This is a genomic window from Klenkia sp. AC732 (assembly GCF_979256525.1).
Genome location: NZ_CEEDOS010000028.1, coordinates 1 through 56,810, shown reverse-complemented (window position 1 = coordinate 56,810; position 56,810 = coordinate 1). Strand labels below are relative to the sequence as shown.

55 protein-coding genes and 3 tRNA genes (1 of these 58 running past the window's edge) are annotated in these 56,810 nt (G+C 74.3%); 46 read left to right on the top strand and 12 right to left on the bottom strand.

The window, feature by feature from the left end; genetic code table 11:
• The 11 genes from hemC to AC0IVP_RS14365 form a co-directional block, all read left to right on the top strand.
• Nucleotides 1-239 carry the final stretch of a hydroxymethylbilane synthase gene (gene hemC / locus AC0IVP_RS14415; protein ID WP_471757372.1) on the top strand. Its footprint begins 703 nt before the window's first position, so the window shows 239 of its 942 coding nt (coding positions 704-942); the start codon falls outside the window, past its left edge; it ends in the stop codon at nt 237-239.
• Nucleotides 240-312: 73 nt separating this feature from the next.
• Nucleotides 313-1,896, top strand: a complete 1,584-nt coding sequence (locus tag AC0IVP_RS14410) for a bifunctional uroporphyrinogen-III C-methyltransferase/uroporphyrinogen-III synthase (RefSeq protein WP_056289398.1) — start codon at nt 313-315, stop codon at nt 1,894-1,896.
• On the top strand, nt 1,893-2,927 hold the full coding sequence (gene hemB, locus AC0IVP_RS14405) for a porphobilinogen synthase (protein ID WP_255352951.1): 1,035 nt from the start codon (nt 1,893-1,895) through the stop codon (nt 2,925-2,927). The genes AC0IVP_RS14410 and hemB overlap by 4 nt, the downstream gene beginning before the upstream one ends.
• Nucleotides 2,927-3,433 (top strand): hypothetical protein, encoded by a 507-nt coding sequence (locus AC0IVP_RS14400; RefSeq protein WP_471757370.1) that lies wholly within the window; start codon nt 2,927-2,929, stop codon nt 3,431-3,433. Before hemB ends, AC0IVP_RS14400 begins: the two co-directional genes overlap by 1 nt.
• Nucleotides 3,430-4,794, top strand: a complete 1,365-nt coding sequence (hemL, locus tag AC0IVP_RS14395; RefSeq protein ID WP_056289393.1) for a glutamate-1-semialdehyde 2,1-aminomutase — start codon at nt 3,430-3,432, stop codon at nt 4,792-4,794. The genes AC0IVP_RS14400 and hemL overlap by 4 nt, the downstream gene beginning before the upstream one ends.
• Nucleotides 4,791-5,435 carry a histidine phosphatase family protein gene (locus AC0IVP_RS14390; protein ID WP_471757368.1) on the top strand — a complete coding sequence of 215 codons (645 nt, stop codon included), beginning with the start codon at nt 4,791-4,793 and terminating at the stop codon, nt 5,433-5,435. The genes hemL and AC0IVP_RS14390 overlap by 4 nt, the downstream gene beginning before the upstream one ends.
• On the top strand, nt 5,432-6,007 hold the full coding sequence (locus AC0IVP_RS14385; RefSeq protein WP_056289388.1) for a TlpA family protein disulfide reductase: 576 nt from the start codon (nt 5,432-5,434) through the stop codon (nt 6,005-6,007). The genes AC0IVP_RS14390 and AC0IVP_RS14385 overlap by 4 nt, the downstream gene beginning before the upstream one ends.
• Nucleotide 6,008: 1 nt before the next feature.
• Nucleotides 6,009-6,839: a cytochrome c biogenesis CcdA family protein gene (locus AC0IVP_RS14380; RefSeq protein ID WP_471757366.1), complete on the top strand. Its 831-nt coding sequence runs from the start codon at nt 6,009-6,011 to the stop codon at nt 6,837-6,839.
• On the top strand, nt 6,836-8,440 hold the full coding sequence (resB, locus tag AC0IVP_RS14375; RefSeq protein ID WP_471757364.1) for a cytochrome c biogenesis protein ResB: 1,605 nt from the start codon (nt 6,836-6,838) through the stop codon (nt 8,438-8,440). Before AC0IVP_RS14380 ends, resB begins: the two co-directional genes overlap by 4 nt.
• The gene (gene ccsB, locus AC0IVP_RS14370) at nt 8,437-9,405 is read left to right on the top strand and encodes a c-type cytochrome biogenesis protein CcsB (protein WP_471757362.1); all 969 of its coding nucleotides are present in this window, start codon (nt 8,437-8,439) and stop codon (nt 9,403-9,405) included. The genes resB and ccsB overlap by 4 nt, the downstream gene beginning before the upstream one ends.
• A gap of 117 nt (nt 9,406-9,522) precedes the next feature.
• Nucleotides 9,523-9,915 (top strand): hypothetical protein, encoded by a 393-nt coding sequence (locus AC0IVP_RS14365; protein ID WP_157518917.1) that lies wholly within the window; start codon nt 9,523-9,525, stop codon nt 9,913-9,915.
• A gap of 75 nt (nt 9,916-9,990) precedes the next feature.
• On the opposite strand, the gene AC0IVP_RS14360 is transcribed toward AC0IVP_RS14365, so the two are convergent.
• Nucleotides 9,991-10,227: a hypothetical protein gene (locus tag AC0IVP_RS14360; RefSeq protein WP_056289374.1), complete on the bottom strand. Its 237-nt coding sequence runs from the start codon at nt 10,225-10,227 to the stop codon at nt 9,991-9,993.
• Nucleotides 10,228-10,312: 85 nt separating this feature from the next.
• On the opposite strand from AC0IVP_RS14360, the gene AC0IVP_RS14355 reads away from it, so the two are divergent.
• Complete coding sequence (locus AC0IVP_RS14355) at nt 10,313-10,837, top strand: Lrp/AsnC family transcriptional regulator (RefSeq protein ID WP_235564401.1); 525 nt, start codon at nt 10,313-10,315, stop codon at nt 10,835-10,837.
• A gap of 10 nt (nt 10,838-10,847) precedes the next feature.
• The gene (locus AC0IVP_RS14350; protein ID WP_235564399.1) at nt 10,848-11,144 is read left to right on the top strand and encodes a DUF4229 domain-containing protein; all 297 of its coding nucleotides are present in this window, start codon (nt 10,848-10,850) and stop codon (nt 11,142-11,144) included.
• Nucleotides 11,145-11,164: 20 nt separating this feature from the next.
• Here the strand turns inward: AC0IVP_RS14350 and AC0IVP_RS14345 are convergent, their stop codons facing one another.
• Nucleotides 11,165-12,034, bottom strand: a complete 870-nt coding sequence (locus AC0IVP_RS14345; RefSeq protein WP_471757360.1) for a 1,4-dihydroxy-2-naphthoate polyprenyltransferase — start codon at nt 12,032-12,034, stop codon at nt 11,165-11,167.
• A gap of 2 nt (nt 12,035-12,036) precedes the next feature.
• Nucleotides 12,037-13,194 (bottom strand): o-succinylbenzoate--CoA ligase, encoded by a 1,158-nt coding sequence (gene menE / locus AC0IVP_RS14340; protein WP_471757358.1) that lies wholly within the window; start codon nt 13,192-13,194, stop codon nt 12,037-12,039.
• A gap of 40 nt (nt 13,195-13,234) precedes the next feature.
• Between menE and AC0IVP_RS14335 the strand changes: the two genes are divergently transcribed.
• From AC0IVP_RS14335 to AC0IVP_RS14315, 5 genes are all read left to right on the top strand, one after another.
• Complete coding sequence (locus AC0IVP_RS14335; RefSeq protein WP_471757356.1) at nt 13,235-14,173, top strand: o-succinylbenzoate synthase; 939 nt, start codon at nt 13,235-13,237, stop codon at nt 14,171-14,173.
• Nucleotides 14,170-15,933 carry a 2-succinyl-5-enolpyruvyl-6-hydroxy-3-cyclohexene-1-carboxylic-acid synthase gene (menD, locus tag AC0IVP_RS14330; protein WP_471757354.1) on the top strand — a complete coding sequence of 588 codons (1,764 nt, stop codon included), beginning with the start codon at nt 14,170-14,172 and terminating at the stop codon, nt 15,931-15,933. The genes AC0IVP_RS14335 and menD overlap by 4 nt, the downstream gene beginning before the upstream one ends.
• 41 nt (nt 15,934-15,974) lie before the next feature.
• On the top strand, nt 15,975-16,454 hold the full coding sequence (locus AC0IVP_RS14325; RefSeq protein ID WP_056289359.1) for a DUF2975 domain-containing protein: 480 nt from the start codon (nt 15,975-15,977) through the stop codon (nt 16,452-16,454).
• Complete coding sequence (locus tag AC0IVP_RS14320) at nt 16,454-16,672, top strand: helix-turn-helix domain-containing protein (RefSeq protein WP_056289357.1); 219 nt, start codon at nt 16,454-16,456, stop codon at nt 16,670-16,672. The genes AC0IVP_RS14325 and AC0IVP_RS14320 overlap by 1 nt, the downstream gene beginning before the upstream one ends.
• A 72-nt stretch (nt 16,673-16,744) precedes the next feature.
• The gene (locus AC0IVP_RS14315) at nt 16,745-17,590 is read left to right on the top strand and encodes an aminoglycoside phosphotransferase family protein (RefSeq protein ID WP_056289355.1); all 846 of its coding nucleotides are present in this window, start codon (nt 16,745-16,747) and stop codon (nt 17,588-17,590) included.
• Nucleotides 17,591-17,692: 102 nt separating this feature from the next.
• Here the strand turns inward: AC0IVP_RS14315 and AC0IVP_RS14310 are convergent, their stop codons facing one another.
• Entirely contained in the window at nt 17,693-18,961 is a 1,269-nt protein-coding gene (locus AC0IVP_RS14310; RefSeq protein WP_082556478.1) for an isochorismate synthase, read from the bottom strand.
• Nucleotides 18,962-19,000: 39 nt separating this feature from the next.
• Between AC0IVP_RS14310 and AC0IVP_RS14305 the strand changes: the two genes are divergently transcribed.
• The 18 genes from AC0IVP_RS14305 (at nt 19,001) to AC0IVP_RS14220 (ending at nt 39,871) form a co-directional block, all read left to right on the top strand.
• On the top strand, nt 19,001-19,717 hold the full coding sequence (locus tag AC0IVP_RS14305) for a demethylmenaquinone methyltransferase (RefSeq protein ID WP_082556477.1): 717 nt from the start codon (nt 19,001-19,003) through the stop codon (nt 19,715-19,717).
• Between the two features lie 194 nt (nt 19,718-19,911).
• Entirely contained in the window at nt 19,912-21,183 is a 1,272-nt protein-coding gene (locus tag AC0IVP_RS14300; RefSeq protein ID WP_471757351.1) for a geranylgeranyl reductase family protein, read from the top strand.
• A 170-nt stretch (nt 21,184-21,353) separates the two neighbouring features.
• Nucleotides 21,354-21,716, top strand: a complete 363-nt coding sequence (locus AC0IVP_RS14295) for an NADH-quinone oxidoreductase subunit A (RefSeq protein WP_056289347.1) — start codon at nt 21,354-21,356, stop codon at nt 21,714-21,716.
• A 4-nt stretch (nt 21,717-21,720) separates the two neighbouring features.
• Nucleotides 21,721-22,389, top strand: a complete 669-nt coding sequence (locus AC0IVP_RS14290; RefSeq protein WP_056289345.1) for a NuoB/complex I 20 kDa subunit family protein — start codon at nt 21,721-21,723, stop codon at nt 22,387-22,389.
• Nucleotides 22,386-23,054, top strand: a complete 669-nt coding sequence (locus AC0IVP_RS14285) for an NADH-quinone oxidoreductase subunit C (RefSeq protein WP_056289341.1) — start codon at nt 22,386-22,388, stop codon at nt 23,052-23,054. Before AC0IVP_RS14290 ends, AC0IVP_RS14285 begins: the two co-directional genes overlap by 4 nt.
• Nucleotides 23,051-24,370 carry an NADH-quinone oxidoreductase subunit D gene (locus AC0IVP_RS14280; RefSeq protein ID WP_056289339.1) on the top strand — a complete coding sequence of 440 codons (1,320 nt, stop codon included), beginning with the start codon at nt 23,051-23,053 and terminating at the stop codon, nt 24,368-24,370. Before AC0IVP_RS14285 ends, AC0IVP_RS14280 begins: the two co-directional genes overlap by 4 nt.
• Nucleotides 24,371-24,402: 32 nt before the next feature.
• On the top strand, nt 24,403-25,401 hold the full coding sequence (nuoE, locus tag AC0IVP_RS14275; RefSeq protein ID WP_471757349.1) for an NADH-quinone oxidoreductase subunit NuoE: 999 nt from the start codon (nt 24,403-24,405) through the stop codon (nt 25,399-25,401).
• A 3-nt stretch (nt 25,402-25,404) separates the two neighbouring features.
• Entirely contained in the window at nt 25,405-26,733 is a 1,329-nt protein-coding gene (gene nuoF / locus AC0IVP_RS14270; RefSeq protein WP_471757347.1) for an NADH-quinone oxidoreductase subunit NuoF, read from the top strand.
• A complete protein-coding gene (locus AC0IVP_RS14265) occupies nt 26,730-29,192 on the top strand; it encodes an NADH-quinone oxidoreductase subunit G (protein ID WP_471757345.1) in 2,463 nt (820 codons plus the stop codon). The genes nuoF and AC0IVP_RS14265 overlap by 4 nt, the downstream gene beginning before the upstream one ends.
• A complete protein-coding gene (gene nuoH, locus AC0IVP_RS14260; RefSeq protein ID WP_471757343.1) occupies nt 29,189-30,667 on the top strand; it encodes an NADH-quinone oxidoreductase subunit NuoH in 1,479 nt (492 codons plus the stop codon). The genes AC0IVP_RS14265 and nuoH overlap by 4 nt, the downstream gene beginning before the upstream one ends.
• Nucleotides 30,660-31,253 carry an NADH-quinone oxidoreductase subunit NuoI gene (gene nuoI, locus AC0IVP_RS14255; protein WP_082556476.1) on the top strand — a complete coding sequence of 198 codons (594 nt, stop codon included), beginning with the start codon at nt 30,660-30,662 and terminating at the stop codon, nt 31,251-31,253. The genes nuoH and nuoI overlap by 8 nt, the downstream gene beginning before the upstream one ends.
• Nucleotides 31,250-32,107: an NADH-quinone oxidoreductase subunit J gene (locus AC0IVP_RS14250; RefSeq protein ID WP_471757341.1), complete on the top strand. Its 858-nt coding sequence runs from the start codon at nt 31,250-31,252 to the stop codon at nt 32,105-32,107. The genes nuoI and AC0IVP_RS14250 overlap by 4 nt, the downstream gene beginning before the upstream one ends.
• Nucleotides 32,104-32,403 (top strand): NADH-quinone oxidoreductase subunit NuoK, encoded by a 300-nt coding sequence (gene nuoK, locus AC0IVP_RS14245; RefSeq protein ID WP_056289320.1) that lies wholly within the window; start codon nt 32,104-32,106, stop codon nt 32,401-32,403. Before AC0IVP_RS14250 ends, nuoK begins: the two co-directional genes overlap by 4 nt.
• Before the next feature lie 13 nt (nt 32,404-32,416).
• The gene (gene nuoL, locus AC0IVP_RS14240) at nt 32,417-34,321 is read left to right on the top strand and encodes an NADH-quinone oxidoreductase subunit L (RefSeq protein WP_200938681.1); all 1,905 of its coding nucleotides are present in this window, start codon (nt 32,417-32,419) and stop codon (nt 34,319-34,321) included.
• Nucleotides 34,322-34,373: 52 nt separating this feature from the next.
• Nucleotides 34,374-35,933 carry an NADH-quinone oxidoreductase subunit M gene (locus AC0IVP_RS14235; RefSeq protein WP_471757339.1) on the top strand — a complete coding sequence of 520 codons (1,560 nt, stop codon included), beginning with the start codon at nt 34,374-34,376 and terminating at the stop codon, nt 35,931-35,933.
• Entirely contained in the window at nt 35,933-37,480 is a 1,548-nt protein-coding gene (gene nuoN / locus AC0IVP_RS14230) for an NADH-quinone oxidoreductase subunit NuoN (RefSeq protein ID WP_056289313.1), read from the top strand. The genes AC0IVP_RS14235 and nuoN overlap by 1 nt, the downstream gene beginning before the upstream one ends.
• A gap of 58 nt (nt 37,481-37,538) precedes the next feature.
• Complete coding sequence (locus AC0IVP_RS14225) at nt 37,539-38,600, top strand: polyprenyl synthetase family protein (RefSeq protein WP_082556475.1); 1,062 nt, start codon at nt 37,539-37,541, stop codon at nt 38,598-38,600.
• Between the two features lie 83 nt (nt 38,601-38,683).
• Nucleotides 38,684-39,871, top strand: a complete 1,188-nt coding sequence (locus AC0IVP_RS14220) for a PQQ-dependent sugar dehydrogenase (RefSeq protein ID WP_471757337.1) — start codon at nt 38,684-38,686, stop codon at nt 39,869-39,871.
• On the opposite strand, the gene AC0IVP_RS14215 is transcribed toward AC0IVP_RS14220, so the two are convergent.
• Nucleotides 39,855-40,514, bottom strand: coding sequence for a pyridoxamine 5'-phosphate oxidase family protein (locus AC0IVP_RS14215; RefSeq protein ID WP_471757335.1), 660 nt, complete (start codon nt 40,512-40,514; stop codon nt 39,855-39,857). The genes AC0IVP_RS14220 and AC0IVP_RS14215 overlap by 17 nt on opposite strands.
• Before the next feature lie 77 nt (nt 40,515-40,591).
• Between AC0IVP_RS14215 and AC0IVP_RS14210 the strand changes: the two genes are divergently transcribed.
• Complete coding sequence (locus AC0IVP_RS14210; protein ID WP_471757333.1) at nt 40,592-41,944, top strand: aminotransferase-like domain-containing protein; 1,353 nt, start codon at nt 40,592-40,594, stop codon at nt 41,942-41,944.
• On the opposite strand, the gene AC0IVP_RS14205 is transcribed toward AC0IVP_RS14210, so the two are convergent.
• From AC0IVP_RS14205 to AC0IVP_RS14190, 4 genes are all read right to left on the bottom strand, one after another.
• On the bottom strand, nt 41,934-43,259 hold the full coding sequence (locus AC0IVP_RS14205; RefSeq protein ID WP_471757331.1) for a cytochrome P450: 1,326 nt from the start codon (nt 43,257-43,259) through the stop codon (nt 41,934-41,936). The two genes, AC0IVP_RS14210 and AC0IVP_RS14205, sit on opposite strands and share 11 nt — an antisense overlap.
• A 40-nt stretch (nt 43,260-43,299) precedes the next feature.
• Entirely contained in the window at nt 43,300-44,412 is a 1,113-nt protein-coding gene (locus tag AC0IVP_RS14200; RefSeq protein WP_235564394.1) for a 2-oxoacid:ferredoxin oxidoreductase subunit beta, read from the bottom strand.
• Nucleotides 44,409-46,361, bottom strand: a complete 1,953-nt coding sequence (locus AC0IVP_RS14195) for a 2-oxoacid:acceptor oxidoreductase subunit alpha (RefSeq protein ID WP_056289305.1) — start codon at nt 46,359-46,361, stop codon at nt 44,409-44,411. Before AC0IVP_RS14195 ends, AC0IVP_RS14200 begins: the two co-directional genes overlap by 4 nt.
• A 105-nt stretch (nt 46,362-46,466) precedes the next feature.
• Complete coding sequence (locus AC0IVP_RS14190) at nt 46,467-47,279, bottom strand: GAF and ANTAR domain-containing protein (protein WP_471757329.1); 813 nt, start codon at nt 47,277-47,279, stop codon at nt 46,467-46,469.
• A gap of 155 nt (nt 47,280-47,434) precedes the next feature.
• On the opposite strand from AC0IVP_RS14190, the gene htpX reads away from it, so the two are divergent.
• Nucleotides 47,435-48,310, top strand: coding sequence for a zinc metalloprotease HtpX (gene htpX, locus AC0IVP_RS14185; protein ID WP_056289299.1), 876 nt, complete (start codon nt 47,435-47,437; stop codon nt 48,308-48,310).
• Between the two features lie 37 nt (nt 48,311-48,347).
• Here htpX and AC0IVP_RS14180 read toward each other — a convergent pair whose 3' ends face one another.
• On the bottom strand, nt 48,348-48,839 hold the full coding sequence (locus tag AC0IVP_RS14180) for a YajQ family cyclic di-GMP-binding protein (RefSeq protein WP_056289296.1): 492 nt from the start codon (nt 48,837-48,839) through the stop codon (nt 48,348-48,350).
• 81 nt (nt 48,840-48,920) lie between these two features.
• On the opposite strand from AC0IVP_RS14180, the gene AC0IVP_RS14175 reads away from it, so the two are divergent.
• Nucleotides 48,921-49,002 (top strand) — tRNA-Tyr (locus AC0IVP_RS14175).
• A gap of 68 nt (nt 49,003-49,070) precedes the next feature.
• Here the strand turns inward: AC0IVP_RS14175 and AC0IVP_RS14170 are convergent.
• A complete protein-coding gene (locus tag AC0IVP_RS14170; protein ID WP_471757327.1) occupies nt 49,071-49,499 on the bottom strand; it encodes a pilus assembly protein TadG-related protein in 429 nt (142 codons plus the stop codon).
• Nucleotides 49,500-50,126: 627 nt separating this feature from the next.
• Between AC0IVP_RS14170 and AC0IVP_RS14165 the strand changes: the two genes are divergently transcribed.
• The 7 genes from AC0IVP_RS14165 to AC0IVP_RS14135 all read left to right on the top strand — a co-directional run bounded on the left by AC0IVP_RS14165 (nt 50,127) and on the right by AC0IVP_RS14135 (nt 55,532).
• Nucleotides 50,127-52,637 carry a putative bifunctional diguanylate cyclase/phosphodiesterase gene (locus AC0IVP_RS14165; protein WP_157518915.1) on the top strand — a complete coding sequence of 837 codons (2,511 nt, stop codon included), beginning with the start codon at nt 50,127-50,129 and terminating at the stop codon, nt 52,635-52,637.
• 123 nt (nt 52,638-52,760) lie between these two features.
• Nucleotides 52,761-52,833 (top strand) — tRNA-Thr (locus AC0IVP_RS14160).
• Nucleotides 52,834-52,876: 43 nt separating this feature from the next.
• Nucleotides 52,877-52,950: transfer RNA gene (locus AC0IVP_RS14155), tRNA-Met, on the top strand.
• 85 nt (nt 52,951-53,035) lie between these two features.
• A complete protein-coding gene (rpmG, locus tag AC0IVP_RS14150) occupies nt 53,036-53,200 on the top strand; it encodes a 50S ribosomal protein L33 (RefSeq protein WP_056289289.1) in 165 nt (54 codons plus the stop codon).
• 39 nt (nt 53,201-53,239) lie between these two features.
• A complete protein-coding gene (locus AC0IVP_RS14145) occupies nt 53,240-53,686 on the top strand; it encodes a MaoC family dehydratase N-terminal domain-containing protein (RefSeq protein WP_056289286.1) in 447 nt (148 codons plus the stop codon).
• Nucleotides 53,686-54,114 (top strand): MaoC family dehydratase, encoded by a 429-nt coding sequence (locus AC0IVP_RS14140; protein ID WP_056289282.1) that lies wholly within the window; start codon nt 53,686-53,688, stop codon nt 54,112-54,114. The genes AC0IVP_RS14145 and AC0IVP_RS14140 overlap by 1 nt, the downstream gene beginning before the upstream one ends.
• 2 nt (nt 54,115-54,116) lie before the next feature.
• Nucleotides 54,117-55,532, top strand: coding sequence for a M1 family aminopeptidase (locus AC0IVP_RS14135; protein ID WP_471757325.1), 1,416 nt, complete (start codon nt 54,117-54,119; stop codon nt 55,530-55,532).
• A 60-nt stretch (nt 55,533-55,592) separates the two neighbouring features.
• Here the strand turns inward: AC0IVP_RS14135 and AC0IVP_RS14130 are convergent.
• On the bottom strand, nt 55,593-56,810 hold a 1,218-nt coding region (locus AC0IVP_RS14130), incomplete at its 5' end, for a pyridoxal phosphate-dependent aminotransferase (protein ID WP_471757323.1).

The window sequence follows — 56,810 nt, the reverse complement described above, 5'->3', positions numbered from 1 at the left end:
TGCTGGCCACCCTCGAGGCCGGCTGCAGTGCCCCCGTCGCCGCCCACGCCGAGGTCGGCGAGGCCGAGGACGGCACCGACGAGCTCTACCTGCGGGCCTCGGTCACCGCGCTGGACGGCAGCGACGCCGTCCGCGGGTCGACCTCCGGGCCCGCACCCGACGCGGCGCGGCTCGGCCGCGAGCTCGCCGCCGAGCTGCTCGACCGCGGCGCCGCCGACCTGATGGCGGCCAGCCGGTGAACCACACCCCCCACCTGCCCTGTTCCACCCGCACCGACCCCGCACCCGCGGGGATCAGAATGAGGAGCACGCGATGACGCGCTCACGCAAGCAGCCCGGTCGAGTCGTCTTCGTCGGGGCCGGCCCCGGCGACCCCGGTCTGCTGACCACGCGGGCGGCCGACGCGCTGGCCGCCGCCGACCTGGTGCTGACCGACGGCGACGTCCCGGCGCCCTTGACCGACGCGATCCGGGAGTCCCACCCCGACGTGGAGATCAGCGTGGTGTCCGGCGAGCCGGCCGAGATCGCCAAGACCGCGGTGACGGCGGCCAAGAACGGCTCCGTCGTCGTCCGGCTGGTCGCCGGTGACCCGTTCACCACCGACGGCGTGGTCAAGGAGACCCTGGCGGTCACCCGGACCAGCATCGCCTTCGACGTCGTCCCCGGGGTGGCCGTCGGCACCGCCGTGCCGGCCTACGCCGGTGTGGCGCTGGGCGCGGGCTCCGTGCAGGCCGACCTGCGCGGGGAGTCCCCGGCCGACCCGGCTGCGCTCGCCGCCGCCGCCACCGGGACCAACAGCCCGCTGGTGCTGCAGGTCGCGGTGGACCAGCTGCCCACCGTGGCCACCGGCCTGCTCGAGGGCGGGCTGTCGGGCAACACCCCGGTCGTCGTCACCGCCGAGGGCACCGGCACCGCGCAGAAGTCCGTGGTGGCCAAGCTGTCGGCGATCGCGGAGAAGACCGCCGGCCTCGAGGCGCTCGCGGGCTCCGTGGTGGCCACCGTCGGCTCCGTCGTCGACAAGCGCGGCAAGCTCTCCTGGTGGGAGTCCCGCCCGCTGTTCGGCTGGCGCGTGCTGGTGCCCCGCACCCGTGAGCAGGCCGGTGAGATGAGCGACCGGCTGCGGGCCTACGGCGCCGTCCCCGTCGAGGTGCCCACCATCGCCGTGGAGCCCCCGCGCAGCCCGGCCCAGATGGACCGCGCCGTCAAGGGCCTGGTCACCGGCCGCTACGGCTGGATCGTCTTCACCTCGACCAACGCCGTGCGCGCGGTCCGGGAGAAGTTCGCCGAGCTCGGCCTGGACGCCCGCGCGTTCGCCGGGGTCAAGGTCGCCTGCGTCGGGGAGCAGACCGCCCAGGCCGTCCGCGACTTCGGCATCGTCCCGGAGCTGGTGCCCGCCGGCGAGCAGTCCTCCGAGGGCCTGCTGGTGGACTTCCCGCCCTACGACGACGTGTTCGACCCGATCGACCGGGTCCTGCTGCCCCGAGCCGACATCGCCACCGAGACCCTCACCGCGGGCCTCAAGGACCGGGGCTGGGAGGTCGACGACGTCACCGCCTACCGCACCGTGCGCGCCGCGCCGCCGGCTGCCGCCGTGCGCGAGGCCATCAAGGGCGGCGGCTTCGACGCCGTCTGCTTCACCTCCTCCTCGACGGTGCGCAACCTGGTCGGCATCGCCGGCAAGCCGCACGCCCGCACCGTCGTCTCGGTGATCGGGCCGGCCACCGCCAGCAGCGCCACCGAGTTCGGCCTGCGGGTCGACGTCCAGCCCGAGACGGCCGCGGTCGGCCCGCTGGTCGACGCGCTGGCCGCCTTCGCCGAGGCCCGCCGGGCCGAGGCCGAGGGCACCGCCGCCCCGGCGGCCGCCCCCGCGGAGGACACCGCCGAGGACGCCGAGTGACCGGCGGGGGCCTGCCGGGTCGGCGGGATCCGGGCGCAGGGCGGAGTCAGGGCGCGAACCCGGGCTTCGCCCGGGGACGGCGGTTGCGCTCGACCCCGGCCATGCGCCGGATGACGGCGCAGACCCGGCTGGCCCCCGCCGACTTCGTGCTGCCGGTCTTCGTCAAGCAGGACGTGTCCGAGCCGGTGCCGATCAGCTCGATGCCCGGCGTCGTCCAGCACTCGCTGGACTCGCTGCGGCGGGCCGCCCACGAGGCGGCCGAGGCCGGGATCTCGGGGCTGATGCTCTTCGGCATCCCGGCCGTGAAGGACGCGGTGGGCTCCCAGGCCGACGCCGCCGACGGGATCGTCAACGTCGCGCTGCAGCAGCTGCGTGCCGACCTCGGCGACGAGCTCGTGCTGATGGCCGACCTGTGCCTGTGCGAGTACACCGACCACGGGCACTGCGGCGTCGTCACCCCGGCCGGGGTCGTGGACAACGACCCCACGCTGGACCGCTACGCCGCCGTGGCGATCGCCCAGGCCCAGGCCGGGGCGCACCTGGTGGCCCCCAGCGGGATGATGGACGGCCAGATCGCCGCCATCCGGGCCGGCCTGGACAGCGCCGCGTTCACCGAGACCCCGGTGCTCGCCTACGCCGCCAAGTACGCCTCGGGCTTCTACGGCCCGTTCCGCGAGGCCGCCGAGGGCGCCCCGCAGTTCGGCGACCGCTCGACGTACCAGATGGACCCGCCCAACGCCGACGAGGCGCTGCGCGAGGTCCGGCAGGACCTCGCCGAGGGCGCCGACGCCGTGATGGTCAAGCCCGCGCTGCCCTACCTGGACATCGTGCGCCGGGTCGCCGACGCCGTCGACGTCCCGGTCAGCGCGTACCAGGTGAGCGGTGAGTACGCGATGGTCGAGGCCGCCGCCGAGCGCGGCATGGTCGACCGCAAGCGCGCGGTGCTGGAGACGCTGACCTCGATCCGCCGCGCGGGCGCCAGCACCGTGCTGACCTACTGGGCGGTCGAGGCCGCCCGCTGGCTGCGCTGATGCCCGCGGGGGACGCCGCCCGGTACACCGAGCGCGGCGGTTCCTGGCGCACGTTCGGCGCGCTGGCCGGCGTCTTCGCCGTGCTCGTCGTGCTCGACGTCGCCCTCCCCGGCGGTGACGTGCCGCTGCTGGTGTGGGTCGTGGCGGTGGTCGCGGTGCTCGGCGTGGTGGCCACCGGGGTGGTCGCGGCCGACCGCGTCTGGTCGGTCCGGGTGGCCGGTCGCGGCCCCGACGCGGTGCTGACCGTGGGCCGGGAGGACCTCCGGCTGGCCGACGTCGACCGGGAGGCCCTGGTCAGCGGGTCGGCCGGCGTCGACGTGGGCGCCCCGGTGCTGGGCGGTGGCGCCGTCCTCCCGCGGGGCCGGGTCGGGCTGCCGTTGCGGCGCACCGACGGCACCACCGTGCTGGTGCCCACCCGGCACCCCGCACAGCTGACGGAGGCCCTGCTCACAGCCCACCCCGGGGCCGCCGCCCCGACCGACGAGCCTGGGAGAGTGGAGCCGTGAACACCCCGTACCCCTACGAGGCCCCGACGTCGGCGGCGCTGTTCGACCGCGCCGCCCAGGTCACCCCGGGCGGGGTGAACTCCCCGGTCCGCGCGTTCCGCGCCGTCGGCGGGACCCCGCGCTTCATGGCGTCCGGGTCCGGCCCGTGGATCACCGACGTCGACGGCCGCCGCTACGTCGACCTGGTCAGCAGCTGGGGCCCGATGATCCTGGGCCACGCTCACCCGGCCGTCGTGGAGGCCGTCGTCGAGGCCGCCTCCCGCGGGTTCTCCTTCGGCACCCCCACCGCCGGCGAGGTCGAGCTGGCCGCCGAGATCGTGGACCGCGTCCCCGCGGTGGAGAAGGTCCGGCTGGTCAACTCCGGCACCGAGGCCGTGCTGTCGGCGATCCGGCTGGCCCGCGGCGCCACCGGCCGCCCCGTCGTGGTCAAGTTCGCCGGCTGCTACCACGGCCACGTCGACGCGCTGCTGGCCGCGGCCGGCTCCGGCGTCGCCACCCTGGGCCTGCCCGACACCCCCGGCGTCACCACCGGGGCCGCCGCGGACACCGTGGTGCTGCCCTACAACGACGTGGCCGCCGTCGAGGCCGTCTTCGCCGAGCGCGGCAGCGAGATCGCCTGCGTCATCACCGAGGGCGCCGCCGGCAACATGGGCGTCGTCCCGCCACTGGACGGGTTCAACGCCCACCTGCGCCGGATCACCGCCGCCCACGGGGCGCTGCTGGTCATCGACGAGGTGATGACCGGCTTCCGGGTCACCCGCGCCGGCTGGCAGGGCCTGGACCCCGTCGACGCCGACCTGTTCACCTTCGGCAAGGTCATGGGCGGCGGACTGCCGGCCGCGGCCTTCGGCGGCAAGGCACACCTGATGGACCAGCTGGCCCCGCTGGGCCCGGTCTACCAGGCCGGCACGCTGGCCGGGAACCCCGTCGCCGTCGCGGCCGGGCTCACCACGCTGAGGCACTGCACCCCCGACGTCTACGACCGCTGCGACACCGTCGCCGCCACTCTGCGCGGGGCGGTGTCGGCCGAGCTGATGGCCGCCGGCGTCGCCCACCGGGTCCAGCAGGCCGGGTCGATGTTCTCGGTGTTCTTCGTGCCCGACGAGCGCCGCGTCCGCGACTACGACGACGCGCGCACCCAGGAGACCGCCCGGCACACCGCCTTCTTCCACTCGATGCTGGCCTCCGGGGTCTACCTGCCGCCCTCGGCCTTCGAGTCCTGGTTCGTCAACGCCGCGATGGACGACGACGCCGTCGGCCACGTGCTGCAGGCGCTGCCGGCGGCGGCCCGCGCCGCGGCCGCCGCGACCCCGGGCACCGCCCCGGCGGTCTCCCACGACGCCCAGGCGCTGCAGCCGTGACCGCCCCCGAGACCACCGTCGTCCACCTGCTGCGCCACGGCGAGGTCTTCAACCCCACGGGTGTGCTCTACGGGCGGCTGCCCGGCTTCGAGCTGTCCGACGCCGGGCACGGCATGGCCCGCGCCGCCGCGGGGTTCTTCGGCACCCGCCGGCCGATCACCCACCTGGTGGCCTCGCCGCTGGTCCGGGCGCAGCAGACCGCGGCCCCGATCGCCGAGACCCTGGACCTGCCGATCGCCACCGACGACCGGCTGATCGAGGCCGGCAACGACTTCGAGGGGCAGACCTTCGGCGTCGGGGACGGCGCGCTCAAGCACCCGGCCAACTGGTGGCGGCTGCGCAACCCGTGGAAGCCCAGCTGGGGCGAGCCCTACGACGAGATCGCCGCCCGGATGCTGGCTGCCGTGGACACCGCCCGGGACGCCGCCCGGGGGAGCGCCGCGGTCTGCGTGAGCCACCAGCTGCCGATCTGGACGCTGCGCCTGCACGTGGAGGGCCGCCGCTACCTGCACGACCCCCGCAAGCGGCAGTGCGGCCTGGCCAGCGTCACCTCGCTCACCTACGCCGGCGACGAGCTGACCCGGGTGGACTACGCCGAGCCCGCCGGCCCGGCCGGTCGGGGCACGGTGGGTGGCGCATGAGGAAGGCACTGGTGACGGCCCTGGCCGCGGTCGCGCTCACCGGCTGCAGCACCGGGTCGGGGGCCGTGGACGTCAACAACGGCGGGCAGTTCCGGTTCGTCGAGGCGACCCCGGCCGGCGAGGTCATCGACGTCGCCGACCGCGCGCTGGCGCCCGAGTTCGCCGGGACGCTGCTGTCCGGGGAGGACTTCGAGTCCCGCGAGCTGTCCGGCGACGTCGCGGTGCTCAACTTCTGGGGCTCCTGGTGCCCGCCGTGCCGCGTCGAGACCCCGGAGTTCCAGGAGGTCTACGAGGAGGTCGAGAGCCAGGGGGTCCAGTTCCTCGGCATCAACGTCAAGGAGACCGACCAGCAGTTCGCCGACGCCTTCGTCACCGACGCCGACATCACCTTCCCCTCCCTGTACGACCCGGCCAGCGAGGTCGCCCTCGCCTTCCGCGACTACCCGGCCTCGGCGATCCCCAGCACGATCGTGCTGGACGGCGACTACCGGGTGGCGGCGGTCTACACCGGCACGGTGAGCCAGGAGGACCTGCGCGCCGTCCTCGAGCGCGTCCTGGGCGAGGAGGACTGACGTGGGGGAGACCTTCGCCGGCCTGGTCACCGACGGCCCGCTGCTCGTGGCCGCCGCGGTGTCGGCGCTGGTGGGCCTGATCAGCTTCGCCTCGCCCTGCGTGCTGCCGCTGGTGCCCGGCTACCTGTCCTACGTCACCGGCCTGGTCGGCAGCGGCGCCCGGACGACGACCCCGGCTGCTGCCGGCCCCGCCGGTGACGGGTCGGTGGCCACCGCCGTCCGGCCCGCGGTGGACGAGCGCTCCCCGCGCGGGCGGATGGTGCTGGGCGCGGTCCTCTTCGTGCTGGGCTTCACCGCCGTCTTCGTGGCGATCAGCACCGCCGTGGGCGGGCTGGGCCGGCTGCTGCTGGTCTACAACGAGGAGATCACCCGGGTCATGGGCGGGGTGACCGTGCTGGTCGGCCTGGGCTTCCTGGGCTGGCTCCCGCTGCTGCAGCGCACCAAGCGGATGACCGTGCGCCCCGCTGCCGGGCTGGCCGGCGCGCCGCTGCTGGGCGTCGTCTTCGGGCTGGGCTGGACGCCGTGCCTGGGCCCGACGCTGGCCGCCGTGCAGAACCTGGCCTTCTCCGAGGCCACCGCCGGTCGCGGGGCCCTGCTGGGCGTCGCCTACTGCCTGGGCCTGGGCGTGCCGTTCGTGCTGGTGGCGCTCGGGGCCCGCTGGGCGGTCGGGGCCACCTCGTTCCTGCGCCGGCACGCCGCCGCCGTCACCCGCTTCGGCGGGGTCGTGCTGGTCGTCGTCGGACTGCTCCTGCTGACCGGTGCCTGGACCGAGATGATGCTCTGGTTCCGCTCCTGGCTGGCTGCCACCGGCTTCGGGGAGGGCCTGCTGTGACCACCACCGTCGAGCGGCCCGCGGCCGCCGCCCCCGGCCCGCCGCCGGCTCCCTCGCCGCTGCGCCGGGTCGGGACGACGCTGCTGCGCTGGTGGCGGCAGCTGACCGCGATGCGCACCGCGCTGATCCTGCTGTTCCTGCTCGCGCTCGCCGCGATCCCGGGGTCCCTGCTCCCGCAGCGGTCGCTGTCCCAGAGCCAGGTCACCGGCTACTTCCGCGAGCACGAGACGCTGGCCCCGGTCCTGGACGCGTTCTACCTCTTCGACGTCTTCAGCTCGCCGTGGTTCGCCGCGATCTACCTGCTGCTGTTCATCTCGCTGATCGGCTGCGTCGTCCCGCGGGCGATCGAGCACGGCCGAGCCGTGCTGGCCCAGCCGCCGCCGGCGCCGCGGCACCTGCACCGGCTGCCCGACAGCGCGACGCTGGACTCCGAGCTGGACGCCGCGGCCACCCTGGACGTGGTCGAGGAAGAGCTGCGGGTCCGCCGCTTCCGGGTGGTCCGCCGCAACGGCCGGCACGGTCCCGAGCTGTCGGCGGAGAAGGGCTTCCTCAAGGAGACCGGCAACGTCGTGTTCCACCTGGCCCTGCTGGCGCTGCTGCTGGGCCTGGCCGGCGGCAAGCTCTGGGGCTACGAGGGCAGCATCCTGGTCACCGAGGGCGACCGGTTCTGCAACACCTTCCAGCAGTACGACACCTCGCGGTCCGGGGCCCTGGTCGACGCCTCGGACATGACGCCGCTGTGCGTGACGCTGGAGGACTTCAAGGCCGAGTACGAGGAGAACCTGACCGCGGCCTCCTTCACCGCCGACATCGGCTACGGGCTGGCCGGTGCCGCCAGCCGCAACGCGACCATCGGGGTCAACTCCCCGCTGCGGGTGGACGGCGACCGGGTCTACGTCACCGGCCACGGCTTCTCCCCGGTCTTCACCGTGACGTTCCCGGGCGGGCAGAGCTTCACCGACGTCAGTGCGCCGTTCCTGCCCTCGGACACGACCACGATGGCCAGCCAGGGCGCGCTCAAGCTGCCCGACGTCCCCGGGTCGGACGAGCAGCTCGCCCTGGAGGGCTTCTTCGCCCCCACCGGCTCCACCCAGGGCGGGGTCCTCACCTCGATCGACCCGCGCCCGCTGGACCCGCAGGTCGCCCTCTTCGTCTACTCGGGTTACCTGGGCCTGGACTCCGGGCTGCCGCAGTCGGTGTACTCGGTCGACCAGACCCAGATCGACCGCGGCAGCCTCACCGAGGTCGGCCGGGCCAACCTGGCGATCGGGGAGTCCACCACGCTGGCCGACGGGACGGTCGTCACGTTCTCCGGGCTCAAGGAGTTCGCGGCCATGCAGCTGTCCCACGACCCGGGGCAGGTCTACGTGCTGGGTGCTGCCGTCGCGGTCCTGGTCGGGCTGCTGGGGATGCTGCTGCTGCGCCGGGAGCGGGTCTTCGCCCGTGTCGGCCCGGGCCCCGGCGACGCGGGTACCGTCCTGAGCGTCGGCTCCCTCACCCGGGGCAGCGCCGAGACCGCTCCACGTTTCACCGCACTCACCGACGACGTCTCGGCGGCGCTGCGCCGCCGGGCCACGGCCAAGGAGAACCCCAGCTCGTGACAGACCCCTCGCTCGCCGCCCTGTCGGACACCCTGTTCTCCATCGCCGTGGCGCTGTACTCGGTGGCGGTCGTCGCGTTCTGCGCCGAACTGGCCTTCGGCGGCAAGAAGGCCCCCGCGGTGTCCCGTGAGCTGGTCGGCGCCGGTGGTGGGCCGACCACCACGGCGAGCCTCCCGCCCGTGGACGAAGAGCCGGTCAAGGCCCGTCGGGTCGGCGCCGTCGCGATGGGGCTGACGCTGCTGGGCGCGGTCGTGCACGCCGGGGTGCTGGTCACCCGCGGGGTGGCCACCGACCGGCTGCCCTGGGGCAACATGTACGAGTTCGGCACCGCCGTGGTGCTGGTCGCCGTCGTCGTCTACGTGGTGCTCGCGCTGCGCACGCCGGCGCTGCGGCACATCGGCGTCTTCGTGCTGGCCCCGGTCGTGCTGTCCATGGTCGGCATCGGCCTGTTCCTCTACGCCTCGGCCGGCCCGCTGGTCGCCGCGCTGCGCTCGAGCTGGCTCGCCGTGCACGTGAGCACCGCGATCCTGGGCTTCGGCATCTTCTTCGTCTCCGGCATCGCCAGCGTCATGTACCTGGTGCGCTCCCGCTACGAGGCCAAGATCGCCGCCGGTGAGCGCCCGCTGTCCCGGATCGTGCACCGGCTGCCCAGCGCCGCCGCGCTGGACCGCACCGCGCACCGCACCGCTGTCTTCGGCTTCCCGATCTGGACCTTCGCCGTCATCGCCGGCGCCATCTGGGCGGAGAGCGCCTGGGGCCGGTTCTGGGGCTGGGACCCCAAGGAGACCTGGGCGTTCATCGCGTGGGTCGTCTACGCCGCCTACCTGCACGCCCGCACGACCGCCGGCTGGCGGGGTCGTCCTTCGGCATGGGTCAACGTGGTGGGCCTGGGCGTCATGGTCTTCAACCTGCTGTACGTGAACATGGTCTCCACCGGCCTGCACTCCTACGGTGGGGTGAGCTGACCGACTCCCGGCGGTGACACAGCGTCACTCCTGCGAGGGGTGTCGCACCGGGAACACGTGCTCGAACGCGCATGTCGTGCGACGCTGCACGCATGAGCGAGCTCTGTGGACCCCACCGTGGGTAAGCACACCGCCCTCGACGAGGCCGTCGTGCACCCCCTGGTGGCCCAGGCCCTCCAGCGTCGGGCCGCGCCCGGGACCGGCACGCACCGGCCCGGCGCGCCCAACGTCGTGGCCGCACTGCCCCCGACCGGCCCGGTCGCCTCGGCGGTCGGCTGGCCCGAGGCCCCGGGTCGTGGCGAGGGCCTGGGCTGGCCCGCTGAGCCCGAGCCGGCCACCGATCCCGCGCGGGACGCCGCCGACGACGGTTCGGTGATCGCCGCCCTCGAGGCCGCGGACGTCGCCGGGCAGTCCACCGCAGCGGAGTCCGAGACGCCCCGGCGGGCGGGCTGGCGCCGGTTCTTCGGCGGCGGTCACACCTCGGCGCGGTCGGGCACCAGCGCCGCCTGAGGCCCCCTGCAGACGACGGAGGCCCCACCCGCGTGCGGGTGGGGCCTCCGTGGTGCCGGCCTCGTGAGCCGTGGGTCAGGCGCTGGGCGTGCCGTCGTCGCGCTTGGTGCGACGGTCCAGCTCGCGCAGGAAGTCCGGGTCGTCGTCCGGGGCCAGGAAGCGCTGCGGCGGCTTGGGCCCACGCGGCGGCCGCGGTGCCCGGGTGCCGCCGCGCCCGTCGGAGCCGCCGGGACCCCCGCCCTGCACGGCGGCAGCGCGCATCACCAGCACCACCACGCCGATCGCGATCACCAGCATCACCAGAAAGACCACTGGGCCACCCTCTTCCCCGACCTGCGTCCTGCGTGCACCGACCCGCTCTGCACCCAATGTACGACCGCGGCGATACTCGGGTCGGGTGATCACGCACCCCGTCCCCGGTCGCCCGCGCGCCGACCCGCACACGCCGACCGATCCACGCCCCTGGAGGCCCCCCATCGACGCCGTCGACGAGCAGCTGATCGACCTGCTGCGGGCCAACGGGCGGGCCAGCTACGCCGAGCTCGCCCGGCAGGTCGGCCTGTCCGCACCCGCCGTGCACGAGCGGGTCGGCAAGCTCGAGGGCAGCGGGGTGATCACCGGCTACACGGCCCTGGTGGACCCGCCCAAGGTGGGGCTGGGCGTGACGGCGCTGGTCGGGGTCATCGAGAGCGACCAGGTCGACGACGTCGGCCTGGAGGAGGCGATGTCCGCGCTGCCCTCGGTCGAGGACTGCTGGCGCACCGCGGGCTCCGAGGGCTACGTGCTCAAGGTCCGGGTGACCGACATCCCGGCACTGGAGGACACCATCAGCGCGTTGAACCGGATCCGGGGCGTCGCACGCACCCGGACGACCGTCGTGCTGTCGACCAAGTGGGAGGGCCGTCATGGCCGCACCGAGTGAGAACCGTCCCGTGAGCCCGACCGGGGGCCCGGCCCAGCCGCCGTCGGTCTGGCCGCTGCTGGCGCTCTACACGCTGGGCCGGCTGGCGCTGGCCGCCGCGCTCGTGGCGCTGCTGTGGGTGCTGGGCCTGGGCAGCTTCCCCGGGCTGCTGTTCGGCCTGCTGCTGTCCATGCCGCTGTCCTTCGTGCTGCTCAAGCCGATCCGCGAGCGGCTCACCGAGGCCATGGCAGCCCGGTCCTCCACGCGCAAGGCCGGCAAGGAAGACCTGCGGGCCCGGCTGAAGGGCACCGACGACCCGATCGGCTGAGCCGACCGGACACGCACGGATCAGCTGAGGGCGAGCCCCACGGCGAGGACGACCCCGGCGACCAGCGTCAGCCGCCCGGTGCCCGACAGTGCGGTGATCAGCGCCGGGCCCACGCCGCCGCGCAGCACCGTGCGCACCGGCGGGACCGCCAGGGGCACCGCCAGCAGCCCCAGCAGGGCCCACGGGCGGCTGAGCCCGATGAGCGCCACCACCACGAAGGCGCCCACGATCAGCCCGGTGAAGGCGTACCGAGTGGCCTGCTCACCCAGCAGCACGGCCAGCGTCCGCTTGCCGACGGCGGCGTCGCCGTGCACGTCGCGCAGGTTGTTCACCACCAGGATCGCGGTGATCAGCAGCCCGACCGGGACGGCGGCGGCGAACGCCAGGCCCTCGACGGTCCGGGTCTGGGCGAACGTCGTCCCGACGACTGCGACCAGGCCGAAGAAGACGAACACGAAGACCTCGCCCAGCGCCCGGTAGCCGTAGGGGATCGGGCCGCCGGTGTAGGTCCAGGCGGCCACGATGCTCACCGCGCCGACGGCGACCAACCACCAGCTCGACAGCGCCGCCAAGGCGATCCCGGCGACGCCGGCGACGGCGAAGGCCAGCAGCGCGGCCACCAGGACGGCGGACGCGCTGGCCGCCCCGGAGCCGACCAGCCGCATCGGGCCGACCCGGTCGGCGTCGGTGCCGCGCTTGCCGTCGGAGTGGTCGTTGGCGTAGTTGACCCCGACCTGCAGGGCCAGCGCGACGACCAGTGCCAGCAGGGCGGGCACCAGCCGGAAGCCGTCCAGGGCCTGCGCGACGCCGGACCCCACGAGGACCGGGGCGAGGGCGGCGGGCAGCGTCCTGGGTCGCGCGCCGGCGACCCACTGCGCGGGGGTGGCCATGGTCAGGCTCCTTCGATGAGCCGGGCGACGGCCCGGCGGTCGGGCTTGCCGGAGTGCAGCAGGGGGACGGCGGCGACCAGGTGCAGCTCGCGCGGGGCGGACGCCGCACCCAGCCGCTCGGTCACCCACGGGCGCAGGGCGGTCAGCAGCGGGGTCTCCCCGGGCGCCGGGACGACGGCAGCCACCACCCGCCGCCCCCACTCGGGGTCGGGCAGACCGGTGACGACGGCGTCGGCGACGGCAGGGTGCGCGCGCAGCGCGGCCTCGACGGCCTGCGGGGAGACGTTGACGCCGCCGGAGACGACGACGTCGTCGAGCCGGCCCAGGACCCGCAGTCGTCGCTCGCCGTCCGGCTCCCGGGCGCCGGCGTCCCGGGTGCGGAACCAGCGTGCGCCGTCGGCGTCGCGGGTGAAGGCGCCGGCGGTGCCGGCCGGGTCGAGCCGGTAGCCCAGCGCCAGCTGCGGGCCCGACAACTCGATGCCGTGGTCGGTGACCCGCACGGCGACGCCGTCCAGCGGGACGCCGTCGTAGACGCAGCCGCCGGCGGTCTCGCTCATGCCGTACGTCGTCACCACCGCGACCCCGGCGTCGCGGGCGGCAGCGAGCAGGTCGGGGTCGGTGGCGGCGCCGCCGACCAGCACCGCGTCGAAGGCGCACAGTGCGTCGGGCTCGGCGGCGAGGGCGCGGCGGAGCTGGGTGGGCACCAGGGCCGTGTAGCGGCGTCCGGTGGGCATCGCGGCGACCGCGTCGGTCAGCGAGCCGCCGGCGGCCAGCACGGTGGGGGTGCGGCCGGCGAGCGCGGAGCGGGCCAGCACCTGCAGCCCGGCGACGGCGCTGACCGGCAGGGCGAGCAGCCAGTCGCCGGGTCCGCCGAGGCGGTCCAGGGTGGCGGTCGCGCTGGCCCGGACGGCGTCGGCGGACAGCAGCACCCCGCGCGGCGTCCCGGTGGACCCGGAGGTGACGACGACGAGGTCGGTGCCCTCCTCGAGCGGCTCGTCGGCGCGCAGCGCGGCACGGGCGGCCGCGGCCGGGCCGTCGCCGGCGGGGAGCACGGCCAGCGGGGCGGCGCCGTCCAGGGCCGCGCGCAGGGCCGGCCAGACGTCGCTGAGCACCGCGGGGCCCAGGGGCGGCGCGGGCACCAGGGAGAGCTGCCGGGCCACGAGGGACCAGGGTACGGCGGTGCCCGCATACCCTGGGCCGGTGATCGAGGGCCTGTCCGACGTGCGGGTCTACAGCACCCCGCTGCGCACCCGGTTCCGCCGCATCGACGTCCGGGACGGCGTCCTGGTGCGCGGGCCGGCCGGCTGGGGCGAGTTCTCCCCGTTCTGGGACTACGACGACGCCGAGAGCCGCCGCTGGTGGGCCAGTGCCGTGGAGGCCGCGACCGTGGGCTGGCCGGACCCGGTGCGGTCCTCGGTCCCGGTCAACTGCATCGTGCCGGCGGTCGGCCCCGAGCAGGCGCACGCGATCGTGACCGCCTCGGGCTGCGGGACGGCGAAGGTCAAGGTCGCCGAGCCCGGCCAGATCGCCGCCGACGACGAGGCCCGGGTCGAGGCCGTCCGGGACGCCCTGGGCCCCTCCGGTGGCCTCCGGGTGGACGCCAACGCCGCCTGGGACGTCGACACCGCCGTCGCCCGGATCGCCGTGCTGGACCGGTTCGGCCTGGAGTACGTCGAGCAGCCGGTGGCCACCGTCGAGGAGCTGGTCGCGCTGCGCCGCCGGATCGACGTCCGGGTCGCCGCCGACGAGGTGGTCCGCCGCGCGGCCGATCCGCTGGGCGTGGACCTGCGGGAGGCCTGCGACGTGGTCGTGCTCAAGGTGCAGCCCCTGGGCGGCGTCCGCGCGGCGCTGGCGGTCGCCCAGGCGCACGGGCTGCCGTGCGTGGTGTCCTCGGCCCTGGAGTCCTCGGTCGGCCTGGCCGCCGGGGTCGCGCTGGCCGCGGCGCTGCCGGAGCTGCCCTTCGCGTGCGGGCTGGGCTCGCTGGCGTTGTTCACCGCCGACGTGAGCTCCACGCCGCTGCTCGCGGTGGACGGTGCGCTGCCGGTGGGCGCCGTCGTCCCCGACCGGGTCGACGACGTCGCCGCCGACGCGGACACCGACCGCCGCTGGCGCGAGCGGCTCGAGCGGGTCGCCGCGTGAACCCCTCCACCGCCTTCGCCCGGGTCCTGGTCGACGAGCTGGTCCGCGGTGGGGTGACCGACGCCGTCGTCTGCCCGGGGTCGCGTTCGGCGCCGGTGGCCCTCGCGCTGCACCAGGCCGAGCTGTCCGGCCGGTTGCGGCTGCACGTGCGCATCGACGAGCGCACCGGGGCGTTCCTGGCCCTCGGGCTGGCCAAGGCCTCGGGCCGGCCGGTGCCGGTCCTCACCACCTCGGGGACGGCGACCGCGCACCTGCACGCCGCCGTGCTGGAGGCCTCGCACAGCGGGGTGCCGCTGCTGGCGCTGACCGCGGACCGCCCGCCGGAGCTGCGCGGCACCGGGGCGAACCAGACGATCGACCAGGTCGGGCTGTACGGCGGCGCCGTCCGGCTGGCCGCCGACCTCGGGACGCCGGAGGTGGGCCGGGAGGCCCAGCAGAACCGGTACTGGCGTTCGCTGGTGGCCCGCGCGCTGCTGGTGGCCCGGGGGTCGCTGTCCGGCGACCCCGGCCCGGTGCACCTGAACCTGGCGCTGCGCGAGCCGCTGATGCCCGAGGGCGCCGACCCGCGCCCGGCCGTGCCCGAGGGCCCGTGGGCCGGCCGTCCCGACGGCGCGGCCTGGACCACGGCCGCCCCGGGCACCGGTCCGATGACCACCACGCCGCTGCCGCCGAGCGCCACCACCACCCGGCCCCGCCAGCGACGCACCCTCGTCGTCGCCGGGGACGCCCCGTCGGCCGTCGGCCGCAGCACCTCCGTCGTCGCCGACCAGCGCGGCTGGCCGGTGGTCGCCGAGCCCAGCAGCGGCGCCTGGGGTGCCGCGGGCGCCGTCCGGGCGGGTGCCCTGCTGCTGGGGTCGGGCGCCTGGGCCGCGGAGCACAGGCCCGACCGGGTGCTGGTCGTCGGCCGGCCCACGCTGACCCGGCCGGTGAGCGCGCTGCTGGCCGACCCCGACGTCGCCGTGGAGACCTTCACGCCGCACCCGCACTGGGCCGACGCCGGCCGCGGGTCGGCCTCGGTCAGCGGCGTGCTGCCCGACCCGGGCGCGGCCCTGGGTGGCCTGGACTCCTCCGGGCACCGGCCCGCCGAGGGCTGGGCGCAGGCGTGGGCGACGGCGTCGCAGCGCGTGGGTGCGGCCCTGGACGCTGAGCTGGACGCCGCCCCCCGGCTCACCGCCGCCCGGCTGGCCCGCGACCTGGTCGCCGCGCTGCCGGCCGGGGCGCTGCTGGTGGTCGGGTCCTCGAACCCGATCCGGGACGTCGACCGGTTGGCCGTGCCGCGGGCCGGGCTCACCGTGCTGGCCAACCGCGGGGTCGCCGGCATCGACGGCACGATCTCCACCGCGATCGGCGCCGCCCTGGCCCACCAGGGCGCCGGCGGGGGTCCGGCGTTCGCGCTGATGGGCGACCTGACGTTCCTGCACGACCTCACCGGCCTGCTCACCGGGGACGGCGAGCCGGTGCCCGACCTGACCGTCGTCGTCCCGGACAACGACGGCGGCGGGATCTTCGCCCAGCTGGAGCCGGGCCGCTCGGAGCACGCGGCGTCCTACCGCCGGGTGTTCGGCACCCCGCACGGCCGGGACCTGGTGGCGGTGGCCCGGTCGCTGGGCTGGGCGGCGACCGCGGTCGGTGAGCCGGGCCAGCTGGTGACGGCGCTGCGGGCCGGGGGACCGCGGGTGGTCGTGGTGCGGACCGACCAGCGGGCCGAGGCCGAGCTCGCCGTGCGGCTGGGGCGGCTGGCAGCCGACGCGCTCGGGTGACGGTGGTTGACACCCGATCGTTTCCCATCGATGATCGATGGGTGTTGACGACCCGACGTGTGGTGCCGCTCCTCCGGGCCGGCCTGGTGGTGCTCTTCGCGGTGCTCCTGCTGCTGCAGGTGATGTCGCTGCCCGGCCAGTTCAGGCACATGGCCGAGCAGGACCCCGGGTCGGCCTGGCTGCGCTGGCCGCTCACCGTCGGGGCGGTGTTGGGCGTCCTCTGCGTGCAGGTCGTGCTGGTCTGCACGTGGCGGCTGCTGACCCTGGTGCAGCGCGACCAGATCTTCACCACGGCCTCCATCCGCTGGGTCGACACCATCGTCTACGCGGTCGCCGGGGCCGAGCTGCTGCTGCTGTGCCTGCTCGTGCTCGTCGGCGCCACCGCCGACGACCCCGGTTTCCTGCTGCTGGTGCTGCTCGTGGCCACCGGCGTCGCCGTCCTCGGGCTGGTCGTCGTCGTCATGCGGTCGCTGCTCAAGCAGGCCACCGTGCTGCGCAGCGACCTCGACGAGGTCATCTGATGCCCATCGTCGTGCGGATCGACGTCGAGCTGGCCCGCCGCAAGATGAGCGTCGGGGAGTTCGCCGAACGCGTCGGCCTCACCCCGGCCAACGTCGCGGTGCTCAAGAACGGGCGCGCCAAGGCCGTCCGGTTCAGCACCCTGGAGGCCATGTGCCGGGTACTGGACTGCCAGCCCGGCGACCTCCTGGAGTGGGAGCCCGACCCCGAGACGCCCTGACCCCGAGACGCCCTGACCCCGGGACGCCCTGACCCCGGGGAACCCGCTGGACGGGGCGGCCAGGATCGTCCCGTGACACACCCCGACCTCGACCTCGCCGCCCGGGTGGTGGCGCGGGCCTTACCGGCGTGGGCCGGGCTGCCGCTGCGGGCCGTCGACCCGCAGGGCCACGACCACCGCACGTACCGGCTGGGCGACGCCCTCGCCGTCCGGCTGCCCACCGCCGGCGGGTACGTGCCGCAGCTGGTGAAGGAGGTGCGGTGGCTGCCGCACCTGGCCGCGCACCTGGCACACCCGGTGCCCGAGGTCGTGGCCGTGGTCGAGCCGGACGAGGTCTTCCCGTTGCCCTGGTCGGTGCGCCGCTGGCTGCCCGGTGAGGTCGCGTCCCGGGCGGACGGCGACCCGCTGACACTGGCCGGCGACCTGGCGGACGCCCTGGTCGCGCTGCGCGCCGTCCCCGCCGCCGACGGGCCACCGCCCGGGCAGCACAGCGCCCACCGTGGTGCGTCCCTCCGGCACTACGAGGCGGAGGCCCGGACGGCGGTGGGTGCGCTGCCCGCGGCGGACCGCGAGCGTGCCGACCGGGTGCTCGACGCAGCGGTGGCGACCCGCTGGGAGGGCCCACCCGTCTGGTTCCACGGCGACGTCGCGGCGGACAACGTCCTGGTCCGCGACGGCCGGTTCACGGCCCTGCTGGACTGGGGCTGCGCCGGCGTCGGCGACCCCGCGTGCGACGTCGTCCCGGCGTGGACGGTGTTCGAGGGGGAGGCCCGCGCTGTCTACCGGGAGCGACTGGCCGTGGACGACGACACCTGGGCCCGCGGCCGCGGCTGGGCGCTCTGGAAGGCCGTGATCACCCTGGCAGACCCCGACAACGGTGCGGCCGCCCGCACCACCCTCGCCGCCGTCCTCGCGTGAGCCCGTCGAGTGCGCAGTCATGCCGGTCATCCGCTGCCGGTGACCGGCATGGCTCCGCACTCGACGCGGGGATGCCGACGCTGGGATGCCGACGCTGGGGGGTCAGTCCTCCAGGGCGGCTTGGAAGGCGGCGAGCTTGTTCTTGGTCTCCACCAGCTCGGCCTCCGGGTCCGAGCCCGCGACGATGCCGCAGCCGGCGAAGAGCCGGGCCTGGGCGCCGCCGTCGCCACCGGTGAGCTGGGCGCAGCGCAGGGCCAGGCCGAACTCGCCGTCGCCGCGGGCGTCCAGCCAGCCGACCGGGCCGGCGTACCGGCCGCGGTCCATGCCCTCGAGCTCGGCGATCACCCGGGCCGCGGCCGGGGTGGGGGTGCCGCAGACGGCGGCGGTCGGGTGCACCGCGTCGACCAGGTCGAGCAGGCCGGCGGTGGAGTCCCGGCGCTGGGTGCCGCGCACGTCGGTGGACAGGTGTCGCACGTTGGGCAGCGTCAGCAGCTGTGGGGACGACGGCACGTCCAGCGTCGCGCAGAACGGGCGCAGCGCCTGCGCGAGGGAGGCCACCGCGTACTCGTGCTCGGCGAGGTCCTTGGCCGAGTGCACCAGGGCGTCGGCGAGCCGGGCGTCCTCGGCGTCGGCACCGCGGGCGGCGGTGCCGGCCAGCACCCGGGAGGACAGCTCCCGGCCGGTGCGGCGCAGCAGCAGCTCGGGGGTGGCGCCCAGCAACCCGTCGACGGCGAAGGTCCAGCAGTCGGGGAACCGGCTGGCCAGGCGCAGCAGCAGCCGGCGCGGGTCCAGCGGGTGGTCGGCGGTGACCAGCAGGTCCCGGGCCAGCACCACCTTCGCCAGCTCACCGGCGTCGATGCGCTCCACGGCCCGGGCCACGGCACCGCACCAGGTCACCGGGTCCAGGGCGCCGTCGGCGTAGGCCAGCTGGCCGATGGAGGTGTCGGCCTCCTCGCCGGAGGTCTCCAGCACCGGGCGGTCGGCGGCGTCGCCGGTCGTCGTCACCCAGGTCTGCCCGCCCCGTCGTCCGACCACGACCTCGGGGACGACGAAGACCGACGTCCCGACGGCGGGGTCGAAGGCGACCGAGGCGAACACGACCGGCCCCGAGCCGGGGACGCCGAGCGGGTCGGTGACGTCGGTGCGGGCACAGCGGTCGGCCCACCAGGCCGAGGCCTCGGCGAGCGCACCGGGGCCGCTGACCTCGAGCCGGTCGGCCTCGCCCCAGCCGACCAGGCCCTCGCCGCGGCGGACCCAGGAGACCGCGCCCTGGACCGGGAGCAGGTTGAGCAGGGGGGTCCGGCGGGTGCCGAGCGGGGTCGTGACCACGGCGTCCGTCGCTGGGGGAGTGCCCAGGGCCACCGTGCTCACCCGCTCCAGAGTAGGAGCACCGCCGTATCGTCGTCGGGCGTGAGCTCAGGAGATCCGACACAGGGCACGGGCTACCGCGCGACGCTGGACAAGCGCCCCGCCGAGGTCGCCGCGATGTTCGACCGGGTCGCGGGCAAGTACGACCTGACCAACACGGTGCTCTCCGGCGGGCTGGACGCCGGCTGGCGGCGGGCCACCCGCGAGGCGCTGGGCGCCCGCCCCGGGCAGACCGTGCTGGACGTCGCCGCCGGCACCGGGGTCTCCACCGTCGAGCTGGCCTCGGGTGGGGTCACCGCCATCGCCTGTGACTTCTCCCAGGGGATGCTGCGTGCCGGGTCCCACCGGCCGGTGCCGATGGTCGCCGGGGACGCGATGGCGCTGCCGCTGGCCGACGAGAGCGTCGACGGCGTCGTCATCTCCTTCGGGCTGCGCAACGTCGCGGACCCCGACGCCGCGTTGCGCGAGTTCCGCCGGGTCACCCGCCCAGGCGGCACGCTGGTGGTGTGCGAGTTCTCCAGCCCGGTCTGGACGCCGTTCCGCACCGTCTACACCGAGTACCTGATGAAGGCGCTGCCGAAGATCGCCACCGCGGTCAGCAGCAACCCCGAGGCCTACGTGTACCTGGCCGAGTCGATCCGGGCCTGGCCAGCGCAGCCGGCGATGGCGGCGAAGCTGCAGGCCGCCGGCTGGGCCGACGTGGCCTGGCGGGACCTGACCGGGGGCATCGTGGCGCTGCACCGGGGCACCCGGGTCTGAGGCGGTTGGGCGGGCGCCGGCCGGGGCACCCCCGGGCATGACGTTCCCCGCGACACCCGACCCCGGTCCCGACGGCCTCCCGCCCACCCCGGTGGACCCGGTCCCGTCCGAGCCCACCCCGCCGACGTCACCGGTGCCCAGCCCGACCGACCCGATCGCGCCGCCGCCCAGCTGAGCGTCCGTAGGATCGGCCGGTGACGAGCGCACCCCAGCCCACCGGTCGGTCCGCGGACGTCGTGGTCGTGGGCGCCGGGCCGGCCGGGTCGAGCGCCGCGTACTGGCTGGCCGCCGCCGGGCTCGACGTGGTGGTGCTGGAGAAGGCGCACTTCCCGCGGGAGAAGGTCTGCGGCGACGGCCTCACCCCGCGCGGGGTCGCCGCGCTGCACGCGATGGGCGTGGACACCTCGCAGGGCTGGGTCCGGCACCGCGGCCTTCGGGTCTTCGGCGGCGGGCAGGTCACCGAGGTCGACTGGCCGGAGCTGTCGCGGTGGCCGGGGTACGGGCTGATCCGCACCCGCGCCGACCTGGACGACCAGCTCGCGCGGCACGCGGAGGCCGCCGGCGCGCAGGTGCACCACGGCGTCACCGTCACCGACCCGCTGCTCGACGACGCCGGCCGGGTCTGCGGCGTGCGGGCCCAGGTCGGCCCGGACAAGGAGCCGGTCACCTGGCGGGCGCCGCTGGTCGTCTCCGCCGAGGGCCTGTCCGGCCGGCTGGCCAAGGCGCTGGGCCTCAACCGGCGCACCGACCTGCCGCTGGGGGTCGCCGTCCGGCAGTACGTGCCGACGCCGCGGGGCGCCGACCCGTACCTGGACATCTCCTTCGACCTGACCGACCGCGGGCCCGATGCCGCGTCGATGCCCGGCTACGGCTGGCTGTTCCCGATGGGCGACGGGACGGCGAACGTCGGCTTCGGCTTCCTGGACACCCGCCGCACCGCCGACGACGACGCCCGCACGGTCTACCGCCGCTGGCTGGCGACCCTGCCCCCGGAGTGGGAGCTCGACGTCGAGGCGGCCACCCCGCTGCGCGGTGCGGGGCTGCCCACGTCGCTGTCCCGCCGGCCGGCCTACACCCGCGGTCTGCTGCTGGTCGGGGACACCGCCGGGTCGGTCAACCCGTTCAACGGGGAGGGCATCAGCTACGCCATGGAGACCGCGGCGACCGCCGCCGCGGTGGCCGTGGAGGCGCTGGCGCTGCCCGAGGGCCCGGCCCGGGAGGCCGCGCTGCGCCGCTACCCGGTGCGGCTGGCCGAGCAGTACGGCGGGCACCACCGGCTGGGCGCGGGCTTCCTGGCCCTGCTGGCCCGCCCCGACTTCACCCGGTTCGCCCTGGCGCACGGTCTCAAACGCCCCGCACTGGTGCGCGCCGCGCTGCGGTTGACGGGCAACCTGCACGACGGCCGGGACGGCGACGCCCTGGACCGGACCCTCGCCGTCCTGACCCGGGTGCTGCCCGCCGCCTGACCGCGGGACCCCGCCCGTGACCTGCCCGCGAGCAGGGAAGGGCACCCTCAGTTCCGCCACGCCGTCGGGGGGTCTCTTCCCTCCGGTGTGATCTCCGACATAGGGTCGAACCAGAACGGCTTGTGAACCAATTCACAAGCTCGTCGAGGACCCCGGGGGAGGCAGCAGCGGTGCTCGCGACCTACGTCCCGCTCGTCGGGCTGTTCGTGCTGGCGGCGGGGTTCGCGCTGTTCTCGGTGACCGCGGCGCCCTTCATCGGCCCCCGGCGCTACAACCGCGCCAAGCTCGAGGCCTACGAGTGCGGCATCGAGCCGGTCGACCAGCCGCTCACCGGCGGCCGCTTCCCGATCAAGTACTACCTGACCGCGATGTTGTTCATCGTCTTCGACATCGAGATCGTCTTCCTCTACCCCTGGGCGGTCGCCAACGACCAGCTCGGGGTCTTCGGCCTGGTCGAGATGGCCGTCTTCATCGCCACCGTGTTCATCGCCTACGCCTACGTCTGGCGTCGCGGTGGACTGGAATGGGACTGAGCACATGGGCCTGGAAGAGAAGCTCCCCAGCGGCGTCCTGCTGACCAGCGTCGAGAAGCTGGTCAACTGGACCCGGAAGTCCTCGCTGTGGCCGGCCACCTTCGGCCTGGCCTGCTGCGCGATCGAGATGATGGCCTCGGGCGCCGGGCGCTACGACCTGGCCCGCTTCGGCATGGAGGTCTTCCGGGCCTCCCCGCGACAGGCGGACCTGATGATCGTGGCCGGGCGGGTGAGCCAGAAGATGGCGCCGGTCCTCCGCCAGATCTACGACCAGATGCCCGAGCCGCGCTGGGTGCTGTCGATGGGCGTCTGCGCCAGCTCGGGCGGGATGTTCAACAACTACGCGATCGTCCAGGGCGTCGACCACATCGTCCCGGTGGACATGTACCTGCCCGGCTGCCCGCCGCGGCCGGAGATGCTGATGGACGCCATCCTCAAGCTGCACCACAAGATCCAGCACGAGCCGCTGGGCCCCAAGCGGGCGGCGGCGCTCGCCGCTGCCCGGGCCGACGGCACCGCCCCCGACCTGCACGTCGCGATGCCCTCCACGGTGCGGGTGGACAAGGCGGCGAAGAAGGCCTACGAGGACGCCGCCGCCCGCGGCCGCACCGGCCAGTTCGCCATCGAGCAGCGCGGGGGCAACGCCGTCCTGCTGCCGGGTGAGCGGTCGTGACCGGCTTCCGCACCGGCGCCTTCGGCGTCAGCGGCAGCGGTGACACCTCCGGCTTCGGCGGCCTGGTCCGGGTCGAGCCCGGCGGTGCGGTCGCGCTGCACTCCACCGAGCGGCCCTACGGCGGCTGGTTCGACGAGGTCACCGACGCCCTGGTGGACGCCGTCGGGCAGGCCACCTACGACGCCGCCGTGCCGCGGGTGCTCGTCGACCGCGGCGAGATCACCTACTTCGTCGAGCGCGAGCACCTGCTGGCCCTCGTCCAGGCCCTCCGGGACGACGACGCGCTGCGCTTCGAGCTGTGCTCCTCGGTGTCCGGCGTGGACTACCTGGACGCCGGCGGCCCGGCCGGCAAGCGGCTGCACGTCGTCTACCACCTGACGTCGATGACCTACCGGCGCCGGGTCCGGCTGGAGGTCGCCGTCACCGCGGAGGACCCGCACGTGCCCAGCGTGACCCGGGTGTACCCGACGGCCGACTGGCACGAGCGGGAGGCCTTCGACATGTTCGGCGTCGTCTTCGACGGCCACCCGGCGCTGACCCGGATCCTCATGCCCGACGACTGGGACGGGCACCCGCAGCGCAAGGACTACCCGCTCGGCGGCGTCCCCGTGGAGTACCACGGCGCGACGATCCCGCCCCCGGACGAGAGGCGGTCCTACCGGTGACCACCACCGACCCCTACGCCGGTTCGCGCGAGACCACCGAGGGCCGGGTCTACACGGTCACCGGGGGCGACTGGGACCTGACCTTCGGCTCGGACCCGCTCGCCGAGGAGCGGCTGGTCGTGAACATGGGGCCGCAGCACCCCTCCACCCACGGGGTGCTCCGGCTGGTGCTGGACCTCGAGGGCGAGACGGTCACCAAGGCCCGCGTCGTCATCGGCTACCTGCACACCGGCATCGAGAAGAACACCGAGTACCGGACCTGGACCCAGGGCACGACCTTCGTGACCCGGATGGACTACCTGGCGCCGCTGTTCAACGAGACCGCCTACTGCCTGGCGGTGGAGAAGCTGCTGGGCATCGAGGTGCCCGAGCGGGCCACCACCATCCGGGTGCTGGTGATGGAGCTCAACCGGATCGCCTCGCACCTGGTCGGGCTGGCCACCTTCGGCATGGAGATGGGCGCCCTCACCGGGATGACCAACGGGTTCCGCGAGCGCGAGCTCGTGCTGGACCTGCTGGAGGAGATCACCGGGCTGCGGATGAACCACGCCTACGTGCGCCCCGGCGGCCTGGCCCAGGACCTCCCCGACGGGGTCGAGGCCAAGATCCGCGAGTTCCTCACCGTCATGCCCGAGCGGGTCGCCGGCTTCCACCGGCTGCTCACCGGCCAGCCCATCTGGCAGCGCCGGCTGCGCGACGTGGGCTACCTCGACGTCACCGGCTGCCTGGCCCTGGGCGTCACCGGCCCGATCCTGCGCAGCGCCGGGCTGCCCTGGGACCTGCGCAAGGTCGAGCCGTACTGCGGCTACGAGACCTACGACTTCGAGGTCCCCACGGCCGACACCTCCGACGCCTGGGGCCGCTACCTGGTCCGGATGGCCGAGGTCAACGAGTCGCTGAAGATCGTCGAGCAGGCCCTGGACCGGCTGCGCCCGGGCCCGGTGATGGTCGAGGACAAGAAGATCGCCTGGCCCGCGCAGCTGTCCCTGGGCGCCGACGGCATGGGCAACTCCCTGGACCACGTCAAGCACATCATGGGCCAGTCGATGGAGGCCCTGATCCACCACTTCAAGCTGGTCACCGAGGGGTTCCGGGTGCCGGCCGGGCAGGTCTACCAGGCCATCGAGTCCCCCCGTGGCGAGCTCGGCTTCCACGTGGTCAGCGACGGCGGCACCCGCCCGTTCCGGGTGCACGTGCGCGACCCCAGCTTCACCAACCTGCAGGCGACGGCGGCGATGAGCGAGGGCGGCATGATCGCCGACGTCATCGCCGCGATCGCCTCGATCGACCCCGTGATGGGAGGCGTGGACCGATGACCGCGTTGCCGGGATCCGCAGAGGGGACGGCGGTGACCGGGCTGGACTCCAGCCCGACCGAGGTGCGTGCGGACCTCCCGCCGCTCACCGACACCACCCGCGCCGAGTGCCGGGAGCTGATGGCCCGCTACCCGGTGCCCCGCTCGGCGCTGCTGCCGATGCTGCACCTGGTCCAGTCGGTGCAGGGGTACGTCTCGCCCGAGGGCATCGCGCTGTGCGCGCAGGAGCTGGGCCTGACCAAGGCCGAGGTGGGCGCGGTCGCGACGTTCTACACGATGTACAAGCGCCGTCCCACCGGCCGGCACCTGGTCAGCGTCTGCACCAACACGCTGTGCGCGGTGCTCGGCGGCCAGCGGGTCTACGACCGGCTGTCGGCCGAGCTGGGCGTGGGCCACGACCAGACGACCGCCGACGGCTCGGTCACCCTGGAGCACGCCGAGTGCCTGGCCGCCTGCGACTACGCCCCCGTCGTCACGGTGGACTACGAGTTCTACGACCAGCAGGACGTCGAGTCCGCCCTCGAGCTGGTCGCCGCGCTGCGCCGGGGCGAGAAGCCGCCGCCCACCCGCGGTGCCCCGCTGACCGACTTCCGCGGCGTCTCCCGGCAGCTGGCAGGGCTGTCCCAGCACGCCGACGCCGCGGCCGCGCAGGCCGCCGTCGACGGGCCCTCGGCCGGCGTCCCCACCCTGCGCGGGGTGCGGCTGGCCGCCGAGCGCGGCGAGTCGGCACCCCCGATGCCCACCCCCGCCGCCTCGGCATGGGATCCCTCGCACACGGCAGACGGTGCCAGCGATGTGCAAGGGATCCCACGCCAGGGCGGGGCGGGGGACGGCGGGACGCCCGGCGAGCAGGCCGCCGACGCCGAGGTCGCCGCCGCGGACAACCCGGCGGAGCGGGCCGGCGCGCTGTCCAACCACCCCGACCGCCCCGAACCGGCCGGCCGTGCCGCGGCCGACCGGGACGCCGGCGTCGAGCACCCCGCCGAGCAGGCCCAGTCCGGGTCCGGCACCTCGATCGAGCGAGAGGTCTGAGCCATGCCGCTCACCCCCGTCCTCACCACGCGCTACGCCGAGGACCGGTCCTGGACCATCGAGACCTACGAGCGCACCGAGGGCTACGTGGCCTGGCGGGAGGCGCTGGGCATGACGCCCGACGAGCTGGTGACCCTGGTGAAGGACTCCGGCCTGCGCGGCCGCGGCGGCGCCGGGTTCCCGACCGGGATGAAGTGGTCGTTCATCCCGCAGCCCAAGCCGGGGGAGACCCCGACCGGACCGGCCGCCAAGCCCAAGTACCTGGTGGTCAACGCCGACGAGGGCGAGCCCGGGACCTGCAAGGACGTCCCGCTGATGATGGCCGACCCGCACTCCCTGGTGGAGGGCGTGGCCATCGCCTCGTACGCCATCCGCTGCCACTACGCGGTCGTCTACGTCCGCGGCGAGGCCGTGCACGCCCACCGCCGGCTGGTCGCCGCCGTCGCCGAGGCCTACGCCGCCGGCCACCTCGGCAGGGACGTGCACGGCTCGGGCTTCGACCTCGACGTCGTCGTGCACGCGGGGGCCGGCGCCTACATCTGCGGGGAGGAGACGGCGCTGCTGGACTCCCTGGAGGGCATGCGCGGGCAGCCGCGGCTCAAGCCGCCCTTCCCCGCCGTCGCCGGGCTCTACGGCGCCCCGACGGTGGTCAACAACGTGGAGACCCTGGCCAGCGTGCCGTTCGTGGTGCGCGGCGGGTCGGCCTGGTTCAAGGCCTTCGGGCCGGAGAAGTCGCCCGGGCCCAAGATCTACTCGCTGTCGGGCCGGGTGGTGCACCCCGGGCAGTACGAGGCGCCGATGGGCACCACGATGCGCGAGCTGCTGGAGATGGCCGGCGGCGTCCGGCCCGGGCACCAGCTCAAGTTCTGGACGCCGGGCGGTTCCTCCACCCCGTTCTTCACCGCCGACCACCTCGACGTCCCGCTGGACTTCGACTCGGTCGCGGCGGCCGGCTCGATGCTGGGGACGACGGCGCTGATGGTCTTCGACGAGACCGACTCGATCGTCGAGGCCACGATGCGCTTCACCGAGTTCTACGCCCACGAGAGCTGCGGCAAGTGCACCCCCTGCCGGGAGGGCACGTACTGGCTGACCCAGATCCTGGAGCGGCTGGTCGCCGGGCACGGCCGGGCCACCGACCTGGACCTGCTCACCGACACCTGCGACAACATCCTGGGCCGCTCCTTCTGCGCCCTGGGCGACGGCGCGACCAGCTGCATCGCCTCGAGCCTGAAGTACTTCCGCGACGACTACGTCGCGCTGCTGCCCCCCGACGAGCAGGGCCGGCTGGGCCGCTCGCTGCGTCTCGAGCCCGTGGGAGCGATGGCATGACCACCCCCGAACCCGCCCCCGCCCAGGCGCCCGCGGTCCCCGGACCGCACACCCCGGCCGACCACGTCCGCTGCACCATCGACGGCTTCGACGTCGCCGTGCCCGCGGGCACGCTGATCATCCGGGCCGCCGAGCAGATCGGGGTGCAGATCCCGCGGTTCTGCGACCACCCGCTGCTGGAGCCGGTCGGGGCGTGCCGGCAGTGCCTGGTGGAGGTGGAGGGCCAGCGCAAGCCGGTCGCCAGCTGCACGGTGCCGGTCAGCCCGGACATGGTGGTGAGGACCCAGCTGACCAGCGAGGTCGCCGAGAAGGCCCAGCAGGGCACCCTGGAGCTGCTGCTGGTCAACCACCCGCTGGACTGCCCGGTCTGCGACAAGGGCGGGGAGTGCCCGCTGCAGAACCAGGCGATGAGCAACGGGCGCTCGGAGAGCCGGTTCGTCGAGACCAAGCGGACCTACCCCAAGCCGCTGCCGATCAGCTCCCAGGTGCTGCTGGACCGGGAGCGCTGCGTGCTCTGCGCCCGCTGCACCCGGTTCTCCCAGCAGGTCGCCGGCGACCCGTTCATCGAGCTCTTCGAGCGCGGCGCGCTGCAGCAGGTGTCGGTCAGCGAGGGCGAGCCCTTCGAGTCCTACTTCTCCGGCAACACGGTGCAGATCTGCCCGGTCGGTGCGCTGACCAGCGCGGCCTACCGGTTCCGGTCGCGCCCCTTCGACCTGCGCAGCGAGCCCAGCGTCTGCGAGCACTGCGCCTCGGGCTGCGCCCAGCGCACCGACTACCGGCGCGGCACCGTGATGCGCCGGCTGGCCGGCGACGACCCGGCGGTCAACACCGAGTGGAACTGCGACAAGGGCCGGTTCGCCTTCCGTTACGCCGCGGCCAACGAGCGGCTCACCACCCCGCTGGTCCGCCGGGACGGCGTGCTGCAGCCGACGTCCTGGCCCGAGGCCTGGGCCGCCGCGGCCGCCGGCCTGGCCGCCGCCCGTGCGGACGGCGGGGTCGGGGTGCTGCCCGGCGGCCGGCTCACCGTCGAGGACGCCTACGCCTACGCCAAGTTCGCCCGGGTCGCCCTGGGCACCAACGACGTCGACGCCCGGGCCCGCGCGCACTCCGCGGAGGAGCTGTCCTTCCTGGCCGCGCACGTCGCCGGCACCGCGCCCGGCGCCGGGGCGGTCACCTACGACGAGCTGGTCGCCGCCCCCGCGGTGCTGATGGTCGGCTTCGAGCCCGAGGAGGAGTCGCCGATCGTCTTCCTCCGGCTGCGTCGGGCGGTCCGCGAGCGGGCGCTGCCGGTCTTCGACGTCGCCCCGTTCGCGACCCGGGCCGACGAGAAGCTGGACGCCACCCTGCTGGCCACCCCGCCCGGGCTGGAGGGGGCGGTGCTGCGCGCGCTGGCCGCCGACTCGGCCGGTGGTGTGGGCGCCGCGGCCGCGGCGGCGCTGCGGCTGGAGGGTGCCGTCGTGCTGGCCGGTGAGCGGCTGGCCGAGACCCCGGGCGCGCTGTCGGCGCTGTCCGCCCTGGCCCGCGTCACCGGCGCCCGGATCGGCTGGGTGCCCCGGCGGGCCGGGGAGCGCGGTGCCGTCGAGGTCGGCGCGCTGCCCGCGCTGCTGCCCGGCGGCCGGGCGGTGGAGGACCGGGTGGCCCGCGAGGAGGTCGGCGCGCTGTGGGGCGCCGAGCTGCCGGTGAAGCCCGGCCGGGACACCACCGGCATCCTCACCGCCGCCCGCGAGGGCCGCCTCGGTGGCCTGCTCGTCGGCGGTGTCGACCCCGCCGACCTGCCCGACCCCGCGCTCGCCGAGGCCGCACTGGCCGCCGCCGGGTTCGTGGTCAGCCTCGAGCTCTTCCCGACCGCGGTCACCGACCACGCCGACGTCGTCCTGCCGGTGGCCGCCGCCCCGGAGAAGGCCGGCAGCTACCTGGACTGGGAGGGCCGGGTCCGCCCCTTCGACGCGACCCTGCACGGCACCGGCGCGCTGACCGACGCCCGGGTGCTCACCGGGCTGGCCGACGCCCTCGGCGTCCGCCTCGGGCTGGCCGGGGTGGACGCGGCACGCCGCGAGCTGGTGGAGCTGGGCGGCGCCGGGCGGACCCGCGAGGTCCGTGGCCTGGACGTCGCCCCCGCCGCCAGTCCCCGGCTGGGCCCCGACGACGCCGTCCTCGCCTCCTGGCACCAGCTGCTGGACGACGGCACCCTGCAGCGCGACGAGCCGGCGATGGCCGGCACCGCCCGCCCGCCGGTCGCCCGGCTGGGCAAGGAGACCGCGCTGCGCCTGGGCGTCGCCGACGGGGACCCGGTCACCCTGACCGGCCCGGCCGGGTCGATCACCCTGCCAGTGCAGGTCACCGAGATGACCGACCGGGTGGTGTGGGTGCCGATGCGCTCACCGGGCAGCCACGTCCGCACCGGCCTGGGTGCCGGCCCCGGCGCCGTCGTCCGGCTCACCCCGGGGAGCGCCGCGTGAGCGTCCTGGCCGCCACCGACCAGCCCACGCTGGAGGACTTCGGCACCGACGTCTGGTGGATCGTCGTCATCAAGGTCGTCGGCGTCTTCGGCGTGCTGGTGGTCATGACGCTGTTCGCGATCGTCTTCGAGCGCAAGGTCGTCGCCCGGATGCAGCAGCGCTCGGGGCCCAACCGGGTCGGCCCGCGCGGCTACCTGCAGAGCCTGGCCGACGGGCTGAAGCTGGCGTTCAAGGAGGACGTCATGCCGGCGATGGCGGACAAGCCGGTCTACTTCATCGCCCCGGTCATCGCCACGATCCCGGCGTTCCTGGCCTTCTCGGTCATCCCGCTGGGCCCCGAGGTGTCGATCTTCGGCCAGCAGACGCCGCTGCAGCTCATCGACGCCCCGATCGGGGTGCTCATCGTGCTGGCCTGCTCGGCGATGGGCGTCTACGGGATCGTGCTCGGCGGCTGGGCGTCGGGGTCGACGTACCCGCTGCTGGGCGGCCTGCGCAGCGCCGCCCAGATGGTCAGCTACGAGATCGCCATGGGGCTCTCCATCGTCGCGGTGTTCCTCTACGCCGGCACGATGAGCACCTCCGAGATCGTCGCGGCCCAGGCCGGGGGCAACGAGCTGGACTTCTTCGGGCTCACCTTCCAGGGCCCGTCCTGGTACGCCGTCCTGCTGCCGGTGTCCTTCGTCATCTACGTCATCGCCGTGGTCGGGGAGACCAACCGGGCGCCCTTCGACCTGCCCGAGGCCGAGTCCGAGCTGGTCGGCGGGTTCCACACCGAGTACTCCTCGCTGAAGTTCGCGCTCTTCTTCCTCGCCGAGTACGTCAACATGGTCACCGTCTCCGCGCTGGCCGCGACGCTGTTCCTGGGCGGCTGGCGGGCGCCCTGGCCGATCTCGGTCTGGGACGGCGCGAACACCGGTTGGTGGCCGCTGCTGTGGTTCGCCGGCAAGGTCGTCGCCGCGCTGTTCGTCTTCATCTGGCTGCGCGGCACCCTGCCCCGGCTGCGCTACGACCAGTTCATGCGCTTCGGCTGGAAGGTGCTGGTCCCCACCGCGCTGGTGTGGATCCTCGCGGTGGCCACCATGCGCACCGTCTCCCGGGAGTACGACCTGTCCAGCGGCGAGGTCGCGCTCTACGTCGGCGTCCCGATCGCGGCGGTCGTGCTCGGGGTGCTGCTGGTGGCCTCCCGGCGGGCCAACCGGGACACCCGGATCGCCGCGCTCAACGCCGCGGCCGGGTCGATCAACCCGACCGAGCCCGAGGTGCTGCCCCCGGTGCGCACCGCGGGGGCCCGCCGCCGGCCCGCGCAGCGCTCCGGCCCGGCCCGCGCCGAGGGCGGGTTCCCCATCCCGCCGATGGACCTCGTCGTCCCGCCCTCGCCCCGCCTGGGCGACGGCGAACCGGTCGCCGCCGGGTCCGTCGTCAGCACCGGCCGCCGTTCCCGCCCGACCCCCGCCACGGAGGAACCCGATGCCTGAGCAGACCCCCGCCCGGCGCTCCGGCGGTGAGGTCGAGCAGTCCGGGGGGACGGCGTCCGCGCCGGCCAAGCGGACCAGCTGGCTGCCGGCACCGGCCCAGGGCTTCGGCGTCACCTTCGCCACGATGTTCACGAAGGTGACCACCGAGCAGTACCCGGAGACCCCCAAGGTCACCAAGCCGCGCTACCACGGCCGGCACGTGCTCAACCGGCACCCGGACGGCCTGGAGAAGTGCGTGGGCTGCGAGCTCTGCGCCTGGGCCTGCCCGGCCGACGCCATCTACGTCGAGGGCGGCACCAACACCGAGGAGCAGCGGTTCTCCCCGGGGGAGCGGTACGGCGCGGTCTACCAGATCAACTACCTGCGCTGCATCTTCTGCGGGCTGTGCATCGAGGCCTGCCCCACCCGCTCCCTGACGATGAGCAACGACTTCGAGCTGGCCGACGACGACCGCGCGTCGCTGATCTACACCAAGGAGCAGCTGATGGCCCCGCTGCTGCCCGGCATGGAGCAGCCCCCGCACCCGATGCGCCTGGGGGACGACGAGAAGGACTACTACCTGCGCGTGCCGGGGGCGGGCTCGTGACCGACGTGCTGGCCGCCGTCGAGATCGGCACCGGCGAGGCCGTCACGTTCTGGGTGCTGGGCCCGATCGCGCTGGCCGGGGCGCTGGGCATGGTCTTCGCCCGCAACGCCGTGCACTCGGCGCTGTTCCTGGTCAACACGATGCTGGCACTCGGCGTCTTCTACGTCGTCCAGGAGGCACCGTTCCTCGGCGCGGTGCAGATCATCGTCTACACCGGCGCGATCATGATCCTGTTCCTCTTCGTGCTGATGCTGGTCGGCCGGGACTCCTCGGACTCCGTGGTGGAGACCCTGCGGGGCCAGCGGGTCGCGGCCACCGTGCTGGGCGTCGGCTTCGCCGGCCTGGTCGGGGCCGGCATCGCCCGGGCGACCCAGGACCTCCCGGTCGCGGGCCTGGAGGCCGTGCAGGGCGGCGCCGGGGGAGCGGCAGACGGCAACATCGAGGCGATCGCCCGGCTGCTGTTCACCCGCTACCTGCTGGCCTTCGAGGTCACCAGCGCGCTGCTGATCACCGCCGCGGTCGGGGCGATGGTGCTGGCGCACATCGAGCGCGAACCCGGCAGCCGGCAGACCCAGAAGGAGCTGTCCCGCGCCCGGTTCCTCACCTCCGAGCACCCGCAGACCCTGCCCGGCCCCGGCATCTACGCCCGGGCCAACTCGATCGCCGCCCCCGGCCGGCTGCCCGACGGCAGCCCGTCCGAGGCCAGCTTCGCCACCGGGGTCGAGCCCCAGGTGGTCGACGAGCTGCCGCCGGGCGGCCACAGCGGTGGCGGGTGGGGTCCGGGGGCAGGGCGGGGCGATGGCCCCGACGGCGCGCTGGGGACCACCCGCGGGACCGGGGGAGAGCTCCGATGAGCCTGACGAACTACCTGGTGCTGGCCGCGGTGCTGTTCACCATCGGCGCGGTCGGCGTGCTGGTGCGACGCAACGCCATCGTGGTCTTCATGTGCATCGAGCTGATGCTCAACTCGGTGAACCTGACGCTGGTCACCTTCGCCCGGGCCACCGGCACCCTCGACGGGCAGGTCATCGCGTTCTTCGTGATGGTCGTCGCCGCGGCCGAGGTCGTGGTCGGTCTCGCGATCATCATGTCGATCTACCGCACCCGCCGATCGGCGTCGGTCGACGACGCCAACCTGCTGAAGTACTGAGCGGAGCAGACTCGTGGAAACCGTGCCCGCGACGGGCCTGCTCGCTGCGTCCTGGCTGCTGATCGCGCTGCCGCTGGCCGGCGCGGCCGTGCTGCTGCTGGGCGGGAAGCGCACCGACCGGTGGGGCCACCTGCTGGCCATCGGCACCGTCGTCGCCGCGTTCGTCCTCGCTGTCGCGAGCACCGTGCAGCTGTCCGGGCTCACCACGAAGAGCGTCGGCGTGGAGCTGTTCACCTTCATCTCCACCGGGCAGCTGGACGTGACCGCGGGGCTGCTCTACGACCCGCTGTCGGCGGTCTTCGTGCTGCTGATCACCGGGGTCGGCGCGCTCATCCACGTGTACTCGGTCGGCTACATGGCCCACGACCCGGCCCGCCGCCGGTTCTTCGCCTACCTGAACCTCTTCGTCGCCGCGATGCTGCTGCTGGTCCTGGGCGACAGCTTCGTGGCGCTCTACGTCGGCTGGGAGGGCGTCGGTCTCGCCTCCTACCTGCTGATCGCGTTCTGGTACCAGCGCCCGGCCGCGGCCACCGCCGCCAAGAAGGCGTTCGTCATGAACCGGGTCGGGGACGTCGGCCTGGCCCTGGCGGTCTTCGTGATGTTCGTGCAGCTGGGGACGACGTCCTACGCGGGTGTCCTCGGCTCGGTCGGCCTGCTGGCCGGCGGCACGGTCACCGCGCTGGGCCTGCTGCTCCTGCTGGGCGCGTGCGGCAAGTCCGGGCAGTTCCCGCTGCAGGCCTGGCTGCCCGACGCCATGGAGGGCCCGACCCCGGTCTCGGCGCTCATCCACGCGGCCACCATGGTCACCGCCGGGGTCTACCTGATCGCCCGCAGTGCCCCGGTCTTCGACGCCAGCCCCACCGCCCGCACCGTCGTGCTGGTGGTCGGTGCGATCACGATCCTGATCGGCGCGGTCGCGGGCTGCGCCTTCGACGACATCAAGAAGGTGCTGGCCTGGTCCACGGTCAGCCAGATCGGCTACATGTTCCTGGCCGTCGGGCTGGGCCCGGTCGGCTACGTGGCCGCGATCGCGCACCTGCTCACCCACGGCTTCTTCAAGGCCGGGCTGTTCCTGGGCGCGGGATCGGTCATGCACGGCATGGGCGACCAGACCGACATGCGCCGCTTCGGCGGCCTGGCCGGGCGGATGAAGACCACGTTCGTCACCTTCGGGCTGGGCTACCTCGCCCTGATCGGCTTCCCGTTCCTGTCCGGCTACTGGACCAAGGACGCGATCATCGAGGCCGCCTTCGACCGGGGCGGGGTGTCCGGGTACCTGCTGGGCGGGGTCGCCGTGCTGGGGGCCGGGCTGACCGCGTTCTACATGACCCGGCTGATGCTGATGACGTTCGCCGGCCGCCCCCGCTGGGAGGACGGCGTGCACCCGCACGAGTCGCCCGCGGTGATGACGGCGCCGATGGTGGTGCTGGCCGTCGGGTCGGTGGCCGCGGGCTTCCTGCTGGTGGAGGTGTTCCCGCTCGCCGACTGGCTGGCCCCGGTGTTCGGGGCGCCGGAGGAGGCGACCGCGCACGTGGTCCCGCCGCTGGCGGTCAGCGTGCTGGTGACCCTCGTCGTCGCGGTCGGGGTGCTGGTGGCCTGGCTGTTCGTCGGCCGCCGCGAGGTCCCCGTCGTCGCGCCCGAGCGCGTGTCGCTGCCGGTGCGCGCGGCCCGCAACGCCCTCTACGCCGACACCGTCAACGAGACGGTCTTCATGCGGCCGGGGATGTGGCTCACCCGGGCCCTGGTCTACGTCGACAACCGCGGCGTCGACGGCCTGGTCAACGGCATCGGCGCCGGCCTCGGCGGGTCCTCGTCCCGGCTGGGCCGCACCCAGACCGGCTTCGTCCGCTCCTACGCCCTGGGCATGCTCGGCGGCGCCGTGCTCGTCGCCGCCGCCCTGCTGGCGGTGGCCTCGTGAGGCCCGTCCCCGTGCCCGCCCACACCTCCTCCGGACCCAGGGAGCACACCCCGTGAGCGACTTCCCGTGGCTGCTCACGATGATCGCGGTGCCCGCGGTGGGTGGCGCCGTCGTCGCCGCCCTGCCCAGGGGCCGGGACGCCCAGGCCAAGGTCGTGGCGCTGGCCGTCAGCCTGGTCGTGCTGGTCCTGGCGGTGCTGGCCACCGTCGCCTTCGACGTCGGCGGCGAGCGGTTCCAGCTGGCGACGTCGGTCTCCTGGATCCCGGCGTTCGGCGTCGACTTCGCCCTGGGCGTCGACGGCATCGCGCTGGTGATGCTGCTGCTCATCGGGGTGCTGGTGCCGGTCGTCGTCGTCGCGTCCTGGCGGGACACCGGGCCCGGCGGGCGGCCGATGAAGGCCTACTTCGCCTGGCTGCTGGTGCTCGAGGCGATGATGGTCGGGGTCTTCGTGGCCACCGACGTGTTCCTGTTCTACGTCTTCTTCGAGGCGATGCTCGTCCCGATGTACTTCATCATCGGCAGCTTCGGCGGACCCCGCCGGCAGTACGCCGCGGTGAAGTTCTTCCTCTACAGCCTGCTCGGCGGGCTGGTCATGCTGGCCTCGGTCATCGGGCTGTACGTGGTGAGCAACAGCCAGCTCGGCGAGGGCACGTTCGCCTTCGACGCGCTGCGCCAGCTGGAGATCGACCCGGGCGTGCAGAAGCTGCTCTTCCTCGGCTTCTTCATCGCCTTCGCCATCAAGGCCCCGCTGGTGCCCTTCCACACCTGGCTGCCCGACTCCGGTGCCGAGGCCCCGATCGGCGGCGGCGTGCTGCTGGTCGGCGTGCTGGACAAGGTGGGCACGTTCGGCTTCATCCGGTACTGCCTGCCGCTGTTCCCCGACGCCGCCCGCGACTTCGCGCCGTACGTGCTGGTGCTCGCGGTCCTGGGCATCGGCTACGCCGCGCTGTTGGCGATGGGACAGTCCGACCTGAAGCGGCTGGTCACCTACACGTCGATCGCACACTTCGGCTTCATCGCGCTGGGCGTCTTCGCCTTCACCACCGAGGGCGGCACCGGCGCGGTGCTCTACATGGTCAACCACGGCATCTCGACCGGGCTGCTCTTCCTGGTCGTCGGCATGCTGATCGCCCGCGGCGGGTCCCGGCAGATCGGCGACTACGGCGGCGTCGCCACGAAGGCCCCGCTGCTCGCCGGGGTGCTGCTGGTGGCGGGCCTGGCCAGCCTCGCGCTGCCGGGCACCAACAGCTTCGTGTCCGAGTTCCTGGTGCTCATCGGGTCGTTCCCGACCTGGCCGGTCGCCACCGTGCTCGCGACCGTCGGCATCGTGCTCGCCGCGCTGTACGTGCTGCTGATGATCCAGCGCACCATGCACGGCCCGGCTCGCGGCCTGGTGCTGGAGAAGCCGGGTGCGTTCCGTGACCTGGGCCGCCGCGAGCTGGTCGTCGTCGCGCCGCTGATCGCGCTGGTCATCGGGCTGGGCGTCTACCCGCAGCCGCTGCTGGCGCTGATCGACCCCGCCGTCGCCGCCACCATGGTCGACGTCGGCTCCGACCCGGCGGGCACCGAGCCGGTCACCGCCGAACCCACCTCTGAGCAGGGAGCCGACTGATGGGTCCGATCCAGGCGCCGTCGCTGTCGCTGGCCGCGCTCGCCCCGCTGCTCCTCGTCTTCGGGGCTGCCGCGATCGGCGTGCTCGTCGAGGCGTTCGCCCCCCGCGCCGTCCGGCACCCCGTCCAGGTCGCCCTCGCCCTGGTCGGCACCGTCGGGGCGTTCCTCGCCACGCTGCTGCTGGCCGTGGACGGCACCGAGGAGGTCACCGCCGCCGGCGCCCTCGCCGTCGACGGCGCCGGGCTCTTCCTGCAGGCCACCATCGCCGGCCTGGGCGCGCTGTCGGTCCTGCTGTTCGCCGAGCGCGGGCTGGACCCGGCCCGGTCCTCCTTCGTGGCCGCGGCCGCCGTCCCCGCCGGCAGCCCGCGCGACCGTGAGCTGCTCACCAGCGAGCGGGTGCAGACCGAGGTCTACCCGCTGGCCGTCTTCGCCGTCGGCGGGATGATGCTCTTCGTCACCGCGAACGACCTGCTGGTCATGTTCATCGCCCTCGAGGTGCTCAGCCTGCCGCTGTACCTGATCTCCGGACTGGCCCGCCGGCGCCGGCTGCTGAGCCAGGAGGCGGCGGTCAAGTACTTCCTGCTCGGTGCCTTCGCCTCCGCGTTCTTCCTCTACGGCCTGGCGCTGGTCTACGGAGCCACCGGCACCATCCGGCTCTCCGGGATCCGCGAGTCCGTCACCACCGAGGGCACCGGCACGCTGCTGGTCCTGGGTCTCGGGCTGCTCGTCGTCGGCCTGCTGTTCAAGGCCTCAGTCGCGCCCTTCCACACCTGGACGCCGGACGTCTACCAGGGCGCCCCCACCCCGGTCACCGCGTTCATGGCCGCCTGCACCAAGGTCGCCGCCTTCGGCGCGATCCTGCGGCTGCTCTACGTCGCCTTCGGCACGGCGGACTGGACCTGGCGCCCGATCGTCTACGGCATCGCCATCGTCTCCATGCTGGTCGGCGCGGTGCTGGGGCTCACCCAGACCGACGTCAAGCGGATGCTGGCCTACTCCTCCATCGCGCACGCCGGGTTCCTGCTCACCGGCGTCATCGGCCTGGGCGGGGGGACCGGCTCGGGCCTGGCGGCCACGCTGTTCTACCTGCTGGCCTACGGGCTCACCACGCTGGGCGCGTTCGCCGTGGTCACCCTGGTCCGCGACGGCGACGGCGAGGCCACCCACCTGTCCCAGTGGGCCGGCCTGGCCACGCGGTCCCCGCTGACCGCGGGGATCATGGCGTTCCTGCTGCTGGCCCTGGCCGGCATCCCGCTGACCAGCGGGTTCACCGGGAAGTTCGCGGTCTTCCGGGCCGCCATCGAGGTCGGCGCCTGGCCGCTGGCGGTCATCGCGCTGGTCGCCAGCGCGGTCGCCGCGTTCTTCTACCTGCGGCTGATCGTGCTCATGTACTTCTCCGACCCGGCCGTCGACGGGGCCACGGTCGGCGTCCCCGGCCTGCCCACGACCATCGTGCTGGCCGTGACGGTGGCCGCCACCCTGGTCCTCGGGGTGGTCCCCGGCTCGGTGCTGGACCTGGCCGACCGCGCCGCGACGCTGGTCGGGTGAGCGGGCCGGTGGAGCCGCCCACCGGGCGTCCAGCCAGGCCGTCTATCTTCGACCGTTGATGACCGGAGCCAGCACCGCCACCCCCGGGGGCGGGAGCCAGACGCAGCTGTGGAACCGGTCTGCCACCCCGGCGTCCACGATCGGGGCCTGGCTGCCCGAGGGTGAGCTGGGGGAGTCCCTCGCGGCGGGCCTGGCCCGCGTCGAGAGCGAACTGCAGGCCGCCGTCGTCAGCGAGCACGAGTTCGTCGGCGAGGCAGCCGCGCACCTGATGACCGCCGGTGGCAAGCGCTTCCGCCCGGTGCTGGCCCTGCTGGCCGCCCACCTGGGCGACGCCGAGGACCCCCAGGTCGCCACCGCCGCGGTGGTCTGCGAGCTGACCCACCTGGCCACGCTGTACCACGACGACGTCATGGACGAGGCCGCCGTCCGCCGGGGCGCGGCGAGCGCCAACAGCCGGTGGAGCAACAGCATCGCCATCCTGACCGGCGACTTCCTCTTCGCCCGGGCCTCGGACCTGCTCGCCGACCTCGGCCCCGACGCCGTCCGGGTGCAGGCCCGCACCTTCGAGCGGCTGGTCACCGGCCAGATCCGGGAGACCGTCGGCCCGGCACCCGGCGAGGACCCGATCGCCCACCACCTGTCGGTGCTGGCGGACAAGACCGGGTCCCTGGTCGCCACCTCGGCCCGCTTCGGGGCCACCTTCGCCGGCGTCGACCCGGCCGTCGTGGCCGACCTCACCGCCTACGCCGAGGAGGTCGGGGTGGCCTTCCAGCTCTCCGACGACCTCATCGACATCGTCAGCGAGTCCGGCACCTCGGGGAAGTCCCCGGGCACGGACCTGCGCGAGGGCATCGCCACCCTGCCGGTGCTGCTGGCGCTGGCCGGCGACGACCCGGCCGAGGCCCGGCTGCGCGAGCTGGTGGCCGGCCCCGTCACCGACGACGCCGAGCACGCCGAGGCGCTGGCCCTGCTGCGTTCCTCGGCCTCGCTGGCCCGCGCCACCGAGGTGCTCGAGCAGTACGCCGACCGGGCCCGCGCCCGGCTGGGCAGCGTGCCCGACGGCGAGGTCCGCGAGGCGCTGTCCGCGTTGTGCGCGTACGTCGTCACCCGCAGCGCCTGAACGAGGGTCACGCCGCCCCCCACCGCTCGGGGGCCCGCGGCGGGCCCCTGCAGCGTGGCCGGACGGCAGGGACAGTGGGGGGCATGGGGAACCCACGTACCGCTCGACTGACCGCTCTGCTGGCCGGTGCGGTGCTGCTCGCCGGGTGCAGCGCCGCCGACTCCTCCGACGCGGCCGACGAGCCGCCCGCCGGAGCCCCCGCACTGCAGGTGGAGACGGTCCTGGACGGCCTGGACCACCCCTGGGACGTCGCGCAGGCCCCCGACGGCACGCTGCTGCTCGACGAGCGGGACGGCCGGCTGACCGTCGTCCTGCCCGACGGCACCTCCCGTGCGCTCGACGCCGACCTCGACGACGTGTGGGCCGAGGGCGAGACCGGTCTGATGGGCCTCGTGCTCGACCCGGCCTTCGACGACAGCCGCCGGTTCTACACCTGCTCGGGCATCACCGACGGCGGCGCCGACGGCGGGCCCGGCATCGAGGTCACCGCCTGGACCGTGGACGAGGGCTGGACTGCGGCCACCCGGGTCGCCGACCCGCTGGTGGGTGGCATCCCGGTCAACGCAGACTCCGGCCGGCACGGCGGCTGCCGGCTGCGCTTCGACGACGCCGGACAGCTGCTGGTCGGCACCGGGGACAACGCCGTCGGCACCAACGCCCAGGACCTGTCCACGCTGGCCGGCAAGGTGCTCCGGGTGGACCCGCAGACCGGGCAGCCCTCGGCGGGCAACCCGTTCCTGGAGCTGACCGACCCCACCTCGCACGCGATCGTCGGCTACGGGCACCGCAACGTGCAGGGCCTCGCCGTCCAGCCGGGCACCGGCGCCGTCTTCACCGCCGAGCAGGGCAGCCAGGTCGACGACGAGGTCAACCTGGCCACCGACGGCGGAAACTACGGCTGGGACCCGGTCGGTGCGGGCGACTACGACGAGTCGGTGCCGATGACCGACACCGAGATCCCCGGCGCGATCGAGGCCGTCTGGTCCTCCGGGGACCCCACGATCGCGGTCTCGGGCATCACCTTCCTCGACGGCGAGGAGTGGGGCGCCTACGACGGGCTGCTGCTGCTGGGCGTGCAGAAGGACACCGGCGTGCTGGCCCTGCGGCTGGGCGAGGACGGCTCGCTGGTCGAGCAGTTCCGCGTCCCCGAGCTCGAGGGCACCTACGGCCGGGTGCGCAGCCCGCAGCTGGGCGCCGACGGCGCGCTGTACCTGACCACCGACAACGGCGACGGCGAGGACCAGCTGCTCCGGGTCACCCCCGCGAGCTGACCCGGGCGGGCACCGGGGTGCCCGCCGGCAACAGCGGGCAGGGCTCCGGGGTGCCCCACGCGGTCCGCAGCGGCAGCACCCCGGCCCAGTCCGCCACGGGGTCGGCGAGGTCGCGCTCGTCCTCCCCGGGTGGGCCGGTCCGGGTCTTGACGCTGGCCTCGGTGAGGTCCAGCGCCAGCACCGACGTCGCGGCGAGCTCCTTGCGGTCGGGCTGTCGGGACGCCGTCCACGAGCCCGGCGCCAGGTGCTCGGTGAGGACGCCGAGGCCGTGCCACCGCTCGTCCGGGTCGGTGACCAGCCGGGCCACGCCCTGCACGACGGCGCTGCGGTGGTTCATCGAGTGGTGGAAGGAGGACCGGGCGTAGACGATCCCGTCGACGTGGGTGACGGTGAAGCAGACCGGCACGCCCGATGCCGCCGCGCGCAGCGTGGCCGCCCCGGTGGAGCCGTGCAGGTACAGCGTCTCGCCGTCCCGGCCGTAGCCGGTGGGCAGCACCAGCGGGCCGGTCGGCAGTGTCATGCCCAGGTGGCCCACCAGGCCGGCGTCGAGCACGGCGTACAGCTCGGCGCGGTCGGTCCGGGCCCGGACGGCGTTGCGGCGCACGGTGGACCGGGGGGTGGGGGAGAGCGGCAGGCTGGTCACGGTCCCCAGCGTGGCCGCCGGCGTGGCATCCTCCCAGGGCCAATCTGCACCGATCCCACCAGTCCACCGGAGCGACGATGACCGAGCCGCCCGTCCTGCTGGACCGGCGCAGCGGCGTGCCGCTGGCCGTCCAGCTCGCCGACGGCCTGCGCTCCTCCCCGGTGCTCCGCGTCGGGGACCGGCTGCCCTCCACCCGGCAGCTGGCGAGCACCCTCGGCGTCAGCCGCACGGTGACCGCGGCCGCCTACGACCAGCTGCTCGCCGAGGGCTGGCTGGAGGGCCGCCGTGGGGTGGGCTCCTTCGTCGTCGGGACGCCCCCGGCTGCACCGGTCGACCGGCGGTCCCGCCCCGACCCGACGCCCTCGGTCGCGGTGGACCTGCGACCCGGGGCACCGTGCCTGGAGGTCCTGGACCGGGCCGCCTGGCGCCGGGCCTGGCGCGCCGCGGGGGACGAGCCGCCCGACGTCGGCTGGGACCCGATCGGCACCCCCGCCTTCCGCACGGCCGTCGTCGAGCACCTGCTGCGCCACCGCGGCCTGCCCGCCGACCCGGCCGACGTGCTGGGCACCAGCGGCACCTCCGCCGGCGTCGCCGAGGTGGCCCGGCTGCTGCCGCCCGGCTCCCGGGTCGGCGTGGAGGACCCCGGATACGGCAGGGCGGTCGGTGCGCTGCTGGCCACCGGCGTCACGGTCGTCCCGCTGCGGGTCGACCACGACGGCCTGGTCGTCGACGAGGTCCCCGCCGGGCTGGCCGCGGTCTACTGCACGCCGGCCCACCAGTTCCCGCTCGGCGGTCGGCTGCCCGCCGCCCGCCGGGTCGCGCTGGTGGAGCGGGCCCGCGCGGAGGGCACCCTGGTGCTGGAGGACGACTACGACGGCGAGCTGCGCTACGACGTCGCCCCGCTCCCGTTGCTGGCCTCGCTGGCACCCGACGTCGTCGTCCACCTCGGCACGACGTCCAAGGTGCTCAGCCCGACCCTGGGCGTCGGCTGGCTGGTCGCCCCACGGCCACTGCGGGACCGGCTGGTGGAAGCCCGCACCGCGACCGGCACCCGGCCGGCCCGGGCCGGGCAGCGGGTCCTCGCCGCGCTGGCCGGGCACGGCGACCTGTCCCGGCACCTGCGCCGGCTCCGCCGCGAGCTGGCCGCCCGCCGCGACCTGGTCCGCGGGGCCGTCGCCGACGCCGGGCACCGCACGGTCGGCGACGCCGCCGGGGCCCACCTGGTGGTGCCGCTGGCCGACCGGGCCACCGAGGAGCGGGTCCGTGCGGACGCGCTGGCCGGTGGGGTGGCGGTGGACGGGCTGGCCCGGCACACCACGGCAGCAGGGGGGGCGGCCGGGCTCGTCGTCGGCTGGGCAGCTCCCACCCGGGCGGAGCTGGTCGACGCCCTCGCCGTGCTGACCGGGGCCCTGCGGGGCGTCAGACCCTGACGGGGAGGGCCAGCGGACCGCGCAGCACGGTCGCCACCCGCGGGGTCGGCGCGCCGGCCAGCCGCAACCCCGGGGCCCGCTCGGCCAGCACCCGCAGCGCCACCTCGCCCTCCAGCCGTGCCAGCGGGGCACCCAGGCAGTAGTGCGCGCCCCCGGAGAACGCCAGGTGCGGGGCGGCCTGCACGCGGTGCAGGTCGAACCGGTCCGGGTCGGTGTGCACCGCCGGGTCGCGGTTCGCGCTGGCCAGCAGCAGCAGCACGCCGCTGTCCCGGCGCACCGCCCGCCCCTCGATCTCCACGTCGGAGTGGGCGAACCGGGCGGTCAGCTGCACCGGCGGGTCGAAGCGCAGGGTCTCCTCGACCGCCGCGCCCGCCAGGCCGGGGTCGGCCACCAGTGCCGCCCACTCGCCCGGCGTGCGCTGCAGCGCCTGCACGGCGTTGCCGATCAGGTTCGTGGTCGTCTCGAACCCGGCCACCAGCAGCAGCTGGGCCAGGGCCAGCACCTCGTCGGCGGTGGCGGTCCCGCCGTCGACGGCGGTCGCCAGCGTGGAGACGACGTCCTCGCCCGGGTCGAGGCGGCGCTGCTCCAGCAGCTGGGCGAACAGTGCCCGCAGGTCCGCGGTGGCCCGGGCCAGCTCCCGGGCGTGCGCGGGGCTCTTCACGCCGTCCAGGGCCGAACCCAGCGCGCGGCCCCAGCGGGCGAACCGCTCGCTGTCCACGTCGGGCACGTCCAGCAGGGCGGCGATGACGGTGATCGGCAGCGGGGATGCCAGCTCGGTGACCAGGTCGAACGGGCCGCGGCGGGTCAGTGCGGTGTCCAGCAGCTGTGCGGTGACCCGCTCGGCCACCTCCCGGTAGTGCGCCAGCCGCCGCGGGGCGAACGCCGGCTGGGCCAGCCGGCGCAGCCGGGTGTGGTCCGGTGCGTCCAGGGTGAGCAGCGACAGGTCCACCGGCTCCAGGAGCGAGTCCTCGCCGCCGCCGAGCCGGTCGCCGCCGTCGGAGAGCCGGACGCCGAACCGCCGGTCCCGCAGCACCGCCTCCACCGAGGCGTGCGTGGCCAGCGCCGTCAGCCCGGTGCGCGAGCGGACCGGGCCACCGGCCAGCTGAGCGGCGCGCAGCTGGGCGTAGACCGGGTAGGGGTCCAGCCGCCACGGCCGGTGCAGCAGCCGGGCCACCCGGTCCCCACGCAGAGCCAGGGCCAGCCCGCCGGCGCGCAGTGCGCCGATCCGCAGGCCCAGGGCGGCGTCGGCGGTGAGCCGGCCGATCGCCGTCCTGGGCTCACCGGGACGGACGACGCTGTCGGTCCCGGTGCTCACCGGCGCTGGTGGCCGGTGAGGGAGTACGTGTGTCCGCGAGTCACGCCTCGACTGTCCACGAGTCGTTCCCGGCGAGCAACCCCGCCAGGTCCGCAGGCTGCCCGGACCGGGCGTCCTCCAGCTGGTCGGCCATCATCGCCTCGTAGGTCGGCTTCTGGATCGAGCGGAAGACGCCCATCGGGGTGTACCGCAGGTCCTGGCTGGACAGCCGGGACAGCGCGAACGCGTACGACGGGTCGGTGCGGTGCGCGTCGTGCACCACGATCTGGGACTCCTCGACCTGGTTGGTCTCGGCGATCCGCAGCCCGCCGGCCCCGTCGGCGACGACGCACGAGGCGCCGTCCGGGCCGAAGACCAGCTTCTCCCCGTGCACCAGCGGGATCGTCCACTGGGTGCCGGTCAACGGGTCCTTGAGCAGCTCGAAGGCACCGTCGTTGAAGATGTTGCAGTTCTGGTAGATCTCCACCAGCGCGGTGCCCTGGTGCTCGGCAGCCTGCCGCAGCACGTCGGTGAGCCCCTTGCGGTCGGAGTCCATCGCCCGGCCCACGAACGTCGCATCGGCCCCCAGGGCGAGACTCACCGGGTTGAACGGGTGGTCCAGCGAGCCCATCGGGGTGGACTTGGTGACCTTGCCGATCTCCGAGGTGGGGGAGTACTGGCCCTTGGTGAGACCGTAGATCCGGTTGTTGAACAGCAGGATCGTCAGGTTCACGTTGCGGCGCAGCGTGTGGATCAGGTGGTTGCCGCCGATGGACAGCGCGTCGCCGTCCCCGGTGACGACCCACACCGACAGCTCCGGCCGAGAGGCGGCCAGCCCGGTCGCGATGGCCGGGGCGCGGCCGTGGATCGAGTGCATCCCGTAGGTGTTCATGTAGTACGGGAAGCGCGAGGAGCAGCCGATCCCGGACACGATGACCATGTCCTCGCGGGCGATGCCCAGGCTGGGCAGGAACGACTGCACGGCGTTGAGGATCACGTAGTCCCCGCAACCGGGGCACCAGCGGACCTCCTGGTCGGTCTTGAGGTCCTTGGCCTTGAGCGTCGTCTGCTTCTCACCGCCCAGCTCCACGGAGCGGGCGACGGCGTCGGCGATGCGCTGGTCGAACGCGGGCATGCCCAGCTCGTGGACGTGCGCGTCGATGGGTGTGGTCACGACTGGCCTCCGGACAGGACGGGGTCGGCCGTGGTGGCCGCCCCGTCGATGACGTCCTGCAGGACGGCGGCGAGCTCGGCGGCCCGGAAGGGCAGCCCGCGCACCTGGGTGTGGCTCTGCACGTCGACGAGGTACTTGGCGCGCAGCAGCATGGAGAGCTGGCCGAGGTTCATCTCCGGGCACACCACGCGGTCGTAGGACCGCAGGATGTCGCCGAGGTCGGCCGGCAGCGGGTTGAGGTGGCGCAGGTGCACCTGCGCGATGGACCGGCCCGACCGGCGGATCCGCCGGCAGGCGGCCCCGATCGGCCCGTACGTGGACCCCCAGCCGATCACCGCGACGGTGGCGTCGCCGTCGGGGTCGTCGACCTCGGTGGGCGGCAGGGACGCCGCGATCCCGTCGATCTTGGCCTGGCGGGTGCGGGTCATGAAGTCGTGGTTGGCCGGGTCGTAGGAGATGTTCCCCGTGCCGTCGGCCTTCTCCAGCCCACCGATCCGGTGCTGCAGGCCCTTGGTGCCGGGCACCGCCCACGGCCGCGCCAGGGTCTCGGGGTCCCGCAGGTAGGGCAGGAACTCCCCGTCCGGGCCGTTGGGCTCGGTGGCGAACTCGGTCCGTAGGTCGGGCAGCGACTCGACGTCGGGCACGGCCCACGGCTCGGCGCCGTTGGCCAGGTAGCCGTCGGAGAGCAGGAAGACCGGGGTGCGGTAGGTCAGCGCGATCCGGCACGCCTCGATGGCGGCGTCGAAGCAGTCCCCGGGCGATCGCGGGGCCACCACCGGGACGGGGGCCTCGCCGTTGCGGCCGAAGAGGGCCTGCAACAGGTCCGACTGCTCGGTCTTGGTGGGCAGGCCGGTGGAGGGCCCACCGCGCTGGACGTCGACGATGACCAGCGGCAGCTCGGTCATGACCGCCAGGCCGATCGTCTCGCCCTTGAGCGCCACGCCCGGGCCCGACGTCGTGGTGATGCCCAGCGCGCCGCCGAAGCTGGCGCCCAGGGCCGCACCGATGCCGGCGATCTCGTCCTCGGCCTGGTAGGTCCGCACCCCGAAGGCCTTGTGCTTGCTCAGCTCGTGCAGCACGTCCGAGGCCGGGGTGATCGGGTACGCGCCCAGGAAGACCGGCAGGCCCGAGCGCTGCCCGGCCGCGACCAGGCCGTAGGCCAGCGCCTGGTTGCCCGAGATGTTGCGGTAGGTGCCCGGGGCCATCGGGGCCGGCTTGACCTCGTAGGAGACCGCGAACGCCTCGGTGGTCTCGCCGTAGTTGAACCCGGCCCGGAACGCGGCGATGTTGGCCGCGGCGATCTCGGGCTTCTTGCGGAACTGGCGCTCGAGGAACCGGATCGTGCCCTCGGTGGGCCGGTGGTACATCCAGGACAGCAGGCCGAGGGTGAACATGTTCTTGCTCCGCTCGGCCTCCTTCTTGCCCAGGCCCGAGCCCGCGAGCGCATCGGTGGTCATCGAGGTCAGCGGGACGCTGACCAGCTGCCAGCCGTCCAGCGATCCGTCCTCGAGCGGGTTCTCCGCGTACCCGACCTTGGCCAGGTTGCGGGCGGTGAACTCGTCGGAGTCGGCGATCAGCAGACCGCCGCCGGGGAGGTCGGCGATGTTGGCCTTGAGCGCGGCCGGGTTCATCACGACCAGCACGTCGGGGGCGTCCCCCGGGGTCATGATGTCGTGGTCGGCGAAGTGCAGCTGGAAGCTGGACACACCCGGCAGGGTCCCCGTGGGCGCCCGGATCTCGGCAGGGAAGTTGGGCAGCGTCGACAGGTCGTTGCCGAAGGACGCGGTCTCGCTGGTGAAGCGGTTGCCGGTCAGCTGCATGCCGTCGCCGGAGTCGCCGGCGAGTCGGATGACGACCCGGTCCAGCTGGACGACGCTCTTGACCAGGCCACCGGGCGCAGAGGCCTGCGTCAGGGTGGTGGGCTCGGTCGAGGGGGTGCTCTCGCTCATCAGGGGTGTACCTCCACCGACCGAGGTTACGTCGCGGGGGGCACCGGCCGAGCGCTCAGGACCGTGCAGTGGTGGAGAGCACACAGGGTGCCCTCACCGGAGGGGTCAGTTCGTGAGTGCGCCGAACTCCGCCAGCGTGCGGACGGCGACCTCGCGCAGCTTCACGTTGCTCTCCTGGGAGACCTTGCGCAGCACCCCGAAGGCGTCGTCCGGGGTGATCCGCCGGACCACGGCGACGGCTCCCTTGGCCTGCTCGATGACCGCCCGGGAGGCGATCGCCTCCTCCAGCTGGCTGATCAGCGTCGCCGACCGGTGGTGCTGCAGCTGCCCGGCCACCAGGCCGGTGCCGATCCGGCTGATCAGCACGGCGAGGGCCTCGTCGTCGTCGCTGAAGCCGTCCAGGGAGTGGCTGTAGACGTTCAGGGCGCCGAAGCCCACCCCGTCGACCTGCAGTGGGCAGGCCAGGAAGGCGCGCATCCCGTCGGCGACGGCGGCCCGGGTGAACTCCGGCCACGCCTGCATGCTCTCGGACACCGTCACCCGGACGACGACGCCCTCGCGGGCAGCGTGCAGGCAGGGGCCCTCGTCCACGTCGTACTGGTCCCGGTCGACGGCGAGCGTGCGCTCGTCGGTGAAGGCCGAGGTGAACGGCGTCCCGTCCTGCAGGGCGGTGACCCCGGCCGAGTCGCAGTCGTCGATGACGGCCTTGGCGAGGTCGGCGATCCGCTGCAGCAGCTCGGTGATGTCCTTGCCGTGCACCTGGGGTCCGGTGAGCGTCTCCACCACCTGCGCCACGGCACCCGGGCGGGCGACCGACACCGCCGACACCAGGGCGGCGACGTCACGGCCCGAGGACCGGTTCGGCAGGGCGACGGCGGGCTGCTCGCCGGTGCTCGTGGGGCTGGTGTCGGTGCTCATGGTCGCCGCGCGCTCCCGGCTCCTGGGGGACGGGGGAGGTGACCCGTGGCGCCGGGGACGGCGCTCAGGGGAGTCAGCATAAGGGGTCCTGATGAGGGGTCCTGGCCTGCTCCCAGGTGGGGGAACGGCGGTCCCGGCCCCGGCGTTGAGCGGGCGTGCACCGCTGGAACAACGGTCTGAAGACCGCGCTGCTGCTCGGCCTCATGGCCGGGCTCCTCCTGCTCGCCGGTGCGGCCATCGGTGGCCGGGGCGGACTGCTGGTCGCCCTGGTGGTCGCCCTGGGCGTGAACGGCTACGCGTGGTTCAACAGCGCGCAGCTGGCGCTGCGGTCGATGCGGGCGTTCCCGGTGACCGAGACCCAGGCGCCGCAGGTCTACGCGATCGTGCGCGAGCTGGCCACCGAGGCCCGCCAGCCCATGCCCCGGCTCTACGTCAGCCCGACCAACCAGCCCAACGCGTTCGCCACGGGGCGCAACCCGCGCAACGCCGCGGTGTGCTGCACGCAGGGGATCCTGGAGCTGCTGGACCGCCGCGAGCTGCGCGGGGTGCTCGCCCACGAGCTGTCCCACGTCTACAACCGCGACATCCTGATCGGCTCGGTGGCCGGGGCGATGGCCACCGTCGTGACGTACCTGGCCCAGCTGGCGGCGTTCGCGAACCTCTTCGGCGGCAGGTCGGGGGAGCGCGGTGGGGGCAACGCGCTGGGCGGCCTGCTGCTGGTCGTGCTGGGTCCGGTGGCGGCCGGCGTCGTGCAGATGGCGGTCAGCCGGAGCCGGGAGTTCCAGGCCGACGCGTCGGGGGCCCGGCTCAGCCAGGACCCGCTGGCGCTGGCCTCGGCTCTGGCCAAGCTGGAGTCCGGGGTCGCGATGCGCCCGCTGCCACAGGACCAGCGGCTGGTGACCCAGAGCCACCTGATGATCGCCAACCCGTTCCGCGGTGCCGGGATGGCGTCGATGTTCCGGACCCACCCGCCGATGGCGGAGCGGATCACCCGGTTGGAGGAGATGGCCCGCCGGCTCGAGCAGCGCTGACCGGCGCTGCGGCGCCCCGACGGGGCGCCGCAGACGCTCAGCGGTAGTTGTCGAACTGCAGGGCGATCTCGAAGTCCTTGCCCTTGAGCAGGGCCTGGACGGCCTGCAGGTCGTCGCGCTTCTTGCCGCTGACCCGCAGCGAGTCGCCCTGGATCTGGGCCTGCACGCCCTTGGGACCCTCGTCCCGGATGGCCTTGGCGATCTGCTTGGCCTTGTCCGAGGCGATGCCCTGCTGGATGGTCGCGGCGATCTTGTAGCTCTTGCCCGAGGCCTGCGGCTCGCCGGCGTCGATCGCCTTCATCGAGATGCCGCGCTTGACCAGCTTCTCCTTGAAGACCTCCAGGGCCGCCGCGACCCGCTCCTCGGTGTCGGCGGTGAGCGTGACGCCCTCCTCGCCGGCCCAGGCGATCGCGGCGTTGGTGCCGCGGAAGTCGAAGCGCTGGGACAGCTCCTTGCCCGCCTGGTTCAGGGCGTTGTCGACCTCCTGGCGGTCGACCTTGCTGACGACGTCGAAGGACGCATCGGCCATGTCTGGCTCCTCTCTGTCGTGGGTGGACCACTGCTGAAGGGGTCCGCCTGCATCTTGTACGCTCGTCGGGCACCACACCGGGGCGGGTTGCCCGAGTGGCCAATGGGAGCGGACTGTAAATCCGTCGGCTTAGCCTTCGAAGGTTCGAATCCTTCACCCGCCACGCACTCCGGTACGACGGCCCCCGACCACCAGGTCGGGGGCCGTCGTCGTACCCGGGTGGTCGGCCCGTCAGGCCGTGGGGGCCCGGGCGCTGGCCACGGCGGTGCGCTCCAGCGACCGGCCGGCCAGGAACAGCCAGCCGAAGGCGATGTCCACGGTGCGCGTGCACCGCACGGTGACCTCGACCCCGTCGGTGCTGGCCGACCAGGAGTCCAGCCGGCTCCCGCCGTCGCGCAGCTGGTCGGCGACCGCGGCCTCCGCCCCGGCCCGGCTCAGCGGCAGGGCCGCGCCCACCCCCTGGGAGTAGACGGTGCCCTCGTCGGTCTGGTTGGCCGCGGCGAGGGCGGCGCCGTCGCAGACCGACTGGACGCGCTGCTGCTCCAGGAAGGCGTCGGAGGCGGCGATGGCACCGAAGGCCATCAGGGCCGCCACCAGCCAGCAGACCAGCACGAAGGGCAGCGTCGAGCCGTCCTCGGAGCCGAGCCGCCGGGTGTGCACGGCGACAGGTTAGGGCGGGTGCGGCGCCGTGGGGCGGCGCCCGCCGCACGACGTGTGGACGGCCGCCCGGGGCATCCCGGTCACACCTGTCGGTCAGTGAGCGGTCACACCCAGGTGTCCACCGGGGCGGCGTGTCGCACCACCCGCCTCGGGTGTCACACGATCGGTGACCTGAGGTCATCTGACCTCACGGTGGGTGATGACGCCCCCGATGATCACCCGAACGTGCGCGTCCTGGCTTGCCCGAACGGGTGAGCCGCCGCAATCTGCTCACAGCGGTCCTTGCCGACCTTGCTCTGCCCCCGCGTGGGCGGCTGCCGCACAACGAGCAGTCCTGCCATGCCTGAGGAGGCGTCATGTCCAGCACCATCGCCATGTCCAGCACCAGCACCTCCGCCCGCGGTTCGCGCTGGAGCCGTGGCTCCCGCTGGAGCCGTGGCTCCCGCTGGAGCTGATCTCCAGCACCCCGCGGGCACGGCCGACGTCGCCGCTCCGGCGACGCGGCCGTGCCCCGTGCGGGTGAGGTGCCCCCTGGGGGTGCTCACCCGCTGTTAGCCTCGGCCGACGCGCTTCCCGACAGACAGGGTGACGTTGGCCGAGTCTCAGTGGGGCACACCGCGCCGAGCGGTGCGCCTGCTCCGGACGCCCTGGGGCATCGCCGTGCTGGCGTTGTCGCTCGCGGCGGCCCTCGGCCTGCCCGTCTTCTCCCAGGTCGCGCCGTCCGCGCCGTCGTGGTTCGTGCTGGTGGTCTTCCTGGCCTTCCTGGTCACCGACTCGGTCACGCTGCACGTGGAGTTCCGGCGACAGACGTTCACGATCACCCTCACCGAGGTTGCCCTCGTCGTCGCCCTGGTCGAGATCGGCGGGCTCTGGACCCTGGCCGCCCGCGTCACCGCGCTGGCCCTGGTGCTGGTCCGCGAGCGCTACCCGGTCGGCAAGGCCCTGTTCAACCTGGGTCAGGCGGTCGTCGAGGTGGCCACCGCCACGCTGGTGCTGTCCGTGCTCCCCGTGCAGGACCTCGCCGACCCGCTGGCCTGGGCCTCGCTCCTGCTGGCGGTCGGGTCCTCCGGGGTCATCGGCGCCTGCATGGTCGCCTGCGCCATCACCCTGAGCAGCTCGTGGCCGGGGTGGTCCTTCGTCGTCACCACGCTGGGGTCGCAGGCCGCGATCAGCCCGCTGAGCGTGGCGGTCGGGATCGTCGTGCTGCTGCTCAACGAGCAGACCGCGTGGTCCCCGGTCCTGACCCTGCCGCTGGTCGCCGCGGTCGTGCTGACCTTCCGGCAGGCCGCCCGCGCCTCCCGCGAGCGCCGGGACGTCCAGCGGGTCTACGACTTCGCCCGCCGCGTGGAGGAGGTCAGCCCCGACGAGGAGGGCACCCGGCAGATCGTCACCGCCGTCCGGGAGCTCCTCAACGCCGAGCGCGTGGCCCTGTGGCTGCCGCCCTACCTCGACGAGGAACCCCGCCTGGTCGTCGACCAGGCCGGGGACGGTGAGGCCTGGTACGACGGCCCCAGCGACCCCGACGACCTCGTCCGCCGGCGTGCGGTCGACCCCGAGCGCGGGGGGCCGGTCCTGCTGTCGACCGCCCGGGCGACGCCCGAGGAGCTCGTGGCGCTGTCCCGTCGCGGTGCCGCGGAGGTCCTCGGTGCGCCGGTGATGACCGCGGCCGGCGAGCCGGGCTACCTGGAGGTCTGCGACCGGCAGAGCGACGTCGTCTCCTTCGCCTCCGGCGACCGGGCGGCGCTGGACTCCATGCTCACCCACGTCAACGCCGCGATCCGCCAGCAGCAGCTGCTCACCCGGATCCGCTACGACGCCGACCACGACCGGCTCACCGGGCTGCCCAACCGCCAGCGGCTGGCCGCCGAGGTCGACGCCCTGCTCGCCGTCGACGCCGGGAACGCCCGGGTCGGGCTGGTCTTCGCCCTGCTGGACAACTACACCGAGGTCACCGACACCCTGGGGCACGCCGCCAGCGACGAGCTGCTGCTGGTGACCGCCGGCCTGTTGCGCGAGCACGCGCCGCCGACCGCGCTGGTCGCCCGGATGGAGGGTGGCCAGTTCGCCGTCATGCTGCCGGGGCTGAGCCTGCCGGCGACCGAGCGCGCGGCCCGCCGGCTCCGGGACGCCGCGAGCACCCGGGCCCGGGTCGCCGGGCTGGACCTGGAGATCTCGCTGACCCTGGGCGTGGCCGCCTCCCCGGTGCACGGGGACGAGTCCGGCACGCTCATGCAGCGTGCCGACGTCGCCCTGCTGGCCGGCCACAGCTCGGGTGGCGTGGCCAGCTACCACCCGGTGCTGGACCAGCAGAGCCTGCGCCGTCTGCAGCTGGGCACCGAACTCGAGTCCGCGATGGCCGAGAAGCAGATCACCGTGGTCTTCCAGCCCATCGTCGACGCGGTGACCTCCGACATCCTCTCGGTGGAGACGCTGGTCCGCTGGGCCCACCCGCGGTACGGCAACGTGCCCCCGGACGACTTCATCGGCCTGGCCGAGCAGATCGGCCGGATCGGCATGGTCACCGACTACGTGCTCGACCTCGCGCTGGCCCGCTGCCGCAAGTGGCTGGACCAGGACATCGCACTGTCGGTGGCGGTGAACCTGTCCGCGCGCTGCCTGGCCGAGGTGGACCTGGTCGACCGGGTGCGCGCCGCCCTGCGCCACCACGGCGTGCCGGGCGAGCTGCTGACCCTGGAGCTGACCGAGGGCAGTGTCGTCGACGACTCGGTGCGCAACTCCACCGTGTTGGCCGACCTGCACTCGCTGGGTCTGCGGCTGTCGATGGACGACTTCGGCACCGGCTACTCCTCGCTGTCCCAGCTGCGCCAGCTGCCCATCGACGAGCTCAAGATCGACAAGTCCTTCGTGCTGGGCATGTCGACCAGTCAGAGCGAGTCCTTCATCGCCCGGTCGATCGTCGAGCTGGCGCACAACCTGGGCCTGCGCGTGGTCGCCGAGGGCGTCGAGGACGAGGTCACCCGGGACCTGCTGGCCGAGATGGGCTGCGACAAGCTCCAGGGCTTCCTGGTGAGCCGTCCGCTGCCCGACGACCGGCTGGAGAACTGGCTGTTGGCCCGCACCGGCATCCGCTCCGCCGCACCCGGGGCCGCGCACCGTCGGCTCTTCGTGCGCTCCTGAGACGCGCGCGGGACACCCTGCGACACGACCTCCGGGGCGTTTGTTAGAGTCTCCGGGCACGCTCCGAGAGGGGCCGAGCACCCGCCCGAGAGGGTCGGGGGTAAGGTCTCCGGGAGCAAGCAGGCCCCTTTAGCTCAGTCGGCAGAGCGTCTCCATGGTAAGGAGAAGGTCTACGGTTCGATTCCGTAAAGGGGCTCCGATCAGCCCGGGCCGGTCGCCAGACCGGGCCTGACGATCGCGGCGGCGTAGCTCAGCCTGGTAGAGCAAACGGCTCATAATCGTTGTGTCACCGGTTCAAGTCCGGTCGCCGCTACCCATGACGGACCCCCTCGCGGGGTCCGTCGGCGTGTGGGGACCTCCCACACTCCACCCACCCAGCACAAGGCGAGGACACGCTCATGGCAGCCACCGACGTACGCCCGAAGATCACCCTGGCTTGCCAGGAGTGCAAGAACCGCAACTACATCACCCGCAAGAACCGTCGGAACGACCCCGACCGGCTCGAGCTGAAGAAGTACTGCCCCAAGGACAAGAAGCACACTGTCCACCGCGAGACCCGCTGACCCCAGCAGGACCGCGAGACACGACGGAGGGCGGGGAGCATGGCGCTGGACGCAGGACTGGTCGGGCGCAGCTACCCGCCCTCCGTCGTGTACGAGGTGGGTCGCGAGAAGATCGCCGAGTTCGCCACCGCGATCGGTGACCCCGACCCGGTCTACCGGGACCCCGCCGCCGCCCGCGCGGCCGGCCACCCCGACGTCATCGCCCCGCCCACGTTCGCCATCGTGCTGAGCCTGGGTGCCGGGAACGTGGTCCTGGAGGACCCCGACGTCGCCATCGACTACAGCCGGGTCGTGCACGGGGAGCAGAAGTTCGTGCACCACCGCCCCATCCGCGCCGGGGACCGGCTGGTCGCCACCGCCTCCGTCGAGGCCGTGCGCAGCGTGGCCGGCAACGACATGCTGACCACCCGCGTCGACCTGGCCACCGAGGACGGTGAGCCGGTGTGCCGCACCAGCTCGATGCTCGTCGCGCGGGGCACCGCCTGATGGCCGCCGTCGTCCGGTCCGCCGACGTCGAGGTCGGCACCGAGCTCCCCGAGCAGGTCACCCCGGTCACCCGCGCCGACCTGGTCCGCTACGCCGGGGCCTCGGGTGACTTCAACGTCATCCACTGGAACGAACGGGTCGCCACCGAGGTCGGCCTGCCCGGCGTCATCGCCCACGGCATGCTCACCGCCGGACTGGCCGCCCGCGCCGTCACCGCGTGGGCCGGCGACCCGGGAGCCCTCGTCGAGTACTCGGTCCGCTTCAGCCGCCCGGTCGTCGTCCCCGACGACGGCGTCGGCGCCGAGCTCGTCGTGCGTGGCCGGGTCGCGGCCGTGCTGGAGGACGGCCGCGTGCGCGTCGACCTCACCGTCACCAGCGGCGGCGAGAAGGTCCTCTCCCTCGCCCGCGCCGTCGTCGCGCTGAGCTGACCGTGCGCCGGGCAGCGGTGCTGCTCGCCGGTGTCCTCCTGCTGGCCGGCTGCACCGCCGCCGACGGCACCACGCCGGGCGCAGTGCCGTCGACCCCGGCACCCACCACCGAGCCCGGGGCCTGCCCCGCCGAGCGGGCCGAGCCCGACCCGGACCGGCCGCGGGTGGACCTGGAGTTCTCCCTCGCCGAGGACGGGCGCACCGTCACCGGCACCGAGACGGTCTCCTTCACCCCCGACCTGGACACCGAGGAGCTGGTGTTCCGGCTGGTGCCCAACGGCCCCGGCTCGGTCGAGGCGGGCTCCGGCCTCACCGTCGACGACGTCCGCGGGGACGACGTCGAGCGCGGCGGGTACGAGTCCGCCGGTGCGGTCGGGCCCGGCGGCCTGTACGTGGTGGAGCTGGCAGGTGAGCTCGCGGCCGGGGACACCACCGAGGTGGAGCTGGACTTCACCTTGGCGCTGGGCGTCGGCGGGTTCGACCGGTTCGGTGCCGACGACGAGGTGTCCTGGTGGGCCAGCGGCGCCCCGCTGCTGGCCTGGGAGCCCGGTGTGGGCTGGTCCCGGGCGCCCTTCGTGGAGCTGCTGGGCGAGACGGCCTCCAGCCCGGTCGCCGACACCCGGGTGTCGGTCGAGGCGTCGGCCGCTCTGACCGTGCTGATGACCGGCGACCAGGACGAGCCCGTGGACGCCGGTGACGGCCGACGGGTCTGGACCTCGCACGAGCCGGTGGCGCGCGACGTCAGCGTCGCCGTCGGGGAGTTCCGCACCGCCACCGCGGAGGTCGACGGCGTCCAGGTGACCGCGGGGGTGCTCCCCGCCGACGCCACCGACCCGCAGGCCGTCGCGGACGCCACGGTGGCCGACATCGCCGACCTGGCCGCCCGGTTCGGGGACTTCCCCTACGCGACGCTCACCGTGCCGGTGCTGCCCGACTTCGGCGGTGGGATCGAGTACCCGAGCTCCATCCTGATGGCCAGCCCGGACCCCGTCGTCCTGCTGCACGAGGTCGCGCACATGTGGTTCTACGGGATGGTCGGGGACGACCAGGCCCGCGACCCCTGGCTGGACGAGGCCTTCGCCAGCTACGCCGAGTCGGTGCAGGACGCACCGCTCACCGAGGCCCAGCTGCAGGCCCGGCTGCGCTCGGACGTCCCGGTCGGGGGTGCGATGACCGACTACGCCGACGACCGGCAGTACGTCCAGGCCGTGTACGGCAAGGGCGCGGCGGCGCTGCTGGCTGCGCGGGCCGCAGCCGGGCCGGCGGCCTTCGACGCCGCCCTGCGCTGCTACGTCGAGGCCGCCGCCTGGACGACGGCGACGCCGGCCGACCTGGCGCTGGCCCTGCAGGACCTGCCGGCCGCCACCCGCGTGCTGCTCGACGCCGGCGCGCTGGACGACGAGGACCTCCCGGACTGACCCCCGGACGCACCGCGGGCCGCCTCCCCGGGGGGAGACGGCCCGCACGGGTCGGTCGGGTCAGCCTGCGGAGCCCAGCAGCCGCTGCATCCGGGTGATCCCCTCGACCAGGTCGTCGTCCCCGAGGGCGTAGGACAGCCGCAGGTAGCCCGGGGTGCCGAAGGCCTCGCCCGGGACGACGGCCACCTCGGCCTCCTCCAGGACCAGCTCCGCCAGCTCCACGCTGGTCTGCGGCGTGCGGCCGGCGATCTCGCGGCCCAGCAGGGCCTTCACCGAGGGGTAGACGTAGAACGCGCCCTGCGGCTCGGGGCAGGCCACGCCGGGGATCTGGCGCAGCATGTCCACGATGGTGTGCCGGCGGCGGTCGAAGGCGGTCTTCATCACCTCGACGGCCGACAGGTCGCCGGTCAGGGCGGCGATGGCGGCCACCTGGGACACGTTGGCCACGTTGGACGTGGCGTGCGACTGCAGGTTGGTGGCGGCCTTGACGACGTCGGAGGGGCCGAGGATCCAGCCCACCCGCCAGCCGGTCATGGCGTAGGTCTTGGCGACCCCGTTGACGATGACGCAGCGCGACTGCAGCTCGGGCACGACCGCGGGCATCGAGGGGGCGGTGACCCCGCCGTAGGTCAGGTGCTCGTAGATCTCGTCGGTGAGCACCCAGAGGCCGGTCTCCAGAGCCCAGCGGCCGATCTCCTCGACCTGCTCGGGCGGGTAGACGGCGCCGGTGGGGTTGGACGGCGAGCAGAACAACAGCACCTTGGTGCGCGGGGTGCGCGCGGCCTCCAGCTGGCGGACCGAGACCAGGTAGCCGGACTGCTCGTCGGCGACCACCGGAACGGGGACGCCGCCGGCCAGCCGGATCGCCTCGGGGTAGGTGGTCCAGTACGGCGCAGGCAGCAGCACCTCGTCACCGGGGTCCAGCATGGTCGCCAGCGCCTCGTAGACGGCCTGCTTGCCGCCGTTGGTCACCAGCACGTCCGCGGGGGTCGCCTGGACGCCGGAGTCGCGCAGCGTCTTGGCGACGATGGCCTCCTTGAGCGCGGGCAGCCCGCCGGCGGGGGTGTAGCGGTGGTACTTGGGGTCCTTCGCGGCGGCCACCGCGGCCTCGACGACGTAGTCCGGCGTCGGGAAGTCCGGCTCGCCGGCCCCGAAGCCGATGACCGGCTTGCCCGCGGCCTTGAGCGCCTTGGCCTTGGCGTCGACGGCCAGGGTCGCGGACTCCGCGATCGCGGCGATCCGGCGCGAGACACGGCGGTCGGCGGGGGAGGGGGCGGC

Bases quoted from the DNA above. Each gene is read 5' to 3' on its own strand.
- AC0IVP_RS14410 (WP_056289398.1), top strand. From the start codon at position 313: ATGACGCGCTCACGCAAGCAGCCCGGTCGAGTCGTCTTCGTCGGGGCC.
- AC0IVP_RS14400 (WP_471757370.1), top strand. From the start codon at position 2,927: ATGCCCGCGGGGGACGCCGCCCGGTACACCGAGCGCGGCGGTTCCTGG.
- AC0IVP_RS14385 (WP_056289388.1), top strand. From the start codon at position 5,432: ATGAGGAAGGCACTGGTGACGGCCCTGGCCGCGGTCGCGCTCACCGGC.
- AC0IVP_RS14345 (WP_471757360.1), bottom strand. From the start codon at position 12,034: ATGGCCACCCCCGCGCAGTGGGTCGCCGGCGCGCGACCCAGGACGCTG.
- AC0IVP_RS14320 (WP_056289357.1), top strand. From the start codon at position 16,454: ATGCCCATCGTCGTGCGGATCGACGTCGAGCTGGCCCGCCGCAAGATG.
- AC0IVP_RS14290 (WP_056289345.1), top strand. From the start codon at position 21,721: ATGGGCCTGGAAGAGAAGCTCCCCAGCGGCGTCCTGCTGACCAGCGTC.
- nuoF (WP_471757347.1), top strand. From the start codon at position 25,405: ATGCCGCTCACCCCCGTCCTCACCACGCGCTACGCCGAGGACCGGTCC.
- AC0IVP_RS14265 (WP_471757345.1), top strand. From the start codon at position 26,730: ATGACCACCCCCGAACCCGCCCCCGCCCAGGCGCCCGCGGTCCCCGGA.
- nuoI (WP_082556476.1), top strand. From the start codon at position 30,660: ATGCCTGAGCAGACCCCCGCCCGGCGCTCCGGCGGTGAGGTCGAGCAG.
- nuoK (WP_056289320.1), top strand. From the start codon at position 32,104: ATGAGCCTGACGAACTACCTGGTGCTGGCCGCGGTGCTGTTCACCATC.
- nuoN (WP_056289313.1), top strand. From the start codon at position 35,933: ATGGGTCCGATCCAGGCGCCGTCGCTGTCGCTGGCCGCGCTCGCCCCG.
- AC0IVP_RS14225 (WP_082556475.1), top strand. From the start codon at position 37,539: ATGACCGGAGCCAGCACCGCCACCCCCGGGGGCGGGAGCCAGACGCAG.
- AC0IVP_RS14220 (WP_471757337.1), top strand. From the start codon at position 38,684: ATGGGGAACCCACGTACCGCTCGACTGACCGCTCTGCTGGCCGGTGCG.
- AC0IVP_RS14210 (WP_471757333.1), top strand. From the start codon at position 40,592: ATGACCGAGCCGCCCGTCCTGCTGGACCGGCGCAGCGGCGTGCCGCTG.
- AC0IVP_RS14195 (WP_056289305.1), bottom strand. From the start codon at position 46,361: ATGAGCGAGAGCACCCCCTCGACCGAGCCCACCACCCTGACGCAGGCC.
- AC0IVP_RS14190 (WP_471757329.1), bottom strand. From the start codon at position 47,279: ATGAGCACCGACACCAGCCCCACGAGCACCGGCGAGCAGCCCGCCGTC.
- AC0IVP_RS14180 (WP_056289296.1), bottom strand. From the start codon at position 48,839: ATGGCCGATGCGTCCTTCGACGTCGTCAGCAAGGTCGACCGCCAGGAG.
- rpmG (WP_056289289.1), top strand. From the start codon at position 53,036: ATGGCAGCCACCGACGTACGCCCGAAGATCACCCTGGCTTGCCAGGAG.
- AC0IVP_RS14145 (WP_056289286.1), top strand. From the start codon at position 53,240: ATGGCGCTGGACGCAGGACTGGTCGGGCGCAGCTACCCGCCCTCCGTC.
- AC0IVP_RS14140 (WP_056289282.1), top strand. From the start codon at position 53,686: ATGGCCGCCGTCGTCCGGTCCGCCGACGTCGAGGTCGGCACCGAGCTC.